General features: G+C 46.3%; 30 protein-coding genes. 13 read left to right on the top strand and 17 right to left on the bottom strand.

The window, feature by feature from the left end:
* Together ACVBIU_RS19465 and ACVBIU_RS19460 are read left to right on the top strand one after the other, a co-directional pair.
* A partial coding sequence (locus ACVBIU_RS19465; RefSeq protein ID WP_447164950.1) for a VCBS domain-containing protein occupies window positions 1-9,637 on the top strand: 9,637 nt, incomplete at its 5' end.
* 274 nt (window positions 9,638-9,911) lie between these two features.
* A complete protein-coding gene (locus ACVBIU_RS19460; RefSeq protein WP_447164567.1) occupies window positions 9,912-11,060 on the top strand; it encodes a putative sulfate/molybdate transporter in 1,149 nt (382 codons plus the stop codon).
* A gap of 77 nt (window positions 11,061-11,137) precedes the next feature.
* Here the strand turns inward: ACVBIU_RS19460 and ACVBIU_RS19455 are convergent, their stop codons facing one another.
* Together ACVBIU_RS19455 and ACVBIU_RS19450 are read right to left on the bottom strand one after the other, a co-directional pair.
* Window positions 11,138-12,232 carry an alkene reductase gene (locus ACVBIU_RS19455; protein ID WP_447162380.1) on the bottom strand — a complete coding sequence of 365 codons (1,095 nt, stop codon included), beginning with the start codon at window positions 12,230-12,232 and terminating at the stop codon, window positions 11,138-11,140.
* 41 nt (window positions 12,233-12,273) lie between these two features.
* Complete coding sequence (locus ACVBIU_RS19450) at window positions 12,274-12,633, bottom strand: hypothetical protein (RefSeq protein ID WP_447162379.1); 360 nt, start codon at window positions 12,631-12,633, stop codon at window positions 12,274-12,276.
* Window positions 12,634-12,732: 99 nt separating this feature from the next.
* Here ACVBIU_RS19450 and ACVBIU_RS19445 point away from each other — a divergent pair, with 99 nt between their 5' ends.
* Window positions 12,733-13,647, top strand: coding sequence for a LysR family transcriptional regulator (locus ACVBIU_RS19445; RefSeq protein ID WP_447164566.1), 915 nt, complete (start codon window positions 12,733-12,735; stop codon window positions 13,645-13,647).
* A gap of 108 nt (window positions 13,648-13,755) precedes the next feature.
* Here ACVBIU_RS19445 and ACVBIU_RS19440 read toward each other — a convergent pair whose 3' ends face one another.
* The 3 genes from ACVBIU_RS19440 to ACVBIU_RS19430 form a co-directional block, all read right to left on the bottom strand.
* Window positions 13,756-14,733 (bottom strand): sensor domain-containing diguanylate cyclase, encoded by a 978-nt coding sequence (locus ACVBIU_RS19440; RefSeq protein ID WP_447164565.1) that lies wholly within the window; start codon window positions 14,731-14,733, stop codon window positions 13,756-13,758.
* Between the two features lie 140 nt (window positions 14,734-14,873).
* Window positions 14,874-15,422, bottom strand: coding sequence for a response regulator transcription factor (locus ACVBIU_RS19435; protein ID WP_447162376.1), 549 nt, complete (start codon window positions 15,420-15,422; stop codon window positions 14,874-14,876).
* Window positions 15,422-16,723: a sensor histidine kinase gene (locus tag ACVBIU_RS19430; RefSeq protein WP_447162375.1), complete on the bottom strand. Its 1,302-nt coding sequence runs from the start codon at window positions 16,721-16,723 to the stop codon at window positions 15,422-15,424. The genes ACVBIU_RS19435 and ACVBIU_RS19430 overlap by 1 nt, the downstream gene beginning before the upstream one ends.
* 341 nt (window positions 16,724-17,064) lie before the next feature.
* Between ACVBIU_RS19430 and ACVBIU_RS19425 the strand changes: the two genes are divergently transcribed.
* Window positions 17,065-18,951, top strand: coding sequence for an alkaline phosphatase D family protein (locus tag ACVBIU_RS19425; protein WP_447162374.1), 1,887 nt, complete (start codon window positions 17,065-17,067; stop codon window positions 18,949-18,951).
* A 383-nt stretch (window positions 18,952-19,334) separates the two neighbouring features.
* On the opposite strand, the gene ACVBIU_RS19420 is transcribed toward ACVBIU_RS19425, so the two are convergent.
* The 3 genes from ACVBIU_RS19420 to ACVBIU_RS19410 form a co-directional block, all read right to left on the bottom strand.
* Window positions 19,335-20,273, bottom strand: coding sequence for a pseudouridine synthase (locus tag ACVBIU_RS19420; protein ID WP_447164564.1), 939 nt, complete (start codon window positions 20,271-20,273; stop codon window positions 19,335-19,337).
* Window positions 20,274-20,375: 102 nt separating this feature from the next.
* Window positions 20,376-20,969, bottom strand: a complete 594-nt coding sequence (locus ACVBIU_RS19415; protein WP_447164563.1) for an LON peptidase substrate-binding domain-containing protein — start codon at window positions 20,967-20,969, stop codon at window positions 20,376-20,378.
* A 163-nt stretch (window positions 20,970-21,132) separates the two neighbouring features.
* The gene (locus tag ACVBIU_RS19410) at window positions 21,133-22,188 is read right to left on the bottom strand and encodes an alpha/beta hydrolase (RefSeq protein ID WP_447162371.1); all 1,056 of its coding nucleotides are present in this window, start codon (window positions 22,186-22,188) and stop codon (window positions 21,133-21,135) included.
* Window positions 22,189-22,395: 207 nt separating this feature from the next.
* Here ACVBIU_RS19410 and ACVBIU_RS19405 point away from each other — a divergent pair, with 207 nt between their 5' ends.
* The 3 genes from ACVBIU_RS19405 (at window position 22,396) to ACVBIU_RS19395 (ending at window position 25,954) form a co-directional block, all read left to right on the top strand.
* A complete protein-coding gene (locus ACVBIU_RS19405; protein ID WP_447162370.1) occupies window positions 22,396-22,857 on the top strand; it encodes a YhcH/YjgK/YiaL family protein in 462 nt (153 codons plus the stop codon).
* Window positions 22,858-22,891: 34 nt separating this feature from the next.
* The gene (locus ACVBIU_RS19400) at window positions 22,892-23,440 is read left to right on the top strand and encodes a protein tyrosine phosphatase family protein (protein WP_447164562.1); all 549 of its coding nucleotides are present in this window, start codon (window positions 22,892-22,894) and stop codon (window positions 23,438-23,440) included.
* A gap of 228 nt (window positions 23,441-23,668) precedes the next feature.
* Window positions 23,669-25,954, top strand: a complete 2,286-nt coding sequence (locus tag ACVBIU_RS19395) for an aminotransferase class V-fold PLP-dependent enzyme (protein ID WP_447164561.1) — start codon at window positions 23,669-23,671, stop codon at window positions 25,952-25,954.
* A gap of 139 nt (window positions 25,955-26,093) precedes the next feature.
* Here the strand turns inward: ACVBIU_RS19395 and mepA are convergent, their stop codons facing one another.
* The 7 genes from mepA to ACVBIU_RS19360 form a co-directional block, all read right to left on the bottom strand.
* The gene (mepA, locus tag ACVBIU_RS19390; protein ID WP_447162367.1) at window positions 26,094-26,987 is read right to left on the bottom strand and encodes a penicillin-insensitive murein endopeptidase; all 894 of its coding nucleotides are present in this window, start codon (window positions 26,985-26,987) and stop codon (window positions 26,094-26,096) included.
* Between the two features lie 866 nt (window positions 26,988-27,853).
* Window positions 27,854-31,078, bottom strand: coding sequence for an efflux RND transporter permease subunit (locus tag ACVBIU_RS19385; protein WP_447164560.1), 3,225 nt, complete (start codon window positions 31,076-31,078; stop codon window positions 27,854-27,856).
* Between the two features lie 12 nt (window positions 31,079-31,090).
* On the bottom strand, window positions 31,091-32,476 hold the full coding sequence (locus ACVBIU_RS19380; protein ID WP_447164559.1) for an efflux RND transporter periplasmic adaptor subunit: 1,386 nt from the start codon (window positions 32,474-32,476) through the stop codon (window positions 31,091-31,093).
* Between the two features lie 11 nt (window positions 32,477-32,487).
* Window positions 32,488-33,810 carry a TolC family protein gene (locus ACVBIU_RS19375; protein WP_447164558.1) on the bottom strand — a complete coding sequence of 441 codons (1,323 nt, stop codon included), beginning with the start codon at window positions 33,808-33,810 and terminating at the stop codon, window positions 32,488-32,490.
* A 292-nt stretch (window positions 33,811-34,102) separates the two neighbouring features.
* Window positions 34,103-34,504: a hypothetical protein gene (locus ACVBIU_RS19370; RefSeq protein ID WP_447162382.1), complete on the bottom strand. Its 402-nt coding sequence runs from the start codon at window positions 34,502-34,504 to the stop codon at window positions 34,103-34,105.
* Between the two features lie 189 nt (window positions 34,505-34,693).
* Window positions 34,694-34,870 (bottom strand): DUF3012 domain-containing protein, encoded by a 177-nt coding sequence (locus ACVBIU_RS19365; protein ID WP_447162363.1) that lies wholly within the window; start codon window positions 34,868-34,870, stop codon window positions 34,694-34,696.
* Between the two features lie 54 nt (window positions 34,871-34,924).
* Window positions 34,925-35,290: an STAS/SEC14 domain-containing protein gene (locus ACVBIU_RS19360; protein ID WP_447162362.1), complete on the bottom strand. Its 366-nt coding sequence runs from the start codon at window positions 35,288-35,290 to the stop codon at window positions 34,925-34,927.
* Between the two features lie 180 nt (window positions 35,291-35,470).
* On the opposite strand from ACVBIU_RS19360, the gene arfB reads away from it, so the two are divergent.
* The 5 genes from arfB (at window position 35,471) to ACVBIU_RS19335 (ending at window position 38,142) form a co-directional block, all read left to right on the top strand.
* Entirely contained in the window at window positions 35,471-35,893 is a 423-nt protein-coding gene (arfB, locus tag ACVBIU_RS19355) for an alternative ribosome rescue aminoacyl-tRNA hydrolase ArfB (protein WP_447162361.1), read from the top strand.
* A gap of 161 nt (window positions 35,894-36,054) precedes the next feature.
* Window positions 36,055-36,507: a type II 3-dehydroquinate dehydratase gene (gene aroQ / locus ACVBIU_RS19350; protein ID WP_447164557.1), complete on the top strand. Its 453-nt coding sequence runs from the start codon at window positions 36,055-36,057 to the stop codon at window positions 36,505-36,507.
* Window positions 36,508-36,521: 14 nt separating this feature from the next.
* A complete protein-coding gene (gene accB, locus ACVBIU_RS19345) occupies window positions 36,522-36,968 on the top strand; it encodes an acetyl-CoA carboxylase biotin carboxyl carrier protein (protein WP_447164556.1) in 447 nt (148 codons plus the stop codon).
* Window positions 36,969-37,009: 41 nt separating this feature from the next.
* Entirely contained in the window at window positions 37,010-37,672 is a 663-nt protein-coding gene (locus ACVBIU_RS19340; protein ID WP_447164555.1) for an SDR family NAD(P)-dependent oxidoreductase, read from the top strand.
* 116 nt (window positions 37,673-37,788) lie between these two features.
* The gene (locus ACVBIU_RS19335; protein WP_447164554.1) at window positions 37,789-38,142 is read left to right on the top strand and encodes a hypothetical protein; all 354 of its coding nucleotides are present in this window, start codon (window positions 37,789-37,791) and stop codon (window positions 38,140-38,142) included.
* Between the two features lie 2 nt (window positions 38,143-38,144).
* Here ACVBIU_RS19335 and ACVBIU_RS19330 read toward each other — a convergent pair whose 3' ends face one another.
* Window positions 38,145-38,771: a DsbA family protein gene (locus ACVBIU_RS19330; RefSeq protein ID WP_447164553.1), complete on the bottom strand. Its 627-nt coding sequence runs from the start codon at window positions 38,769-38,771 to the stop codon at window positions 38,145-38,147.
* A 219-nt stretch (window positions 38,772-38,990) separates the two neighbouring features.
* Window positions 38,991-40,079: a linear amide C-N hydrolase gene (locus ACVBIU_RS19325; protein ID WP_447164552.1), complete on the bottom strand. Its 1,089-nt coding sequence runs from the start codon at window positions 40,077-40,079 to the stop codon at window positions 38,991-38,993.
* A gap of 103 nt (window positions 40,080-40,182) precedes the next feature.
* Between ACVBIU_RS19325 and ACVBIU_RS19320 the strand changes: the two genes are divergently transcribed.
* Complete coding sequence (locus ACVBIU_RS19320; protein ID WP_447162354.1) at window positions 40,183-40,308, top strand: hypothetical protein; 126 nt, start codon at window positions 40,183-40,185, stop codon at window positions 40,306-40,308.
* The last annotated feature ends 213 nt before the right edge of the window (window positions 40,309-40,521 follow it).

Here is a 40,521-nt window from a genome sequence, read left to right as displayed (position 1 = left end):
CACTGGCACTGGCACTGGCACTGGCACTGGCACTGGCACTGGCACTGGCACTGGCACTGGCACTGGCACTGGCACTGATGAAAAACTGTTACAAGTAGATAGTCAAGAACAAATTCAACAAGTTAAAGAAGATGGGATTGTTGATACGGTCAATGGACAACTTCAAGCACACGGTACAGGCAATGATTCTGTCACCTGGTCTACCGAACACTCGCAGGGTCAATATGGCGACCTCGTTGTAGATGCGAGCACAGGACAATGGCATTACCACCTAAACAATCATTCAGCCCAAACCAACGCACTATCTGAAGGTGAGCAGCATACTGAACAATTTGCCATCACAGCGACTGACAACCTAGGACACAAAGTTAATACTGTCATCAGTGTTGAAGTTGAGGGCAGCAATGACCTTCCGACCATCTCAGGCCTGCACGCTGCTAGTCTAAATGAGATGGGCAATGTTGATACCGTTAGTGGTCAGTTACTCACAACGGATCCAGACCATGGTGATAGCCTCAGTTGGGCTGTACCTCAGTCTCTAGGCCAATATGGCCAGCTCCTAATTGATGAAAAAAGTGGTGTTTGGCAGTATCAGTTGGACAACAGCTCAGCGCATACCCTCGGCCTCCACGCCGGACAGGTGGCCAGCGAAACATTTAGAGTCACAGCAACTGATAGCTCTGGCTTACCTGTTAGCCAAATTGTGTCTATCTCTATCCACGGTACCGATGAGGTCGCCAAAATTAGCGGCGTATCCAGCGCATCGCTAACCGAAGATACCGATGTAAATGTTGGCTTTCTTCATACCGACGGCCAGCTGAGTCTGCTCGATCCCGATAGTGGGCAAAACCAATTTATTAGCGAGTCTCTGCAGGGTCAGTTTGGTAGCTTGACCTTAAATAACTTAGGTCACTGGACTTACACCGCGGATAACTCGCAAGCAGTCATTCAAGGGCTCAAGTCAGGTGAGTCGTTAACCGATACTCTCATTGTTCACAGCGTCGATGGCACCGAGCAGAAGATTAACGTCACCATTAACGGCACTGACGATAAAGCAATCATAGCAGGCACTTCCGCAGTTTCTGTAACGGAAGACAAAGACGTTCATGGTGGCCAGCTTCGCGTTGATGGCGCGCTGAGCGTGACTGATGCCGATGCGGGACAAAACCAGTTTACAGCAACATCCTTGCAAGGTCAGTTTGGTGCTTTAACCATAAATAACTTAGGTCACTGGACTTACACCGCGGATAACTCGCAAGCAGTCATTCAAGGGCTCAAGTCAGGTGAGTCGTTAACCGATACTCTCATTGTTCACAGCGTCGATGGCACCGAGCAGAAGATTAGCGTCACCATTAACGGCACTGACGATAAAGCAATCATAGCAGGCACTTCCGCAGTTTCTGTAACGGAAGACAAAGACGTTCATGGTGGCCAGCTTCGCGTTGATGGCGCGCTGAGCGTGACTGATGCCGATGCGGGACAAAACCAGTTTACAGCAACATCCTTGCAAGGTCAGTTTGGTGCTTTAACCATAAATAACTTAGGTCACTGGACTTACACCGCGGATAACTCACAAGCAGTCATTCAAGGGCTCAAATCAGGTGAGTCATTAACCGATACTCTCATTGTTCACAGCGTCGATGGCACCGAGCAGAAGATTAGCGTCACCATTAACGGCACTGACGATAAAGCAATCATAGCAGGCACTTCCACTGCTTCTGTAACGGAAGACAAAGACGTTCACGGTGGCCAGCTTCGCGTTGATGGCGCGCTGAGCGTGACTGATGCCGATGCGGGACAAAACCAGTTTGTAGCAACATCCTTGCAAGGTCAGTTTGGTGCTTTAACCATAAATAACTTAGGTCACTGGACTTACACTGCGGATAACTCACAAGCGGCTATTCAAGGGCTCAAATCAGGTGAGTCATTAACCGATACTCTCATTGTTCACAGCGTCGATGGCACCGAGCAGAAGATTAACGTCACCATTAACGGCACTGACGATAAAGCAATCATAGCAGGCACTTCCGCAGTTTCTGTAACGGAAGACAAAGACGTTCATGGTGGCCAGCTTCGCGTTGATGGCGCGCTGAGCGTGACTGATGCCGATGCGGGACAAAACCAGTTTGTAGCAACATCCTTGCAAGGTCAGTTTGGTGCTTTAACCATAAATAACTTAGGTCACTGGACTTACACTGCGGATAACTCACAAGCGACTATTCAAGGGCTCAAATCAGGTGAATCATTAACCGATACTCTCATTGTTCACAGCGTTGATGGCACCGAGCAGAAGATTAGCGTCACCATTAACGGCACTGACGATAAAGCAATCATAGCAGGCACTTCCACTGCTTCTGTAACGGAAGATAAAGACGTTCACGGTGGACAGCTTCGTGTTGATGGCGCGCTGAGCGTGACTGATGCCGATGCGGGACAAAACCAGTTTGCAGCCACATCCTTGCAAGGTCAGTTTGGTGCTTTAACCTTAAATAACTTAGGTCACTGGACTTACACCGCGGATAACTCGCAAGCGGTCATTCAAGGGCTCAAGTCAGGTGAGTCGTTAACCGATACTCTCATTGTTCACAGCGTCGATGGCACCGAGCAGAAGATTAACGTCACCATTAACGGCACTGACGATAAAGCAATCATAGCAGGCACTTCCGCAGTTTCTGTAACGGAAGACAAAGACGTTCATGGTGGCCAGCTTCGCGTTGATGGCGCGCTGAGCGTGACTGATGCCGATGCGGGACAAAATCAGTTTGCAGCAACATCCTTGCAAGGTCAGTTTGGTGCTTTAACCATAAATAACTTAGGTCACTGGACTTACACCGCGGATAACTCGCAAGCGGCTATTCAAGGGCTCAAATCAGGTGAGTCATTAACCGATACTCTCATTGTTCACAGCGTCGATGGCACCGAGCAGAAGATTAACGTCACCATTAACGGCACTGACGATAAAGCGCAAATTGGTGGCGTTGATACTGGCTCGATATCCGAAAATACCGCGGGTGTCGATATGTCACCCGACCATGCCCAACCGGGAATAGCCACACTTGGCAATGCCACACTTTATGCTGATGGCAAGCTGACCATAACAGACCCCGATGTTGGCGAGTCAGGATTTGAACGCCAAGGCAGCAATGGTTACGACTACCACGGCACCTATGGTGATTTGATTTTACTCACTGATGGCAGCTGGCATTATCATGCTGATGCTGGGCATAGAGCCGCTATGGGTGCGAGACCCACAACTCGCGGCACCGCGATTGACCAGCTCGGCGAAGGCCAAAGCCTAACCGACACGATTACTGTTCACTCAAAAGATGGCACTTCGCACGATATCGTCATTACCATTCATGGCAGTAATGATCGTCCCTATTGCTCGTCAGAAGTGCTGCTTAATGCGGGCACTGAAGATACTCGCCAAACCATCACTGCTGCGCAACTGCTACAAAATACTGTCGATGTCGATAACAATGATGTCGGACTGCTCACCATTACCAACCTGCATGCAGATCATGGATCTATTGCGATCAATACAGACGGCAGCTTTTCATTCAGTCCTGAAAAAGATTATAACGGCCAAGTGCATTTCAATTACGACGTAAAAGATGCTCACGGTGGAATGACTCATACAGGCGCATCTACCACTTTAACCGCTATCAATGATAATCCAGATGTTGCGCCATTAACCGATAGCATCAAAGAAGGGGCAAGTCATAATCTAGACTTGCTTACAGGCGCTACAGATATTGAGGGCGATACACTTCATATCGAGCAACTGACTTACTCTATCGATGGCGCTCCAAGCACAACACAATTACCATCCGGCCTATCACTGGCTGCTGATGGTCATACCTTAATGATTGATGCGACAAACCCAGCCTATAACCACCTTGCTAGTGGTCAATCACTTAAAATTGCCGTTTCATACCTTGTCAATGATGGTCATGGCGGCCAAAGCCAGCAAACAGCAGATTTAACGATTCAAGGAACCGATGACAAAGCAGCGCTTGTATCTAATGTAATTCAACTCACCGAAAACCAAGCGCTCGATAGTGAATTTAAAACGTACAAAGGCAACCTGCAGCTACTGGATCCCGATAGCGGTGATAAAACTCAATTTGTCTTTAGCGGTAAATATTTAGGCCAAGGTTATGCGCCGGGCCATCTTGATGTTTGGCCCGATGGGTCTTATCAATTTAGGTTAGAAGGCGCTAGAAATCGCCATGCGGACGATCTCATCAGTAGTTTGCATACTGGCGAGTCGATGGAGATACCGTACGAAGTAGAAACCAACGACGGTCAGAAGCTAACCATTATGGTGAAGGTGACTGGCGAAGATAATCAAGCAAGAATTGAAGTGGCACCCTACTCCAGCATTGATAATCATGTTTACGAAGATCACACCTCCTTCGGAAATACGACCAATCAGATATACAGCGGCGGTAATTTACATGTTATCGATCCCGACCATGACCAAGCAGGTTTTATTGCACAGAATATTACCACCCCAGAGGGCGGTCATTTCTTTATTAATGCCAGAGGTAACTGGGCTTACACCATAGACAATGACAAGTTGCAGCATTTAGGGTCGGGGGAAAGCTACCAAAAAACCTTTACCGTTGAATCTATTGACGGTAGCGCACATCAGAATATTACAGTCACAGTCCATGGCACCAATGATGCACCCGTTGTTTCAGCGCAAGTGCAGCTAAGCCAAGGAACGGAAGATACCGATATACAACTGAGCACTGCCGAGCTTATTGCCAATGCCACTGACGTTGATGACAATGATGCAGGCCAGCTAAGTATTGCTAATTTAACTGCTGACCACGGTACTATTACAGCCAACCCAAACGGTACGTTTACTTTCCATCCTGAAAAAGACTACAACGGCCAAGTCCATTTCGATTATGACGTCTTAGATGCCCACGGCGGCGTGACACACACGTCGGCTAACACCAGCTTAGCTGCAATTAATGATGCAGCAATAATAACAGGTGACAAGTCAGGCTCGGTTACCGAAGACCACCATGTACAAGGGGATGCACTGCACACCGTATACACCACAGGCGTGCTCAATGTGTTAGATCCAGATGCAGGGCAGGATCATTTCCATTCTAGCCGTAATGTCCATGCTATAAGCGATCAATTTGGTGGTTCACTCTCAATAGGCAAAGCAGGAGATTGGACCTACTCGGTACCCAATGCCAATATCCAACATCTTGCAGAGGGGCAAACCGAAACGGTGCAATATGAGGTATTGACCCAAGGCGGAGATAAACAAATTATCAGCGTGACTATCACAGGCACCAATGATGCCCCTGAACTCACGGTCGCGCAAACGACGCCAACCACAGGAACATTAACTGCAACCGATGTCGATACTCAAGATACGCACACCTTCTCAGTGGTTAGCGCTCATGGTCAATTTGGCGATCTGAGTGTCGACTCAACGACGGGAGCATACAGTTATAACCCCAATGCTTCCATTACTGGAATGAGCTACAACAGTGCCACGAATACCTACCACGGTTTAGACGTTTTTGAAGTTAAAGTAACCGATAATCATGGCGCAGAAACGTCTAAGTTCATGACCTTCGATGCCAATGGTCAAGTCACCAGCACTAGCGGAAATCAGCCCCATGTAACGGCAACAGTCCCCACCCCGCCCTTGATCACGGCAAGCGCGCCGAGTCTACCAACGGGCAGCAATACCCCACCAGCGAATGCGGTGAGCCTTGATTTATCCACGACCAGTGACAGTGGCGCTTCAAATACTGACAACTTAAGCAATGACAATACGCCCAGTATCTGCGGCACTACCGATGTTCCTTTCTCTAAAGTCACTATTTACGATGGTAATACCCCTGTTGGCCATGCACTATCTGATGCCAACGGTGATTACACTGCCAACCTTTCAAGCCTGAATGACGGCACACATAATTTATCTGCCAAAGCATTAGCACCATCATCCTTGTTACCAGTCGTTTCGCCACTACTCGATATCAAAGTGGACACCAGTACGGCTGCACCGAATGTAGACTTAGCAGCAACTTCCGATTCTGGCATATCAGATCACGATAACCTGACCAATGAACACACGCCCGTTATTACAGGTATTGCAGAAGCCAACTCAACGGTAACCATTACCGATGAGCATGGCACCATTGTCGCAACAGGAAATGCCGACGCTAGCGGGACGTACCAGCTCACGACAAGTCACTTAGCTGAAGGCGTACATTCAATATGTGTCGCAGCAACTGATGCGGCTGGTAATCAAAGCCAATCAAGCCTAACGATTGAAGTGGATTACACCGCGCCCACTATCGCGAAGGTTAATTTGAAGACTGAAGCAGACCATCAACCGACATTCAGCGGCAGTGTCAGTTTAGACACGGCGCAAGTTGATATTGTAGTGAAGCAAGGCAGTCAAATCATTGAAACCCTGCATGCCACATTAGATGGCAAAGGTGGCTACAGTGTTGATGCCAGCAACTTACCTGATGGTGTTTACGTCGCCTATATTCAAGCAACTGACAATGCCGGCAACCAAACACCATCAGGTGCAGCAGGCATAGTTGATCGCTTCAGCGTCGACACTCATGCCAATGCGCCAAGCATCAGCTTTGAAACAGCAGGCAGCGATCATATCTACAATGTACAGGAGGTGGCAGCAGGAGCGGCTGGCACTGTCACAGCGACAGTAGCTCTGCCTGCGGATACCAACCCCGCAGATATCCTCACGATTAACGGCAACAGCCATCAAATTACCAAAGCCGAATTTTTAGCTGGCAAAGTCGAGATAGAAGTTGCCCCCGGCGCCACAGTTACCGCAAGTGTCACCGATCACTTAGGCAATGTTTCATCAATAACCCACGAGACAGCGCCAACAGCAGATTTAACCGCTGCGGCATTAACCTTATCCCTGACTCACGATTCGGGCATTGCTGGTGATCATATAAGCAACGATGGCTCATTGACTATTACAGGCCAAGAGCAAGGTGCCAACGTCGAATATTCAATGGATAATGGTCAAACATGGAGCCAAAGCTTTACCCCAGTGTCAGGGCACAATACTGTGAGCGTGAGGCAAACTGACCCTGCGGGTAATGTATCGCCAAGCACCCAGTTCACCTTTACTTTAGACAATCAAGTCGCAGCGCCCAGTGTTGCATTACAACATGATAGCAGCGCCCATTCGTGGCAACCTGCCGATCTCATCACTAAAGATGGCCAGTTAAATATTGCCACTGAAGCAGGCGCTAAACTGGAATACTCTATCGATGGCGGACATAGCTGGACGACACAGTTCACGCCTATTGAAGGCCAAAATAACCTGCAAGTGAGGCAAACTGATATTGCAGGTAATACCTCGGCAGCCACTAGTTTCAGTTATACCTTAGATACCACGCCAGTCACTGTCACTGTTGACCCAATCTCAAAAGATAATGCACTCAATGCCGTTGAGAATAATCAACCTCTCGTGATCACAGGCACAAGCGCTAACATTGCCGCAGGCGATCAGGTCTATGTGAAGTTAGATGATAATAGTGTTTATCTTGCAACCGTGAAAGCAGACGGAACTTGGCAGCTAACGCTCAACGCATCCGAGCACCAGAGCCATATGGCCGCCAATAAAAACTATCCCATTAAAGTGGGCGCCGTTGATGTTGCCGGTAACGTAACACCAGAAATAACCACCCATTTACTGGTTGATACTCAAAACCCAATCCCTCATATCAGCGTAAACCCAGTCACCGCCGACAACATAATTAATCTCGCCGAGTCAGGACAAAGTATTAATATCAGCGGCCAAGTCAGTGGTGACTTTAATACCGGAGATGCTATTAGCTTAAGCATCAATGGCGCTACAATTAGCTCACTTACAGGGTCCGTCGATGCTCAAGGGCATTACTCTATTGCCGTTCCTGCACAGACTTTAATTAAAGCGAATATCCACAGTATTTATGCGACGGGGCAGCAACCCATTCACTCTATTGAAGCCACTGTTATCACCACAGATAGCGCCGGAAATCTCGGCAGCGCCACCACTGGCACACAAGCCTTTACCCTTGATACTCAGGCAAATGCAGCAATTCAGCTTGATCCCATCACCAGCGATAATGTTATCAACGCACAAGAGAGTGGTACCGATATTAGCGTGACAGGTCAAGTCAGTGGTGATGCACATCAAGGTGATATCGTTAACTTAGTTGTCGGGCAACATAGCTATAACGCAACGGTTGATCATAGCGGTCACTTTAGCGTTAATATCGCTGGCGCAGAGCTAGCCTCCAACGCATCAATCACAGCAAGCGTAACCACCACAGATACTGCAGGTAATTCAGCTAGCGCCAGCCAAGTCTTGCACTATGCCACCGATACACAGGTGGGTATGCCAAGTATTACCTTTGAAAGCCCTGGCAGCGATAATGTCTACAGTAAAGCAGAAATTGCTCAAGGCCATACAGGGACAATTACCGCCACAGTGCATGCCGCAGCTGATGCCCAAGTGGGCGAACACCTTAATATTAATGGCGTCGACCATGTGCTCGATGCCAACAGTTTAGCCCACGGTATTACCCTTGAAGTGGCGCCAAGCAGTATAGTCAAAGCCATAATGACTGATGAGTACGGTAACGTTAATTCAGCACTCAATATCGCCGCTGGAGCAAAGCCAGACCCCATAGTGGTAACAGCCCCACCTGGCAGCCATCATATCGGCGCATCTTTGGGCGCACCGACGTTACTGCCAACCCAAACCCCAGTTCCAGTTGCCGAGCAAGGTTGGAAAATATTGGTTAATGGCCACTATCAAACCTCCTATACCAGCCAATGGGGCACCTTATCGATAAACCCCAAAACAGGGCAGCTGAGTTATCAAGAGCACGCCAATACCCATACGGGGCCACATGGCTCGGCGCAAAATGTAGGCGTACATGAAGATAGGTTCGAAGTCGCGCTACAAGGCTCACACCATGATGATGTGGTGATGCATGTTCAAGTGAGCATACTAAGCCACGGGCCCGGCAACAGTGGAAAACTGACATTAGGCTCAGAAGTGCTCGATATGACGGTCACCCCGACCTTTAGCCACCCAGCATCACCTGCGACCGTAGCGAGTGATGCCCCTCAAGACGACCCTGTGATTAATGTCGTTATTGATGATCCAATGCAGGCTGATGATTTAGTGCAGGCAGATGATTTAGTACAGGCAGATAATACGCTCACTCATACTGGCGACGATTTAAGCTCTCCCCCTCAAGAGCAAGCCCCAGCAGCAGAGCAGCAAGCCCCCGCCGCCCAAGTCGAAGCGTCAGAGCCTATCGATCACTATCTACAGATGGTCGGTATGAGTCATCACGATCTCGCGCCACAAAGCGCTGCGTCATCGATGAATGATTTGCCCGAAATGCAGGTACTCACCAGCAATGAACCTGATGCCGATATGCTTGATACCAATCAAGTCGATGCGTTTGACAACCCACTGCTAGATGACGATAAGCATGATGTACACCATAACGACTTAACCACTCTTGATGATGCTATTGAGCATCAAGGCGTTGATCAAGCAAACGATGATGATCTACTCCATCAAGCTTTGAACGATATGCATAATCAGCTTTAAAGATCCGATGTCACAGCAATCCGTGAACCGATAAAAGCAGTGGTCACCCTACCACTGCTTTTTTGCCTCCAACCTATTACCAAATATCACTAAAGAGGTAATTAAACACTCATGAATATTAGACCTATTGACCATAAGATTGAGCGGCATGTGCCAACTTGTCTCTATTGCGTTGGAATATAGCTTACTCAATCGGCTTTTACGGCGTATTTGTCATTAAATTCTTGGCATTAATCTTGCGATGTCCCAGTGACTATTTCCTACGGCAAGCTTTATGAGATGTAAGACAACACCCTTTGACACCCTCAACAAATATTCAGGGGAATTTAGCGGCGCCTTTGCCGACTTAGGTACCTTTCTCCCGTTAGTGCTTGGCCTTATCGCCTTAAACCATTTCTCCCCACAAGGGATCTTTATGGGCTTTGGCTTATTTGCACTATTTACCGCTTTTTATTATCGCCGCCCAATTCCAATCCAACCGATGAAAGTGATCACCGCATTAGTGATTGCCCAAGGACTCACCCCAGGTATGCTGCAAGCCAGTGGTATGTTGATGGGGATCATTTTATTAGTGCTAGCCTACAGTGGCGCAATAACTTGGATGGCAAAACAGTTATCCCCCGCCATCAGTATTGGTATTCAATTAGCCATTGGCCTGCAACTTATTTGGCTCGGCGGCCAGATGATGAGCCAAACCTGGCTGATTGGTTTTGTCGCTTTTACTGCGTTATTTGCCAGCCAGTTTTTACCTATGCGTTACTTTGCGATGCCGCTAGTTTTGGTGCTGGGAATTCTCTGGCAGCTCAATAGTGGCACTGCGCCAAGCTTTAACCTTTCAGTATATTCGCCATGGCTGTTAAGCTGGCCAAGCATCGATGAATGGAGCTCTGCTGCGGGCTTACTTGTGCTGCCACAACTGGCACTGACCTTAACCAATGCTGTGATTGCCACCTCTGCGATGGCGAAAGAGAAATTCCCTGAAGATGCTAAAGATAATTTTGCACCAGAACGCTTTGCCACTAGCTCAGGCTGGGCTAATTTATTACTCGCTCCGTTTGGTGCCAGCGCCATGTGCCACGGCGCTGGCGGCCTTGCAGTGCAATACCACTTTGGCGCCCGCACCTGGTTAGCCCCTACTATTTTTGGCTCAACGTGTTTACTCATCGCCGCTTTTTGGGGCCAGGGGATTGCGTCTATTTTGTCGCTGATCCCATTGGCGATATTAGGTAGTTTGCTGGCGATAGCAGGCACACAACTAGCTTGGTCTAAGCGCTTTATCGACGGTAAGCCTTTCTGTATTTTCGTAATTTTAGCCACTGCAGCGCTCTGCTTACAGGTCAATACCGCAGCAGGCCTAGCAACGGGTATTGTGCTGGAGATGGGCCGACGCCAATGGCATCTGTATTCCGACCTTAAGCACTAAAGTCAGTTGTTATTTGCAGCCACTCTGAACCAAAAGGACGCATAAGCGTCCTTTTGGTTATTAACCGATAAACCTAGCTAGTCGCTATAGGCTGGGTAATCGATATAACCTTCTGCTCCACCGCCAAACAGTGGGCCTTTGTTAAACTCCGCTAAGGGTAGTTGATGCTGCAACCTATAAGGCAAGTCTGGGTTGGCTATAAATGAGCGACCAAAGGCCACAAGATCGGCATAACCTTTTTCAATCACCGCGCTGGCACGCGTTACATCATAGCGCCCTGCCACAATAATGGTGCCACTAAACACTTGTCTTAGCTTGATGCGAAAACGCTCAGGGATCTGCGGAGCATCATCCCAATCAGCTTCTGAAAGGTGCACATAAGCAATCCCCATTTTGCCCAGCTCTTGGGCCGCCAGTAAAATCGTCTCAACGATTTCCGGACAGGCCATATCTTTAAAGGTAACGAACGGTGCGAGGCGAACTCCCACTTTGTCTGAGCCAATCTTTTCACTGACCGCGCTGACAATATCTAAAAGAAACTGAACCCGCTTTAGTGGTGAACCACCATATGCATCGCTCCTATGGTTGGAATTTGTGCGTAAGAACTGATCAATTAAATAACCATTACCACCGTGGATCTCTACCCCATCAAAACCCGCATCAATCGAGTTTGTAGCCGCTTGAGCAAAATCAGCAACAACACGCTCAATATCGGTTTGCCCCATCTCCCTTGGCGTCGGACAATCCACCATCTGACCATCTGGATGCGCTTCATCGACCACCCAAACCTGAGTATCTGTCGGTTTGATGGCAGAGGGGGCGATTGGCGCTTCCCCCTGTTGAAACACCGGGTGTGATACTCGACCCACATGCCATAGCTGATTAAAGATTTTGCCTCCCGCTCGATGCACAGCACTTGTGACTAATTGCCAACCGCTGATTTGCTGCTGCGTGTAAACACCAGGAGTGAACGAATAGCCTTGGCTATCAGCTGAGATCTGCGTCGCCTCACTAATGATTAAACCCGTTGATGCCCTTTGGGCATAGTAAGTGGCCATCATTTTATTCGGAGTGTTACCCGGCTGGGTTGTTCTCGAGCGCGTCATAGGTGCCATAACCATACGATTATTCAGCGATAATGATGATTTATTGTAAGGGGTGAAAAGGCTCATAATAGCTCCTGATGATGCGTAAATGTACCCAATAATTATTGCTATTTTTCATCAATAACTTGTAGCTCTATAACGAGTTTATCAAGCTTGATAAAAACCTGTAGCACTGCACTATCAGGTACCTGACGCACATTGTATTTAAGTGATAATTGGTTCAGTTGATGAGTCAACACCGGTAAATTCATATCCACGTCAAAAGCAATATGACCAAATTCACAAGTCTGTACACGCTTAGATTCGATAATGTGTACCAAGGCTTTATCACCTTGGTACAACCAAGCCCCGCCGAAGGGAAACTCCGGTCGATAGCCAACATTCAGCCCTAGGATGTCCACCAGCAAATGTTGCAGTTTGCTGTTTTCAGCAGCCACAATATTGAGATGATTAAAGCGAATTGCCATTGTGCGTCTCCAGCGTCCCATCAATGTTCTCAGTCTATCCCCGTTAACTTATTTTGATAATTAGGCTAGTATTAAAATCATTTTCAAAAAATATTTGATATGTATCATCTCAACGATCTACAACTTGCGATCCGTATTGCCGACTTACAAAGTGTATCTGCCGCAGGGCGAGAACTCGGTATGACACCTGCAGCGGCCAGTGCTGCGCTGCAACGTCTAGAAAAAAAGTTGGATTGTTTGCTATTTGCCCGCTCTACACGGCAGATGACACTCACTGAAGAGGGCCATGTTTTTATTGAAACTGGCCGAGAAGCAATACAGCTGCTCGATAGCGCAGCAGCTGTCTTAGCCGATAATCGTGGAGAACTCAAAGGTGAGCTAAAAATAGCCCTCCCCTCAGATCTTGGTCGCAACTTGGTTAGAGAGTGGTTAGATGAGTTTTGTGAACAAGCACCAGAACTAAGGTTAAGCCTATATTTCAGCGATCAAATGGCTGATTTGATCAACCAGAATGTACATTTAGCTTTGCGTTATGGTCAGCTAGAGAACTCAAACTTAATGCGGCGCCAACTGGCGATGATGCCGCGAGTCGCCGTAGCATCTCCCGAATATCTGGCAAAATTCGGTGTTCCTTCGCATCCCAAAGAGCTGATTAATCACAAAACACTAATCCTTACCCGCGGCATAACACCTTGGCATAAATGGCTATTTAGTCATAAGGGAAAAGAGTACGAAGTAGCAGTAAAAGCAAGCAATAGCTGTAACGATGGCGCGGTAATTCAAGACTGGGCTTTAGCGGGAAAAGGGGTAGCCTACAAAAGCTGGTTTGATGTGGCTAAGGCAGTGCATCAAGGAAAATTAGTCTTACTTTTTCCTGAACACCTGGCGGTAAATACGCCACTGCAATTGGTGTACTTACAAACGAATTACCCCAGCCATAAAGTGAGAAGTGTTATCGACTTTTTAAGGCAAAAGTCGCTAACATTTGCCAAACTGTATCCGCTGCCGGGTTAATGCACTCCTAACCTTAGCAAACATTTTGCATAACAAAGCTAACAAGCTCCCTTTAACGGCAAACTGAATATCCACAGCATTTATCGCCTGAGTGACTCAGGATTTATTTTATCCAGCAGGGCATTGTTTACGTTTAAGCATATCCTGATCAGCGGCATCTAGCAGTTGCTCAATATCGATAGACTCATCTACCACACAGCTACCTATAGAGACTGTAAACCTGGGTAATTTTTCAGAGTAATCGCATTGCTCAAAGGCAGCTATAAGGCGTTGCTTCAGCTTGTCTAATCCTACGCCATTTTCTATCGCTACCAGAGCGACAAACTCATCGCCACCAAAGCGGCCAATGACATCGGCTTCACGTACCGTATAGCTTAATACCCGCGAAACCTCTTGTAGAACAGCATCGCCGACTCCGTGTCCATGTTGATCGTTAATGGCCTTAAATTGATCAATATCGAGATAGAGCAAACAGAGCAAACTATTGGTGCGTTTGGCAAGCTTAATACGTTGCTCCGCCAATATATTAAAACCACGTCGATTGTTGATGTTGCATAGTGAGTCGGTGATGGCCAATTGCTGCATCTGCGCATAGCTACCAATTAAGGCAAGATCCGACTCTAGAAGTTCTTTAAGCTGAGCGATCAATTCAATGTAAGTTTTTTGATAGTCAGTCGCTTTATAATCCATCACGCAGAACGTGCCAAACGTTGTACCACAAGGCCAAAACACCGGTACGCCAAGATAAGAGCGAAAGCCATCATTATGGACTTCAGGGTTGCTATCCCAGCAAGGATCTAACACAGCATTGTTGACGTATAATGCCTGACCCGTCTCGACTATTTTGCGGCAAAAAATGTTTACTTCTGGCTCAATGACCACACCCGAAGCGTAGGGGTTAGATTCCTGCTCACTGGAGATTGTGACTTGGAAACCTTCTTTGGTGTACTGCACTAAGAAGCCTGCTGGCGCATCGAACAACTTGGCAAGTAAATTAACCGTTTTCTGCCACTTATCTAACGAAATTAAGTCATTAGGATTGTCGAGCAAAAAAGTATCGGTCGCAAAAGCGGGGGAGTTTTTCATAGATAATTGCTACTTTCTGTATTGATGCCACTCTGCGTACAGTATAACCCTACATCAATACATTACACCGAAACTCTCCCATTTAAACCATCACTATGCCAAACAAAATCGATTTCCATTACAAAACGCTAAGCTTTACGCTATGACACCTCACGATGATCCGCCGTAGGTTTTTTTAATAACTTGCGTTGTAAAGTGCGTCGATGCATTCCCAGCTGACGAGCTGTACCAGACACATTACCGTTATTGGCATTTAGCACCTGCTGAATGTGTTCCCACTCCAAGCGTTTTGGTGATAATGGCTCTTCAGTTAAGGGCTCGCTCCCATTCTCGACTGCTGTGGCTGATAGTGCATTTAGCAAAGTTTGGGTATCAACAGGCTTAGCCAAGTAATTATCGGCTCCGAGGCGAATAGCCTCTACAGCAGTGGCGATACTGGCATAACCGGTTAGCAATACCATCACCACATTCGGTAATAGTTGCCTGATGGGTGAAATAAGCTTTAGCCCATTCTCCTGCTCTAGCTTCATATCTAACAACACGTGAGTTGGACGAAACTGCCTCGCTAATAATAAACCTTGGCTGGCATCGTGACTCTGGCGACACTCGAATCCTTGCTTAGTTAAGCGTCGAGCTAATACACTGGCTAAGGCTGTATCGTCTTCAATAATAAGCAGCTTATTTGTCATTATGCCGCTCCTTGTGTCAACATTTTCTGGCTGATAGGAAAACAAACCTCAGCAACCGTGCCGCCCTCTTTTGCGCTGCCAAGTAGTAACTGTCCACCCAAACGTTCAAAGCTTGCGTTACTCAGGAGCAATGCCATCCCCATCCCTCTTTCGCTTTCGATCAACTTACGCCCCAATTGTAATTGCATCTCTTTGGGGATCCCCGCGCCAAAATCTTTAACCGAAATACATAAACTGTCACTTTCTGTCGCTATCAGCGCCGACACAACAACCTTGGCTTCACCAATGTGAGCCAAACTTGCACTGCTGGCATTTTCGACCAACGCCAGTAGGGCTGGAAGTAAGCTGGCATCGGTTTTTATTACAACCTGATCAACAGCGATATCTGTTGGCGTTTTGAGGTACTTCAGCTCTAAAGTGATTTCAGGCATTAATAACAATACTTGCTGCTGCAGCGTGGCTAACAATTCATTGGCTGTCAACAAGCTCAGCCTCTGCTCTCGAATAGACTCTGTTGCCATTCGCAGCGAGTTGAGTGTTTGCTCGCATCGCACGATGGCGGTGTTCATCTCTTGCAATATTTCAGGCTCACTACTCTGCTCTTCCACTGCTTCATCCACCAGCAAACGTAAGCTCGCTAATGGCGTCGCTAATTGGTGCGCCATCTGCGCTGAAGCAGTCCCCAGCGCCAGTAACCTCTCTTGGCGTAATTGTGCCTCGCGCATATAACCTAGCTCAACCTCCTGCTTTCGCATGCGCTGAGCAATATAGGCCACACTGGTGGTCAGTACCAATGCCGAGATCAAGAAGTTAAACCACATACCAAGGTAATGAGAGCTCATATCCATACCATGGTGTTTCATCTGACTCTCGGGCACTGAAAAAATCATCAAACTATAGGCAAAGGTCGACAAAAGTGCCAAAGCCCAGGGGGCCCACTGGGGTAAAACAACCGCGGCAATAGCAATGGGTAATAGCAGCAAAGAGATAAATGCATTCGTTGCCCCGCCTGTAAAATAAAGCCAGGAGATCCAAAACAGGGTATCGATTAGCAAGACGATGAAAAAGCCATTATCTAGACGAGCAATTGAACCTCGATGCCAAAAAGTAACACCTAGATAGAGCGCTTCTAAACTCATCCCCCAGTATAAGACTGGGCTAGTAAGAGATAAGCCAAAGGTATCGGCAGCAAAAAAGGTCAAGCCGATCTTCAATAGCAACGCTCCGAATCTCAGCAAGGCTAGCTGATCGGTGGCACCAAGATTGCGTATGAGTAAGTTTTTAAAGCGCGTATTCATCATGATGATCATTCTTTATTTTTATTGTTTTATCGATTTTTATCGTTAAGCCAGCCATTGCGTTACGGAGGCTGGCTGCTCAAAGGCAGTTGCGATTCCAACCTTAAAAGATAGCGTGCTTTTACTCGCTAAACTGGCAAGTCGCTCACAGCTTAATGCGCTACACCGCTGGTGTTGAGCGTTATCTGTGGCGGGAGTCACAGGAATAAAGAGTTTGCCACTGCAATAATATACATAAGCACTCAAACATCAACGAGCATATTGACGAGCTAGCATAAGGGGTTTTCTTCCGCTAAGCACTGGTTTACTCTTGAGAAAGCTTACTTTTACTGCAGAGCGTTTTAATGCCATCAGCACACTCTCTTCCGCTCATTATTGCTGGCCCAATGCTGCGCCATTGCGATGAGCAGCACTTCACTTTATGGTTTGTTAGTAAACAACCTCTATCAAGGTTACGTTTAACGTTAATTGGCGCCGAATTTGACCGCGAGTTAAACGACTGTGAAGTCCACTGCATCCCACTTGGGAAACACGCATACCAATATCTGCTCCGTCTGTCTCAAGACCGACTATTACCAAAAGATATCGCCCTTGAGTATCGACTTTTTGATAGCGAAATAGGTGAACTATTCCATCAGATTGATGGGTTAACCTATCCCGGAGAAGAAGCATGCCGGTTTACCATCAAGCCCCAAATCGATAAGTTGATGCACGGCTCATGCCGTAACGCACATCATCATAGCAGTGACGCCTTAGTCGCCGCCGATACCCAATTACTAGAGTGTAAAGAGATTTCAGATCGCCCCGCATTACTTATGATGAGTGGAGATCAGGTATATGTTGATGATATTGCGGGGCCTATGCTCTATGCCATTGGCGAGGTTATTAAGCTGCTTGATCTGCAGCAAGAACAGTTTGTCGATGCTCCACTGCCTGACTCCAGCCATATTAGTTACCAGCCTGCCGCCATGTATCGTCGTCATACACATTTATTACCTAAAACCCAATACAAGGCTAAAACGCTCATTGCTCGTTGGTACATCAACCATCCTATTTTTACCTCATCAATCGCTGAAAACCACCTCGTCAGTCTCAATGAGTTGATGGCGCTCTACCTACTCTACTGGTCACCAGAGCTTTGGGAGCTCATTGAGATCCCAAAAGATGTTATCGGCTTAAGCAAGGTCAATAATCAAAGGTGGCAGAGAGAGTGGACCCATCTTTTAGCGTTTAAAGCAGGCTTAAAACAAGTTCGGCGCTTAATGGCACATGTGCCGACTTATATGATTTTCGATGATCACGATATCACCGATGACTGGAACCTCACAGCTAGATGGGAACTCGCCGCATACAACCATGCTTTTTCAAAACGAATAATAGGTAATGCACTGATTGCTTACACACTTTTCCAAGGGCTTGGCAATGCGCCCAAGCGTTTCGATAACGACATCACTCCAGAGTTAAATCGATTTTTTAAGCATCCCAATGCAGAGTCCCAAGATAGCCTTATCGATAAATTACTTAGCTTCGAACGTTGGCATTACAGCCTACAAACCACACCTAAACTGTTAGTGCTCGATACCCGTACTCGACGCTGGCGCAGTGAGTCGAACCTAGGTAAGCCATCAGGGCTAATGGACTGGGAAGCCTTAATGGAGTTTCAAGCGGAGTTAGTCAATCAACCTAATGTCATCATAGTATCGCCAGCTCCTATGTATGGCGTAAAGCTGATTGAGACAGTACAACGAGTCGCCACGCTTTGTGGTGGGTCTTTACTGGTTGATGCTGAAAACTGGATGGCTCACCCAGGCACAGCCAATACCTTACTGAGTATCTTTCAGCACAGAAAAACACCTGAGCAGTTCATCATCTTATCGGGCGATGTGCATTACTCGTTTAGCTATGATGTACGTATTCGTTTTCGTCATGGTGGGCCACAGATTTACCAAATCACCTGCAGTGGCTTTAAGAATCAATTTCCAGAAAAGCTACTCCCCGTTTTCGACAAATTTAACGGCTGGCTATATGGTCACTTCTCGCCACTTAACTTTTTCACTAAGCGCAAGCGTATGTCCATTCGAGGCAGACGCCCCAATGGCGAGCGCAGCAAGCGTTTAGTTAATAATAGTGGTATTGGCATTGTAGAGATTGCAGCAACGGGTGCCCCCACCAAAATAGGCGTATTACATTCCGACATGAGTGAAACCGAGTTTTTACCGCCGAGGCATTAGAACCTAGGTCTTAGGAAAAGCAGGTTAGAGATCCTAGTTCCTAGGCAAAAGCAAAGCCCTAACGGCCGATAGAAGCCTAGAAAGCTAAGACGGAAAAGCCAAGACAACAAGCAAAAGAAAGAGAAGATAAAAGCGATGCCTGTTTTTAGGTCGGTATTTATGTCGCCTTTTGACTGTATAGCAGGACGAAGTCCGCTCTAGCCGCGAAGCGTCCTCGAAACGAGCATGCGAGTGCTCTAGGCTGTTCATGGCGCAAAGGTTAAATGCTGGAATTGAATGCTAGCGGGTTCTAGGTTTTAGGTCCTAGGTTCTAGGTTCTAGGTTCTAGGTTCTAGGTTCTAGGTTCTAGCAAGAGCGTGCCAATCAATAAGTTCGTAAAACAGCTATAGATTTTGTACTTCATTTTGCAGGTTAAAACCTTCGCAACTCACATCGATATACTCGTGAGTGATGGGATCGGTGAAGCATAAGCGCTTCGCCATCAATTTCAGCGGCGCCGCGAAATCATCGGCCGCTTTATCGAGTAATTCTGGGTAAAGTCTGTCGTTTAAAAGTGGCATACCGAGACTCATCATATGTAGCCTTAGTTGGTGGGTTTTTCCGGTGATAGGCTCAAGCTCAAACAGGCCAAAACCATTATGCACTTCTATTAAGCGGATCGTAGAGTGACTATTGGCCTCACCTTCGCTAATGCACATCAGAAAACTTGGAACCGTTTTCTGCAAACGGTTTTTAACCGTCCATGCCATAGGAAGACTTAATGCGCCTTGGGTTATCAGTGAGTTAACCTCAGCATTTAAGGGCGCTATCGCTTGATAAGTTTTGCAGATCTCGCCACGCTTAAATAACTCATGGTAGTCATGTCGAGTATCGCTATTTAGGCTTAGCAGCATCACGCCCGCTGTCGCTCTATCTAGGCGATGAGCCGCCACTATCTCTTGGTTCCCGGTCTTTATCCGCAACCTGTTAACCAAACACTCATTAACGAAGTTACCACTCGGGTTCACCGCTAAAAAATGAGGCTTAAATACCAGCATAAACGCATTCGTCTGTAGTAAAACCTGTTCTTTAAAGGGGATGATAGATTCGCACTCTACTTCACGGTAATAATAGACCCGTTCGCGAGGGGCAAAAGGCGTATCTAGAGTAATGGGCGTGCCATCGCGCCAATGCACTTTTCCCTCAACAATACGTGCTTGCCACACGGCTTTGGCGATTGTGGGAAACTGACTAATGAGGAAGCTAAACACTGTGGGTTTATCGGTTACTGTTTCCGGTAACACCACATAGGAGGCTTGGGTAGCGCGAACAGAGGAGCTCATAAGACTCAAAATATAGAGGTATGCATAATAAAAGTGGCGCTACTTTAGCAAATAGCAGTCTATTATCAAAATCGACTAAAAAGTGCCTATTATCAAAATGACTTAAGAGTGCTGATTATCCCTAGCATGGGATTTAATTAACTCCAGCACAAAATTCATTGTCTTGTGGCAATTTGGCTGGTCAAGTAAGCGCAGCTTATCTTGATTATAAAGAGGCAGCACCTCTAACCAGCGCTGACTCACCCAAGACGCATCTTCAAGGTGGACGTCATTTTCATACAAACCAAATAGATCCGGGTTAACTTCATAAAACTGCTCTAGGGCGGCGCTAATTAACTCAAACTCACCATAAATGGGCTCATGTTGCCAATTATTGCTACGTAGTACGCGACTGATCCAAATACCATCTTTTCGTTGCGCAGCCGACAGTACTCTCACTCTTTGCTTACCCTCAATCACTAAACCTAAAGAGTCATCATCAAGCAGATTAAAATCGATCACTTCACATTGAGTCGCCGTCTCATAGCAAGGTAGGCTACTATTTTCCCTCCCCACTCCAAAAACAAGCGGGTAATGACCTTTGAGGATCTCAGCGATCATGCTCAGATAGCGTGGATCGATCACACGGATCTCCAAACGCCCTTCGGGTAACAACAAGGTGTCATGGGTTAATAACGCCATTTCTTGTGTCTGCATAATAACCTCCCCCCTTTAATAGGTAGGCCACAGTATTTTGACTTATGTCAATAAAGCTAAAGTGTAGCAGCTGAACAAATTTCAGCCAGCACACAACACCAAGCTTCTCCCTACCTAATAGACAGGAAAACGATGGGCTTTATTACACAAACATGCAGATAGGCTATAACCTCTCAATCCGCTGTAGTAAGGTCCCTTTAGCTATAACATCAGCTAAATCATCAGCTAATACTTGGCTAATCGCCACGGATTGACGCCAATACTTAATTCGGCTATCAGTGTCTAAGTACTTAAAGTCTTCTCTATCGGGTAACTTGCCATAGGGCAAACCCTGCAAGTAATTCTGAGTGGGAGCCAAGATAAGTGCATTGTCATAATTGGCTTTCGCCAACCGCCAAGACAAGGACTTATCAAACCAGCCCGGTGACATGTTAGGGTAGAAATGTGGGTATAAAGTAAGGCCTGAACTCTGTTGTAAGGGCAAGTCAAAGTGATAATCAGTAATGCCACCATCGTAATAGTGCCCTTTGGGCGCCCCCTCAATTTGGGTAACCGGAGACAGCACCAAAGGGATAGAGCCTGTCGCTAACAAGACTTGATGCATATTAGCTTCTGATAACGAGTAAAACTGACTCGGCAGATCGTTAAGGTCGGCATAAGGGGAGCACTTTTTATCAACACCAAAAACGCAGCGCTTAAAGTGCCAAGATAGGCTCTTTCGATTAACAAAATTGGTCATGGCAGCAGTCGCTAGCCCCAAAGCTAATGGTCCACGTCCACCCATCTGGTTAAGGTGCCTTGCCTGACACGCAATGTAATGGCTATTGATCTGTTCATGTCCAGCAATCTCAACCGCACCGCGACTCCCCAATAATCCCTCTATAATGCCTGCAACCTGAGTAGAGACCTCTTTTGCTGTCGGTTTAGTATCGTAACGCTGACCAATGTAAAGCGCTTCTAATCGGTCATAAGCTGATTGCGGATTAGCTTGCGCTAGACATGCCAGTCGCCACGCCCCCGATGAAGCGCCGAGAGTATGCAGCGGCTGATTTAAGTCTTTAAAGAACTCGGTAAAAAGATAGCGGTCGAGCCCAGCAATACCGATCCACTTAGGCCCGCCCGAGGCTGCCAGCAAGCGTGAAAACAGTTCAGGTTTAAATCCATTCTCGCTCAGAGTGTTAAAAGCCTTTGGCCCAGCGATAAATCGTAATGCAGACACACTCATCCTTATTCGGTTAATTATTTTCAGTTTCAATCAGTCTACGTCATACCCTAAACTTGATGCTTAATCGACGCAACAGGAAGTATTATCTTGTATCGCCTAACTTAAGTTAGCGTTACACTTCGCCCTATAAACGGTGCGTCTATTGGCGTGCTTTTGTCTAACTAATTAATTGGTCAGATTCGACCACTGCGAGCAAACATCATGATTGTTGATACGTTAGCGAACCGCGACATCTATGCTGCGATTAACCCACAAATTGCTAAAGCCCTTGAGCATCTTGCAACGACCGATTTTAGCCTGCTTGAAGTAGGTAAATATGAACTCGAAGGCAAGAACTTGTTTGTTATCGTTAATGATTACCAGACCCAGCCTAAAGAACTTGAAGCATTTGAAGTCCACCAGCAGTATATTGATGTGCAATATGTAGTGAGTGGCGAAGAGGAGTTCGGTTACCTACCTTTAGCTAACCAAACCCCGTCGAAGCCATACTATGGCGAACACGACTACGCTAATTTTGATTATGAATCGAATAAAGATGACGCCGCTTTTATTCCACTAAAAGCAGGTATGTTTGCCTTGTTTTTCCCTGGTGATATCCATATGCCAGGCACTGGTGCTAACGCAAATAAGGTGAGAAAAGTGGTCATTAAAGTTAAGGTTTAATAGCAGTCAGTATCAATATTTCAAGGATAGAATAATGCGCTTTGTCAGTTTACTCATTGTTTTGCAACTTAGCTTTCTCAGCCCATTCGCTATGGCTTCCATCACGCCTGACGAGCTACAACAAATAAAAGCGATACAATTTAATGATGGCAAGGTCATAACGTCCGGTCTACCTAAGAAGTCTGAATTTTCAGCGCTAAAAGCATCAGGTATCGAGCTGGTGATCAACTTAATCCCAACAGAAAACCCTAACGGGTACTCCAATGAAGCTGAGCTGGTCACTCAAGCTGGTATGGACTATGAAGGAATTAATGTTGATTGGCAAAACCCAACAATAGATGATGTTGGCCGCTTCTTTAGCATCATGGAGGCTAATCAAGGTAAGCAGATCTTAGTGCACTGCGCGGCAAACTATCGGGCATCTGCGTTTTACTACCTTTATCTATTAAAGAACGGCCACAGCGACTCTATTGCTTATCAACAAAAAGTGATGACACCTTGGGGCGAGCTAACTCAAGCCTTAGCTGACTACCCTCAATGGGCAAACCTTATCGAACAGGTAAAAGCGAATATCAATGAGTAAGCGTGTCATCTCAAGCCCGAACTCTCATCAATTCTAACAAGCGCCCAATCGGGCGCTTTTTTTATTAGCGATAAGCTCTTCTCTTCACATTAGCCATAACTCAAGCTGTCAAATTTGTGATCTTGATCATTATTGCCAAGCTGCTAATATAGCCAAGCAGAATTAGTTATACCAAAAAAGAATAACAGTATTTTAACGGCACAATTATAAAAATAAGAGCCATGAATAATGAATAAACTAAATGAGTTAACTCAAATCTATCTTGACGCTAATGCCACTACACCAGTCTTACCTGAAGCTGCAGCCGCTGCGCTATCAGCCATGGAAACCTTGTTTGGTAATCCAAGTAGCAGCCATATCACAGGCCTAAAAGCCAAAAATCTGATGGAGCAAACCCGTCAACACGCGCAACAGTCACTCGGTAGTGGTGCGGGTAAGCTCATCTTTACCAGTGGTGCAACAGAAGGGATCCAAACCTCGATCCTTTCAGCGCTGATTGCGGCGAAGACTCAGATACAAGCGGGGAAAAGCTACAGCGTACTCTATGGCGCCACCGAGCATAAAGCGGTGCCCGAATCTCTCAAACATTGGCTTAAGGTGCTAGATATACCAGCTGAGGTAAAAGCTATTCCAGTCGATCGTTTTGGCCTACTCGATCATGATGTTATTCGCCAACAAGCTCCCAGTGCGCTGATGATTTGTACCATGGCTGTTAATAATGAGACTGGCGTATTTCAAGACCTACAACAGTTAGAGCACACTATCCGTAGCAGTAATCCTGCTATATTTTGGATGGTCGACTGTGTGCAAGCCCTAGGTAAAACTGCACTCAATCTTGAACAAACAAGCATTGATTACGCGCCATTTAGCGGCCATAAGCTCTACGCACCAAAGGGGATAGGTTTTGTTTATATCCGAGAAGGTGCACCTTTCACGCCTTTTATTGCAGGAGGAGGCCAAGAAAGTGGTTTACGCTCAGGCACTGAGAACCTACCAGGGATGGCCGCACTTGACGTGATATTTAAGATGCTACTACCTAAGCAACACTCTGCGTTTAGTAACAACGAGGCACTACACAACTACAGACAGCAGCTTGCAGATACCTTGACTCAGTGTTTTCCGCAGGTGGTGTTTAATAATAGTTTTGAACATAGTGTGCCAACGACAATTAACTTTGCCGTACCTAACTTCAGTAGCAAAGAGATCATGGACCTCTTTGATGCCGCTAATATTCGTGTCAGCTCAGGCTCAGCCTGCAGTTCTAAGGTCACCCGCAGCTTTGTACTCGATGCCATGGGCTTACCTGCTTGGCAAAGCGAGTCTGCCATTCGAATGTCTTTCGGGCCAGCCATGACCCAAGCTGATGTAGACACTGCTTGTGAGCGCATCAAAATGGCCTCTCAAGCCTTAACCCAAAGCTGCTTAGTTGTCGACATCGCGAATGATACGACAGACAAAGCCGAGTTAGATGGCTTATTACAGCTGCGTTCTGGCGCTAGTTGCACTTGGGTTTATGCTGATAAAGTTAGTAAACAAGCAATCATTATTGACCCGCTCCCAGAGCTGCAATGCCGACTTGATACACTGCTGCAATGCCAGCAACTCACCCCTGTTGCGATTATCGACACCCACGGACATGCCGATCATGTGTCTGGGCGTGAAGTCTTAGCTAACCGTTACTTAGCCGAGCAAGATAGCGATATTTTAGGCTGGCCTTATCAGAGCCAAACCATCGAGCAATTTGGCGGGGAGTATGAGGCGATTACGATTGGCTCACAGCAATTAATAAAAGTGCCGACTCCGGGTCACACCAGCGATAGCATAAGCTTACTCCTCTGTGCAGCTGAGCAAGGCGAGCAAGGTGAGCAACTGCAGGTTCAGTATGCTTTTACTGGCGATACGATTTTAATGGGAAGTCTAGGTCGAACCAATTTTGATTCGAGCTCAAGTTCGGCGCTGTTTAGCAGCCTAAAACGACTCAAAAACAGCCTCAGCCCCGATACGCTCATTTGCGCAAGCCATGATTACAATAATGAGTTCACCACCAATCTCAGCGCAGAGATGATGCGTAATTCGCTGCTTAACGCGGTATTAACGCAGCAAATATCTGAAGCGGACTTTGTGGTACGTAAAGCGCAGCTCGATAGCCACCTAAATGATGAAGTGGGGACAGAAATTATGTGCGGTGCCTACGTGGGCAGCTGTGATAAGTCTGCCATCAAAGAATATGACTCCAATAGCCTAGCGGCAGCGATGCATAATGATAGTCAGGTACGGATAATCGATATCCGCGAGCCCCATGAATATGCTCTCAACCATGCCGATGGCTCAAATAAAAATGTGCCTTTGACTCGGCTAGTACAGTTTATTCAAGAACATCAACACCAAAAAGACAAACCTTGGGTACTGGTATGTCGCAGCGGTAGCCGCTCGATGATCGCTGCACAAGCGATGCAAAGATTAGGCTTCGAGCAGATCTCGCACCTTAAAGGCGGCTATGCGCTCAATCATTAAATTATGTTGCGCCTAGCGTTATCGGCAGCATAAGGTTTAAGCACTTCAGTGATGGCTTAGAAGATTAAGCGCATTAAAAAGCCCCTTGCGGATAACTGCGAGGGGCTTTTTACGGGCAAATTAACATATTAAATCACTACTACTTTGCCGCGACCATCACCGAACACTGCTTAGGTTTAACCTTAGCTTTTTTGCTTTTTGGCTTAGCTTCTGCTGTCGCAGTTGATTTAGACGCAAGCGGTTTCGGTTTTTCAACCTGAGTTTGAGTCAACTGTTGTTTCCACCAGCCCAGCTCACCACAGCCATTGCCGCTGGGGATCGCCGCTTGATCTCGGCAAAAAGGGTTATCATCAGGGCAACTCAGTCTAACGTGCATATGATAGGTATGGCCCCACCAAGGACGAACCTTATTCAGCCAGGAATCATTAGCTAAGCGCAGATCACAAAGGTGTTGCTTAATCACGGGGCTGACAAATATCCTTGCAACACGTTCATCTTCTGAGGCCAGCTTTAGCATTTGAGTATGCGCCTTAGACCATACCTGAGTATCAAGTTTGAACTGCTTCTTATTGACCAATTTAAGGGGGGTAGGCTGCTCACGCTCAGCCTCTGTTAACGGCTGACTCGTTTGCTTCAACCAAATATCAACATCTAGCCCTATCTGATGACTGCTATGTCCCTTAGTAAAATTGCCGCCCCTTGGCATCGACATGTCGGCGACCAAAATATCACTGAAGCCTTGCTGATTAAGCTTGGTAGCATAACCCTCTATAAATCGTATCAGACTGGGGTGACCATAATAACGCTGTCTTGCGGTACGAATAACCTGATAACCTTTGCCAACCAGTGGCAGCGCTTGAGCCCCCTTCAAACACCCATTGGCATAACTGCCAATGGCACTGGCTTGAGTACCATAAGTGGTACCCACGGCTTCCCAAGGATTTGCCGCCGCCATCGATGCAACAAACAGGCTCAAGCCTACAAATCGGCGTACGCCTAGCCCGGTGATCTTCCACAATCGGCTCGCTAACATCCCTTATCTCCCTATGGCGATGGTTACTTTAGAATGCATAAACTAAGTCAACCCACTTTGATTCACTCTATAAATGCATTTTGGCTCACTCCATAAAAGATAGTTGAGATTACAGCGCTATCATCAGCGTAAGCTAAATAATGATCGCTACAGTAGGTTTTACAGAGGGGATTTTTGATGGGTAGTTTTTTAAGAGGAATTTAAAGGATATTTTTGAATCAGAGTCTTTAAAAGATAGCCTTTGAAGAATAGCTTTAAAGTAGAGCCTTTAAAGGGGAGTCGCTCTGCGGGCCAATAGCTCAACTCTTGAGTGTTCGACTGTAAACGAGTATTTGAGACGCAATTTGATTCTAGTTAACCGTCCTAAAACGTAATGTAGAAGACTCACTTTCAGCTATTTGCCAAGCCTCTCTTTTGCTGTTCACATATAAGTCTCTGCAATTTAAAAAGAGTATCAGCCATGATACCGCCTATCACTTAACATCGTGTATATGCTATTAGAATCAGTCTACACATGAAATCAATACAATCATCCACATAAGCATAAACAGCCTAGAAAATGCGGAGCGATCCCGCTCCGCGTACTAAATATGCCAGCCATGCTGGCACTTTATTCATTAAGGTGGTTAGGCATAACCGCAAGCATCATTATGGAATAAAAACATTTCATATGACTCGCCCCTTAATAACTAAAGCGCTGTATTAACAACTTGCAAACCGTAGCTAAAAAGCAAGAGATAACACTGATGGCAGACTAATGCGTCAGCGTTATTTCTCAAGCCTTCTCCATTATCCATAATGGAGGTTCAAAAGATTAAACTTGCTTGAATATCGGTGCTGCAATGAGCACCAGATATTCAAAGGTATTACTTGCGCCCTTGATATAACCAACGGTAAAGCGTCGGTAATACTAATAAGGTCAGCGCTGTCGAACTAAAGAGACCACCGATAATCACCACGGCTAGCGGCTGCTGGATCTCACTTCCTACTCCTGACGAAATCAGGATTGGAATAAGGCCTAATGCTGAGGTTAGTGCCGTCATCAGTACTGGGCGTAAACGCCCTACCGTGCCTTCATAAACCGCATCATAGAGCGTCTCGTCGGTCTCTTCTTTAACGCTGGCTCGACGTTGATTAATAGAGTCGACCAATACCACTCCGTTTAGCACCGCCACCCCAAACAAGGTGATAAAACCAATAGAGCTAGGCACCGACAGATAAGTGCCGCTGACAAACAGTGCAACCACACCACCAATTAAGGCCAGCGGTACGTTGGCCATAATCAAGCCAACTTGCTTTACTGAGCCAAAAGAGAAATACAGTAGCAGTGCAATCAAACCGATAGAGATAGGTACGACCAACATTAACTTTTGCTGAGCACGCTGCTGGTTCTCATACTGACCGCCCACAACTACTGTGTAACCCGGTGGAAGTTCAGCCTGAGGCACGATGGCGTAAATATCATTGACCACTGAGCCCATGTCACGATCAGAAACGTTAGCCTGCACCACAACGCGGCGCTGAACATCATCACGACGAATGTTAGGTGGTGCCATCTCAATCACAACATCGGCGACTTCACCAAGACGAACCGTAGCACCGCTGACGCCCGTCAATAGCAAGTTTTCTAACACATCTGGAGAGCTACGATATTGCTCATCTAAACGCACGTAAATATCGTAACGCGCATTACCATCGATAACTTGGCCTGCACTCCCGCCACCAATACCCTGGCTAACCAGCGCCATGATTTCATCAACACTAATGCCATAGCGAGCCAGTTGATCACGCTTAGGGCGAACAACTAATTGCGCCTCACCACTGACCTGCTCCAGTGATACGTCTACCGCACCTGGGATCTGTGAGACTAAATCGGTCAGCACTTGGCCGCGCTCAGATAATACATCTAAGTCGGGTCCAAAAATCTTAATCGCTAGCTGGGCTTTAACACCTGACAACAGTTCATCGACGCGAGTCGCAATGGGCTGGGAGAAGGTAAACAGTAACCCTGGATAGACGTTAAGTTTTTCTTCCATCTTACGTTGCAGTTCAAAGCGATTTTCCGCGCTTACCCATTCATCAACCGGTTTCAATCCGATATAAATCTCGATGTTGTTAACAGGTTCAGGGTCGCCACCTAACTCAGCAGCACCAATACGGCTTAGGGCGTAATCCACTTCAGGGAATTCAAGCAGAATCGCCTCAAGCTTTGGGGCAACATCCAGTGATGTGCTAAGACTTGCCGTAGGAGCAAGGGTGACACGCAGGTTAATGGTGCCCTCTTCAAGTTCAGGTACAAACTCTGTCCCTAACCTTGGCAATAACATCATGCTCATGGCAAACATGACAGCAGATGCAATCACCAACACTTTAGGGTGTGCCATGGTTATGCTTAATAGTTTACGGTAAACGGACTCAATCGGCTTAAGCACCGCACTTTCTCGTAGCACAACGCCGCGTTTAAATAGATATACCGCAAGCGCAGGTACCGCAATCAAGGCAACTAACAATGCCGAGATCATCGCAAGAATAATACTCACCGCCATCGGCTGGAATAACTTACCCTCAACACCTTCAAGGGCAAACAAGGGTGCAAACACCACGATGATGATCGCGGTCGCGAAGAAAATTGGGCTACATACCTCTTTAGCCGCCAGCATGACGCGCATAGCGATACCACCGCTAGATTCATCATGAACGCTATTTTTAGTGCCATTTTCATCGCTATGGTAAGGATCTACCTCACCAGAAGCGCGCTTTTGAGCGTTTAGTAAGTGGCGTTTATCGGGTTGAGTGAGATGCTTGAAGATATTCTCTACCATCACCACCGAGCCATCCACCAGCATACCAATGGCAACCGCTAAGCCACCCAATGACATCAAGTTTGCTGACATACCAAAGTAAGACATCACTAACAGTGCAAGACCGATAGAAACAGGAATAGACAGTAGTACCAACATGGTCGCGCGGATGTTGACTAAGAACAGCGCCAAGATCACCACGATAAAGATAAACGCCATGAATAGCGCGTCACGTACCGTAGTAACGGCTTGATTAACAAGGTCTGCTTGATCATAGAAGACTTCAAACGACACACCATCAGGTAGCGCCTGCTCAATCATTGCAGTGCGATCGCTAATATCGTCGATCGTTTCTTTGGTGTTCGCACCCATACGTTTAAGTACAACACCTGCAACCACTTCACCCAGATTTTGAGTATTTCCCGCTTCGTCACGGCGCGTCATTGTCACCGCACCAACGCGGATTTCACTGCCGTAATCGACCTTAGCAATATCACCCACACGTACAGGGGTACCGGCAACTTCGGTCAGTGGGATTTGTGCAATCGCTTTTAGACCCGCATCGCCCGCAGGCAATAAACCATAACCACGTACAACTAATTGCTCCTGGCCCTGATCCATAAACCAGCCACCCGCGTTGCGGTTATTGCTCTCTAACGCGCTAGTGACCTGCGCCATAGATAAGCCGTAGCTCAATAGCTTGTTTGGCTCTATTTGCACTTGGTACTGACGTACCTCACCACCAAACGATAATACTTCAGTCACGCCGCCCACAGGCATCATGATAAGTTTCACCATGTAGTCGTTGATACTACGCAGTTCAGCAGCATTCACTCCTGACTCAGGTGTGGCACGCAAGATGTACTGATAGATCTGTCCAAGACCTGACGTATTTGGGCCAATTTCAGGTACGCCAACTCCGTCGGGGATCATTTCGCGTGCCGCTTGTAACTGCTCAAAGACTTGCTGACGCGCAAAATAAATATCAGTGCCTTCAGCAAATACCACAGTCACAATCGACAAACCCGTACGTGAAAGTGAGCGAACCTCAGTCACCGCAGGCAAGGCATACATCGCCGACTCAACAGGGTAACTGATTAACTTTTCAACCTCTTCCGCCGCTAAGCCTTCGGCAGCAGTATTAACCGTTACCTGAACGTTGGTTACGTCAGGAAAGGCATCTAAATTGAGTTTTGGTAGCATAGCGATACTGGCAATAACTAAGCCTATTAGCGCAAGCACTACCATCAGACGGTTGCGAACGGCAACGTCTATGAGTTTCTGTAACATAGCTGCAGCCTCTTAATGATTGTGGATATCGAAACCAGATTTAGCTTGCTCAGAGGCGAGTAGAAACGCACCTGACACAACAACCTGAGCATCTTTCGCCAAACCGCGCACCAAGTTCATGCCGCGCTGACGCTCAACCACTTCAATCTCTATCGCTTCAAAACCATCAGCGCCTTCGATGAACACCTGCCAGTGACCGTCGCTACTACGTGTTAGCGCCGAATCAGGTAAAATAACCCCACCTTCTGAAGCATCAGGAAGGTACAGTTCAGCAAATTGACCTGCATGTAACACATGGCCTGCATTTTCAAAGGCCACTAAGATCTGCTCAGTACGAGTGACGCTATCAAGCTCATGTGAACGACCAATGATGGTGCCTTCCATGCTCTTGTCGCCAACTTTGACCACTGTTTTGCTACCAATACTGACATTTTCAGCTTGCACTGGCGTCAACTCAGCTTCTACCCAAAGGTGTGACTCATCCGTTAACTGCATTAGCGCCGTACCTGCCGGTATAATTTGGCCTAACATGGCGATATCTTGCTGAACACGACCAGTAATCGGCGCAATCAACTGATAACTACCTATGGTTTCTGGTGCATTAGCTAAGGCTTTAATCTGCGCTGGCGTCATCTTCATCGCTTCTAACGTGGCACGCTTAAGCTCGGCATCCACTTGAGCTTGCAGGCGACGACTCGCGCTGACAGCGCTAGCGCTCATGCGCTTCACTCGGCTCCACTCTGCTGCGGCATTAATATAGTCAGCTTGCGCTTGAGCCACGGCGACGCCGCCTAGCGTTAGCAGTACATCTCCCTTGTTAACTTCTTGCCCTGGAACAACGCTTCTTTTTAATATGCGAACATCTACCTGAGGAGCAATAGTGACGGTTCTGTCTCTATCCACGACCAAGGTGGCTGTAGCGACAGCTTCTAGACTAAAAGTTTGCTCACTCAACTGAGCGACTTCGATACCCGCCAATGCCTTTTGCTCAGCGGTCAATTTAATACCATGAGCCTCTGCTTCAGCTTCTTCTGCATCGTGACCATGACCATCACCTTGTGCGTTCTCTTGTTCTGCATCGTGATCATGACCGTCATCCAGTGCATTTGCTTGATCAGCGTCGTGATCGTGGCTGTCACCATGGGCGTTGGCTTCTTCGGCGTTATGCTCGTGAGCATCATCTTGTACTTTCATCAAAATGATCTCTTCAGCACCGTGATCATGGTCATCGCCAGCGGTTGCAATCGTAGGCAATAAAAACGCCGTGGTTAGTGATATCAAAAAGCCAAAGCTCATTGCACGAGTAATTGCATTTAGTCCGAATACGCTCGATTTTACAGTGCTGTTCATATTGTTAAGCATCACTTGTTGTACTGTTGAATTATTTGTCGTTTTCATCATCTAAGCCTTTATTTTCTTTGCTCAAGAGCTGCCACATTGGCACCTTGAGTTGATAGCTGACTATTGAGGTAGCCTTCCAATTGCCCACTTACACCCATCCAGTTCAACCAGTTTTCATACAGGGCTGATTCGAGCGTTAGACCCGCTATATAGCTGCTGCTCATCTGTCTTTGGCTTTGTAGGTAATCGCTAGTATTGATGTCGCCAGCCTGCCACTGTTGTGACAATGATTTGGCCGCTTTAGTACCTGATGTAAGGACTAAATCACTCCAATCTTTATAGCGCTCAGTGAGTCGAGGAAGGCTTAATGAAAACTGCTTTTGTTGCTGTAACAACACACGTTCTTCGGCAAGGTAGGCTTGCTCTGCAATCACAATACCTTGATTAGCAACAGCAATAGCTTCGCTATAGTTATTTCTAATCTGTAGAGGGATCGACACGCCTACACCGAACTTATTCTCGTCACCTTCACGCTCTGCGCTAAGGCTAATACTCGGATCGGCGCTACCATCAGCCTTTGCTTGTTCTACTGCGACTTTGGCAACCAGTACTTGTTGATAAGCACTCTTAAGTGCTGGCAGCTCTGGTGATACCTCTAAACGACTTGCTTGTAGCGTTAATGCATTAATAAAATCTTCAAACGGCAGTTCAAATTCACCAAACAATGCCAATACGGCTCCATCTGCTGCAATTGATGCTTGCTCGCCCAAGGCGTAATCAGCGGCGCTGTTAGCAACGTCGAGTTGCATTAACTGCAACTCAACACTCGACATATCACCCACCTCGGTGCGCTGACGCGCAATTTCGAGTTGCTCTTTGGCGCGATTGAACTGCTGCTTTTGAAACTCTAGCACCTTACGCGCCTGGTTTTGATTAGCTAACGCTTGCAATCTTTCGGCTAGCATCTGATTGCGTTCTAGCGTGATAGTAGACAGTAAAATTTCGCTTTCAAGCTGTGCTATACGGGTAGCAACACCACGCTTATCGCCCCAATCGATAGTCTGACTGATATCTAGGCTATAAGTGTCATCGGTGGCATTTTGGTAACCCAAACCAAGCTCGGGGTTATAAACCGCCTTGTCTGACGCAGCCATGTTTAACTGTGCCTGTTGGCGGCGCGCAGCTTGAGCCTGCACTTCTGGCAAACTATTGAAGCGTTGCATAACCTCAGGAAGCCAATGGTTAAACTGCCCCATGTTATTTGTAGAGGCGCCAATTTGCGCTTGAGCCATAGACTCGGGCAATTGAGGCTCAGTGTCCGCAGCTTGCAGCCTAGTCACTGAACCTGCCAAAAGGCCGAGTATCAGGCTGGCAATTATCGTTTTTTTCATCGTGGATCCTATCAACCCGAACGCCATCACTTCTATGCGATAAAAAACACCTAGCCTATGTAGGCTGCAGTCGTGTCAATGGCATGAATATGCGCTCGGATGTAAATCGATATGAGTCAGTATGGATCCCATGATTTACCCCACAGATGACACAAATAATATCGAGTCAATAAGCGAGATATAGCAAGATCCACACAGTAATGTAATAAAGATTTAGCGAAGCTGAAGTTGGCGCTTAGCGTATGTAGCGCTGAAGGTGAAAATCACCTAGCCGATTTCAACCCCTATAGGGTTAAACGATTGGGGGGCGGTAATCCGGGAGTTGCTCTGGGGGAAGGTATTGCTCGTTAATACTATTTAGCTCATCGCTCACAGGTACTGATGGCACGATAGAGACAAATGACATTGCCGTCACGTGACCGCCGTGACAAGGGCAATCGAGGCACAACTCAAAACTTTTCGATTCGGTTTTATTGATTGTATGACTATGTGCGGTGTCATCGACATTAACGACTTGCTGTTCAATTGGGCAGGTACAGTCTACACATTGAGCAGAGGTTATAACATCTGCAATAAATTCGAGATGTGGGTGTGGCGCGCTTTCTTCCTCGTGATCCCCTAAATGTAACTGGTGCGCGCCAAGATTGCCGCCTGCAAATTGCAGGAGGACAACGGCGATCAGCACAGCTGCCATTTTATAAAGAGACTGGGGACTAAATAGACGCAAACTTCACCTATTGATTCGGTTTATAAAGCTAACAAAAAACGTATTGTAGCGATTAAGACTCGCATAATAGACTAAAGTTCACTGTAAACAAGATATTATCTAGCGCTTAGTGAACTTGCTCTCATTTTCAATGCGAGTCGGTTAAACTGTTGATATTTATTTAAATACACAGTGTTTAGCGTAATCGGCCGCTTCGTTAGCCGTCCAGTCTCCAGATGGCTTTTCTTTCATCTGTTTACACCAAGCTTCGCTGCCAACTTCTGGCGCACAAGCGCTCAGCCCAAATACCAGTGCACAAACCAATGACAGCCCTGACAGTTTAGTTAAAGACATCTGTAAATCCTTCTATTTAAATACGGCAATGAATGTTGCCCGATTATACCAAGATTAATTGCCCGTACGAGCAGCGATCCATTGTGTAGCCAACTCTTTTTGTTCTAATGGATACCAGGCCACTTCACCTTGCATAAATGGCCCCATGAGCCGCACTGCATTACCAAACCAGTCAGGACCACCGACAAGCACTAAGGCATCGAAATTTGGCAACTGAACTTCGCCGCTTCCTGTTAACGATTGCTGCTGCCAGCCCTCGAGTAAAACATCGGCTTCTACATAGATACAGATCTTACCGCTTGTGTCGCGATAACGCTCAATCAATGGTTGCATGATCTGACCGTAATCCTGGGTCGATAAGCGACCACTGGCAAATAAACTGATCACACCCTTAGCAATATCAGGGATCTTACACAGCATACATCGGCTCCGTAATTCTCAATAATGACGTAATGATTGCTTGATAATAGCAAACTCGCCGCGAAGGAAAAGTAGACCATCCCTTATTTCGGCTAAAAGTCTGTTAATATTGAGCAAAGGAAATTTAAGAGCCTACGCCTAGTTCCGCGTCAGGTAAACCATCAAAATAGGCGTACTGCTTTGGCAACAATAAAAATATCAAATTCAGTATCGATTCAAGACAGCGAACTCGAGTGGCAATTCATCCGCTCCAGTGGCGCAGGAGGCCAGCACCTCAATAAAGTGTCTACGGCTGCACAACTTATTTTTGATATCAAAAGTTCCTCTTTGCCTGAGTATTACCAGCAACGTTTACTCGCTAAGGCGGATCACCGCATTACCAAAAGCGGTAAAATCATCATTAAATGCCAGCAAAGCCGCAGTCAGGATTTTAATCGCCAAACCGCACTTGAGCAGTTTATTGTTTTAGTGGCCAGCGTTAATGCTGTGCAGAAAAAACGTATCGCGACCAAACCGACTAAAGGTAGCCAACGTCGCCGAGTCGATACAAAAAAACAGAAAGGGGCGACGAAAGCCCTCAGACAAAATAAATCTAACTTTTAGCCCTTAAGCCAAAGTAGAAAGAGGTGAGTCGAGATGAGAAATACTCACAAAGTTTGGCTATGTAGCTACAATGTTCGACAAGCAGCAGTTTTTTTGTTGAAATCAACGCTATAAGCGCATATTAATCTGCGTTCACAACAATGTATTCCAAGGGAATTGTCATGAGCAGCCAAGCAAAAATCTTATTAGTTAATGGTCCTAATTTAAATTTACTCGGACGCCGTGAACCTGGCCACTATGGTCATCATACACTGGATCAAATTGTCGATGATCTCAAGCAGAGTGCAACTCAAGCCGGAGTGCAATTAGAGCATATTCAATCAAACGCCGAACACTTACTGATTGAAGCTATTCACAATAGCGATGCCGATATAGTGATTATCAACCCCGCCGCCTTTACTCACACCAGTGTAGCGCTTAGAGATGCATTGCTTGGAGTCGCCATTCCATTTATTGAAGTTCATTTATCAAATGTGCACAGCCGTGAGCCATTCCGTCACCACTCTTACTTTTCCGATAAAGCCATTGGTGTGATCTGTGGCTTAGGCGCTCAGGGATATCAATTTGCACTGCAAGCCGCTATAGCTCGCTTAACTGCCACTGAAAAACATTAAGGTCAACCTAGTTAATGGATATTCGTAAAATCAAAAAACTGATCGAGTTAGTGCAAGAGTCTGATATTGCAGAACTTGAAATTAAAGAAGGTGAAGAGTCGGTGCGCATTTGTCGCCACAGCCCTGTACCGATGCAGTCAAATACACACGCATATCTCGCTCCAGCGAGTAGTGTCGCCCCAGCAATACCACGCCCAGTGAGCTCAAACAGTGCAGATGATAGCAACACACATCAGCTGCTATCGCCTATGGTTGGCACGGTTCACCTCACGGATAAAAATAGCCACACACCGCTGTGCACTGTCGGCCAAAACGTTAAGCTTGGTGAGGTCGTGTGCACCATCGAAGCCATGACGATGAGCAACCATATTACAGCCGATAAAGCGGGCATCATTAGTGCCATTTTGGTGGATGATGGTCAATATATCGACTTTGAGCAAGTCATTCTAGAGATAGAATAAACGCATATATACAAAAGCTTAAGTATTTAACAAGGAACCCTATGATACTCATTACCGGTGCAAGTAGCGGACTAGGCGCAGCGCTCGCCAAACTATACGGCGATGAAAGCCCAATTTGTATCACAGGCCGCAATAGCGAACGTTTACAGCACATTTCAGCCGTTATTAATCAGCCTTGCCTGACTCAAACTACCGATTTATGCAACGCTAATGCTGTTGAGGCCTTGTTTGATTCTCTGCCGCAAACACCTTCAATGATCATCCATAGTGCAGGCAGTGGCTATTTTGGCCCCATCGAAACACAATCATCTGAGGCTATTCAAACACTGCTTAATAACAACGTTACCTCAGCAGCTTTCTTACTACGTGAAGCTGTTAAGCGCTATAAAGACCAAGCTGTGACGGTGGTCATCGTCATGTCGACCGCTGCGTTAGTCGCTAAAGCCGAAGAGTCTACCTACTGCGCAGCAAAATGGGCTGTCAGAGGCTTGGTCGAGTCGGTACGTTTAGAGCTAAAGAATAGTCCAATGAAATTAATTGCTGTCTACCCTGGGGGCATGGCCACCGATTTTTGGCCTACCAGTGGTAAACAAGCCAATACCAGCGACTTTATGAGTGCTGATGAAGCTGCAGGCATGCTAAAACACGCTTTACAGAGCACCGAACACGGTTATATTTCGGATTTAACCATCGCTCGCGGTTAAACCTAATTGAGCGGTGATTATTAGCCGCTAAATTAAATGAAATAACTCAAACCTTTTATATACTTAGCGAACCTAAGAATAAATAATTTGACCTAGAGTCAGGATAAGGAAAGTGGATGCGAACGGGTTTACTGTTTCTGGTTTTCTCAACAATATGTTTATTTATCGGCTATCACACTTACCTATTTATTATGCCGAGTGTTAAGGTCATTAATCAGTCTGGACAAATTTTAACTCGAGTCGAAGTCAGTCTGCCGAGCAATAACTTAGTATTTGATAATATTGCCCCTACGCAAACAATGCGTATTCATTACAATACCGATCAAGCTGACGGAGACTACGCATACAGCATTCGACTATCATCTGGGGAGCACATTAATGGCCGCTGCGGTTACGTTACTCACGACCAATATATGAAAGTCCTAGAGTTGACCATAGACAGCGACGACCAAGTTAGCTGTGCTGAATAGGTTTATTCGCCAAGTAATGCAGCAATCTGCTGGTAACTGCTTTGGTTATTTTGATAATCAATTTCAATCGAATATAACTCGCCATTGACTAACAAAACTAATGATGGGAAACCTTGAATAGGTAAGTGCCTTGTACGGTTTAACTCCCCCTCTAACATCGCCCTGGTTTCATCACTGTTCAACGCTATCGCAAACTGCGTACTATCAAGCCCAAGTTTGTTCGCCAGTTCAACTAAAGTGGCATCATCAGATGGGTTCTTTGCCTCTAAATAATATGCCTGTTGAATAGCGAGCAACATCTCTTTTTCAAGGCCAGATTCTCGAGCCAGTAAAGCTGCGCGGCAAGCCGGATAAGTCGAACGACGTGGCTTACATTGCTGCCAAAAATCAAAATTAAACGCTGTGCCCAATTGCAAAGCAATTTTGCTCCAGGTTTGCACCAAAAACTGCTGCATCTCTTCAGGCATAGGCTCATCACTATCTGGTGCTAGGCCGCCCAATCTATATTCAATATTGAGTTCAGGAAAGTCTACTTGCAACTTAGATTGCAGTCCTAACCAAGTCTGCCTATAACCCCAGCACCAGCTACACATAGGATCATAAACATAATAAAGAATTGCCAAGTTCATGGATGATTGTACCTCCGTCCGTTTGAGGACTCCTAGACTACCTAGCCAGATAAATATGTCTAGTAATTAAGACCATTCAATCTATATTTTTCAACATATCATTCGAAGTAATCGATAAAATAAAGCATGAAAACCTAATCGATTTTCTATGTCGGTTATTATATTTAAACAGCTTTTACCCGTATCTAAGCTCAAACCCGATATCAGCATTATTCGCGGTTAGTTGTTAACGCTCACCTCTTGGTAGCTAAATTGGCCACTGTCTAGCTGCTGTTTGCGTTCCTGTTTAACATTAAAATCAAGCTGCTTAAGATCAACTCGTTTTATCGCACTGTCATTCATGGTTTTATAAAATAATAAACCATTGCTCTGATCAATTACCGAGGTCCATTGAGTCGCACTCGGCAGATCAGTAATGTGGGATTTATCATTAAATTCACTACCAATTGGGATATCGAAGTTATTCAAAATGTGAAAAGCTTGTGACACCGCCTGCTGAGCGTTATTCAACACAGGACTGCTATTGACGTAAAACGCTGCACGAACGAATCGAGATGGCGGTGAGATATCACCCGGAAGGCCCACAAAGTTAGAACCAACACCAAAGGATTGCGCCTCTACACCATTAATTTTCTGTGGTGGACTTATCCCAGGATGAAGATTGATATAATTATTAAGGTTGGTCACTTGCCAATTATAATCTGGCGAGTTAGTTAGCACCTTAGCCGTATTTTTATGAATATTTATTTTGCCGTGATCCATTATTTCAATCACTATGCTATTGCCCTGCTTATCTGATACCCGCCAATGCGCAGTCGGTGAAGGATTACCCTGCTGGTCAAAGTAGACTGTGACAATCTTAATTTTATCTAATGCAGCTTCAACCTCAGCGACAGTCTCAAATCGAGTCAACATCCAGCGTACAAAATCCATATCCGTAATGTTATTGTCAGTTTGCTTTGGGTCATACTTGGAAAGCGAGCCGTAATTGCGGAAATAAAAGAGCCCTGCACTTAAACCTTTCTCATTAATGCCTTCAGCAATAAAGCGATCATCACTGACTGAAATCCCCACAAAACCATAGTTACTGTTCCAGGTTAAGCCTTTTTTCTGATCGGGCATAATCGCCGTATATTGATAATCTCGAGGTGAGATAATGAGTTTACTATTAAGGTCATTATGACCCCACTCGATAGTACGAGCCTGAATTTGATCATTACTGCTAGTCGATAACGTTATTCCGGTACAAGCACTCGCACCATGACTAACAATGGAGGCGAGTACTAAAGCAAGTAGTGTTTTCTTCATGAATTTATTCTTAATCTTAGAAATGTATGACTGGATAAACCGCTCCATTAAACCTACACCTGAAAGGTAAAATTACAAAGCACTTCTACCAATTTGAATAAAGATGTCATTGCTTAGCGAGAGCTCTGCGACAGACGACGTAAGGAGTGTCGATATTGAAGCAGTATTTATCGACCGCTGGCGACTCTTTATCATCAAGAGTGGCATCGTTGCCAGCTTAAGTGGATAAGCCTCCTAAAACGGATAGCTCTATTCTGGCTAAGCACAGCGACGGTGCGACGTAAGGAGTGGCTCTTTTCAGCGTTCGCATATACGAAAAAAGCCCGTTGCATTAGCAACGGGCTTTATCGCTTCTCTTTCGAGAATAATTTGGCGCCTGGAAATGACCTACTCTCACATGGGGAGACCCCACACTACCATCGGCGATATTGCGTTTCACTTC

The sequence above is a fragment of the Shewanella sp. 30m-14 genome, from assembly GCF_052977125.1.
This window is presented reverse-complemented; position numbering and strand designations above follow the sequence as displayed.

Coding starts and splice junctions, on each gene's coding strand:
- ACVBIU_RS19460 (WP_447164567.1), top strand. CDS start 9,912: ATGAGATGTAAGACAACACCCTTTGACACCCTCAACAAATATTCAGGG.
- ACVBIU_RS19455 (WP_447162380.1), bottom strand. CDS start 12,232: ATGAGCCTTTTCACCCCTTACAATAAATCATCATTATCGCTGAATAAT.
- ACVBIU_RS19450 (WP_447162379.1), bottom strand. CDS start 12,633: ATGGCAATTCGCTTTAATCATCTCAATATTGTGGCTGCTGAAAACAGC.
- ACVBIU_RS19445 (WP_447164566.1), top strand. CDS start 12,733: ATGTATCATCTCAACGATCTACAACTTGCGATCCGTATTGCCGACTTA.
- ACVBIU_RS19440 (WP_447164565.1), bottom strand. CDS start 14,733: ATGAAAAACTCCCCCGCTTTTGCGACCGATACTTTTTTGCTCGACAAT.
- ACVBIU_RS19435 (WP_447162376.1), bottom strand. CDS start 15,422: ATGACAAATAAGCTGCTTATTATTGAAGACGATACAGCCTTAGCCAGT.
- ACVBIU_RS19430 (WP_447162375.1), bottom strand. CDS start 16,723: ATGATGAATACGCGCTTTAAAAACTTACTCATACGCAATCTTGGTGCC.
- ACVBIU_RS19425 (WP_447162374.1), top strand. CDS start 17,065: ATGCCATCAGCACACTCTCTTCCGCTCATTATTGCTGGCCCAATGCTG.
- ACVBIU_RS19420 (WP_447164564.1), bottom strand. CDS start 20,273: ATGAGCTCCTCTGTTCGCGCTACCCAAGCCTCCTATGTGGTGTTACCG.
- ACVBIU_RS19415 (WP_447164563.1), bottom strand. CDS start 20,969: ATGCAGACACAAGAAATGGCGTTATTAACCCATGACACCTTGTTGTTA.
- ACVBIU_RS19405 (WP_447162370.1), top strand. CDS start 22,396: ATGATTGTTGATACGTTAGCGAACCGCGACATCTATGCTGCGATTAAC.
- ACVBIU_RS19400 (WP_447164562.1), top strand. CDS start 22,892: ATGCGCTTTGTCAGTTTACTCATTGTTTTGCAACTTAGCTTTCTCAGC.
- ACVBIU_RS19395 (WP_447164561.1), top strand. CDS start 23,669: ATGAATAAACTAAATGAGTTAACTCAAATCTATCTTGACGCTAATGCC.
- mepA (WP_447162367.1), bottom strand. CDS start 26,987: ATGTTAGCGAGCCGATTGTGGAAGATCACCGGGCTAGGCGTACGCCGA.
- ACVBIU_RS19385 (WP_447164560.1), bottom strand. CDS start 31,078: ATGTTACAGAAACTCATAGACGTTGCCGTTCGCAACCGTCTGATGGTA.
- ACVBIU_RS19380 (WP_447164559.1), bottom strand. CDS start 32,476: ATGAAAACGACAAATAATTCAACAGTACAACAAGTGATGCTTAACAAT.
- ACVBIU_RS19375 (WP_447164558.1), bottom strand. CDS start 33,810: ATGAAAAAAACGATAATTGCCAGCCTGATACTCGGCCTTTTGGCAGGT.
- ACVBIU_RS19370 (WP_447162382.1), bottom strand. CDS start 34,504: ATGGCAGCTGTGCTGATCGCCGTTGTCCTCCTGCAATTTGCAGGCGGC.
- ACVBIU_RS19365 (WP_447162363.1), bottom strand. CDS start 34,870: ATGTCTTTAACTAAACTGTCAGGGCTGTCATTGGTTTGTGCACTGGTA.
- ACVBIU_RS19360 (WP_447162362.1), bottom strand. CDS start 35,290: ATGCTGTGTAAGATCCCTGATATTGCTAAGGGTGTGATCAGTTTATTT.
- aroQ (WP_447164557.1), top strand. CDS start 36,055: ATGAGCAGCCAAGCAAAAATCTTATTAGTTAATGGTCCTAATTTAAAT.
- accB (WP_447164556.1), top strand. CDS start 36,522: ATGGATATTCGTAAAATCAAAAAACTGATCGAGTTAGTGCAAGAGTCT.
- ACVBIU_RS19340 (WP_447164555.1), top strand. CDS start 37,010: ATGATACTCATTACCGGTGCAAGTAGCGGACTAGGCGCAGCGCTCGCC.
- ACVBIU_RS19335 (WP_447164554.1), top strand. CDS start 37,789: ATGCGAACGGGTTTACTGTTTCTGGTTTTCTCAACAATATGTTTATTT.
- ACVBIU_RS19330 (WP_447164553.1), bottom strand. CDS start 38,771: ATGAACTTGGCAATTCTTTATTATGTTTATGATCCTATGTGTAGCTGG.
- ACVBIU_RS19325 (WP_447164552.1), bottom strand. CDS start 40,079: ATGAAGAAAACACTACTTGCTTTAGTACTCGCCTCCATTGTTAGTCAT.
- ACVBIU_RS19320 (WP_447162354.1), top strand. CDS start 40,183: ATGTCATTGCTTAGCGAGAGCTCTGCGACAGACGACGTAAGGAGTGTC.